Annotated in this window: 57 protein-coding genes and 3 tRNA genes; 21 read left to right on the forward strand and 39 right to left on the reverse strand. The window is 59.2% G+C overall.

Annotated features, from left to right (window positions below; all coding sequences use genetic code 11):
* From KP703_RS09190 to KP703_RS09225, 8 genes are all read right to left on the reverse strand, one after another.
* The coding region (locus KP703_RS09190) for a DUF4194 domain-containing protein (RefSeq protein WP_215754607.1) at positions 1–526 on the reverse strand (526 nt) is incomplete at its 3' end.
* Complete coding sequence (locus tag KP703_RS09195) at positions 523–1,998, reverse strand: DUF3375 domain-containing protein (protein WP_215754608.1); 1,476 nt, start codon at positions 1,996–1,998, stop codon at positions 523–525. The genes KP703_RS09190 and KP703_RS09195, both read right to left, overlap by 4 nt.
* Before the next feature lie 192 nt (positions 1,999–2,190).
* A tRNA-Leu gene (locus KP703_RS09200) sits at positions 2,191–2,276 on the reverse strand.
* 107 nt (positions 2,277–2,383) lie between these two features.
* A complete protein-coding gene (locus KP703_RS09205) occupies positions 2,384–3,064 on the reverse strand; it encodes a SprT family zinc-dependent metalloprotease (protein WP_215754645.1) in 681 nt (226 codons plus the stop codon).
* Between the two features lie 82 nt (positions 3,065–3,146).
* Entirely contained in the window at positions 3,147–3,671 is a 525-nt protein-coding gene (locus tag KP703_RS09210) for a YcgN family cysteine cluster protein (protein ID WP_062142029.1), read from the reverse strand.
* A gap of 28 nt (positions 3,672–3,699) precedes the next feature.
* Positions 3,700–4,104: a hypothetical protein gene (locus tag KP703_RS09215; RefSeq protein ID WP_215754609.1), complete on the reverse strand. Its 405-nt coding sequence runs from the start codon at positions 4,102–4,104 to the stop codon at positions 3,700–3,702.
* Positions 4,105–4,154: 50 nt separating this feature from the next.
* Complete coding sequence (locus tag KP703_RS15850) at positions 4,155–5,267, reverse strand: extracellular solute-binding protein (protein WP_215754610.1); 1,113 nt, start codon at positions 5,265–5,267, stop codon at positions 4,155–4,157.
* A 28-nt stretch (positions 5,268–5,295) separates the two neighbouring features.
* Positions 5,296–6,417, reverse strand: a complete 1,122-nt coding sequence (locus KP703_RS09225; protein ID WP_215754611.1) for an ABC transporter ATP-binding protein — start codon at positions 6,415–6,417, stop codon at positions 5,296–5,298.
* A 67-nt stretch (positions 6,418–6,484) separates the two neighbouring features.
* On the opposite strand from KP703_RS09225, the gene KP703_RS09230 reads away from it, so the two are divergent.
* The 7 genes from KP703_RS09230 to KP703_RS09260 all read left to right on the forward strand — a co-directional run bounded on the left by KP703_RS09230 (position 6,485) and on the right by KP703_RS09260 (position 10,873).
* Positions 6,485–6,787, forward strand: a complete 303-nt coding sequence (locus KP703_RS09230) for a hypothetical protein (RefSeq protein WP_043551376.1) — start codon at positions 6,485–6,487, stop codon at positions 6,785–6,787.
* Positions 6,788–6,825: 38 nt separating this feature from the next.
* A complete protein-coding gene (locus KP703_RS09235) occupies positions 6,826–7,251 on the forward strand; it encodes a hypothetical protein (protein ID WP_043551375.1) in 426 nt (141 codons plus the stop codon).
* Between the two features lie 135 nt (positions 7,252–7,386).
* Positions 7,387–7,881, forward strand: coding sequence for a MarR family winged helix-turn-helix transcriptional regulator (locus tag KP703_RS09240; protein ID WP_061507925.1), 495 nt, complete (start codon positions 7,387–7,389; stop codon positions 7,879–7,881).
* 22 nt (positions 7,882–7,903) lie between these two features.
* On the forward strand, positions 7,904–8,098 hold the full coding sequence (locus KP703_RS09245) for a DUF1656 domain-containing protein (RefSeq protein WP_025826372.1): 195 nt from the start codon (positions 7,904–7,906) through the stop codon (positions 8,096–8,098).
* Positions 8,099–8,126: 28 nt separating this feature from the next.
* A complete protein-coding gene (locus tag KP703_RS09250) occupies positions 8,127–9,038 on the forward strand; it encodes an HlyD family secretion protein (protein ID WP_025826370.1) in 912 nt (303 codons plus the stop codon).
* Positions 9,039–9,057: 19 nt separating this feature from the next.
* Positions 9,058–10,572: an efflux transporter outer membrane subunit gene (locus KP703_RS09255; RefSeq protein ID WP_062249131.1), complete on the forward strand. Its 1,515-nt coding sequence runs from the start codon at positions 9,058–9,060 to the stop codon at positions 10,570–10,572.
* A gap of 16 nt (positions 10,573–10,588) precedes the next feature.
* Positions 10,589–10,873, forward strand: coding sequence for a hypothetical protein (locus KP703_RS09260; protein WP_062142024.1), 285 nt, complete (start codon positions 10,589–10,591; stop codon positions 10,871–10,873).
* Between the two features lie 48 nt (positions 10,874–10,921).
* On the opposite strand, the gene KP703_RS09265 is transcribed toward KP703_RS09260, so the two are convergent.
* From KP703_RS09265 to KP703_RS09285, 5 genes are all read right to left on the reverse strand, one after another.
* Positions 10,922–11,731, reverse strand: a complete 810-nt coding sequence (locus tag KP703_RS09265) for an alpha/beta fold hydrolase (RefSeq protein ID WP_215754612.1) — start codon at positions 11,729–11,731, stop codon at positions 10,922–10,924.
* Between the two features lie 187 nt (positions 11,732–11,918).
* Positions 11,919–12,428, reverse strand: coding sequence for a RidA family protein (locus tag KP703_RS09270; protein ID WP_082779549.1), 510 nt, complete (start codon positions 12,426–12,428; stop codon positions 11,919–11,921).
* A gap of 1 nt (position 12,429) precedes the next feature.
* Entirely contained in the window at positions 12,430–12,864 is a 435-nt protein-coding gene (locus KP703_RS09275; RefSeq protein ID WP_062142022.1) for a cytochrome c, read from the reverse strand.
* The gene (locus KP703_RS09280) at positions 12,864–14,465 is read right to left on the reverse strand and encodes a flavin monoamine oxidase family protein (protein ID WP_215754613.1); all 1,602 of its coding nucleotides are present in this window, start codon (positions 14,463–14,465) and stop codon (positions 12,864–12,866) included. Before KP703_RS09280 ends, KP703_RS09275 begins: the two co-directional genes overlap by 1 nt.
* A gap of 174 nt (positions 14,466–14,639) precedes the next feature.
* The gene (locus KP703_RS09285; RefSeq protein ID WP_215754614.1) at positions 14,640–17,018 is read right to left on the reverse strand and encodes a phosphoketolase; all 2,379 of its coding nucleotides are present in this window, start codon (positions 17,016–17,018) and stop codon (positions 14,640–14,642) included.
* 306 nt (positions 17,019–17,324) lie between these two features.
* Between KP703_RS09285 and KP703_RS09290 the strand changes: the two genes are divergently transcribed.
* The 3 genes from KP703_RS09290 (at position 17,325) to KP703_RS09300 (ending at position 22,055) form a co-directional block, all read left to right on the forward strand.
* Entirely contained in the window at positions 17,325–19,964 is a 2,640-nt protein-coding gene (locus tag KP703_RS09290; RefSeq protein WP_373687468.1) for a TonB-dependent receptor plug domain-containing protein, read from the forward strand.
* A 67-nt stretch (positions 19,965–20,031) separates the two neighbouring features.
* Positions 20,032–21,636, forward strand: a complete 1,605-nt coding sequence (locus tag KP703_RS09295; protein ID WP_252353975.1) for a flavin monoamine oxidase family protein — start codon at positions 20,032–20,034, stop codon at positions 21,634–21,636.
* The gene (locus tag KP703_RS09300) at positions 21,633–22,055 is read left to right on the forward strand and encodes a cytochrome c (RefSeq protein ID WP_215754616.1); all 423 of its coding nucleotides are present in this window, start codon (positions 21,633–21,635) and stop codon (positions 22,053–22,055) included. Before KP703_RS09295 ends, KP703_RS09300 begins: the two co-directional genes overlap by 4 nt.
* A gap of 43 nt (positions 22,056–22,098) precedes the next feature.
* On the opposite strand, the gene KP703_RS09305 is transcribed toward KP703_RS09300, so the two are convergent.
* The 7 genes from KP703_RS09305 to hpnA all read right to left on the reverse strand — a co-directional run bounded on the left by KP703_RS09305 (position 22,099) and on the right by hpnA (position 30,323).
* On the reverse strand, positions 22,099–22,803 hold the full coding sequence (locus KP703_RS09305; RefSeq protein WP_215754617.1) for a hypothetical protein: 705 nt from the start codon (positions 22,801–22,803) through the stop codon (positions 22,099–22,101).
* A gap of 3 nt (positions 22,804–22,806) precedes the next feature.
* Positions 22,807–24,777: a squalene--hopene cyclase gene (gene shc / locus KP703_RS09310; RefSeq protein ID WP_215754618.1), complete on the reverse strand. Its 1,971-nt coding sequence runs from the start codon at positions 24,775–24,777 to the stop codon at positions 22,807–22,809.
* A gap of 33 nt (positions 24,778–24,810) precedes the next feature.
* Positions 24,811–26,106, reverse strand: a complete 1,296-nt coding sequence (gene hpnE / locus KP703_RS09315) for a hydroxysqualene dehydroxylase HpnE (RefSeq protein WP_215754619.1) — start codon at positions 26,104–26,106, stop codon at positions 24,811–24,813.
* A gap of 20 nt (positions 26,107–26,126) precedes the next feature.
* Complete coding sequence (gene hpnD, locus KP703_RS09320; protein WP_215754620.1) at positions 26,127–27,020, reverse strand: presqualene diphosphate synthase HpnD; 894 nt, start codon at positions 27,018–27,020, stop codon at positions 26,127–26,129.
* 73 nt (positions 27,021–27,093) lie between these two features.
* The gene (gene hpnC, locus KP703_RS09325) at positions 27,094–27,954 is read right to left on the reverse strand and encodes a squalene synthase HpnC (RefSeq protein ID WP_215754621.1); all 861 of its coding nucleotides are present in this window, start codon (positions 27,952–27,954) and stop codon (positions 27,094–27,096) included.
* A 123-nt stretch (positions 27,955–28,077) separates the two neighbouring features.
* Positions 28,078–29,316 carry a glycosyltransferase gene (locus KP703_RS09330; RefSeq protein ID WP_062273624.1) on the reverse strand — a complete coding sequence of 413 codons (1,239 nt, stop codon included), beginning with the start codon at positions 29,314–29,316 and terminating at the stop codon, positions 28,078–28,080.
* 11 nt (positions 29,317–29,327) lie between these two features.
* Complete coding sequence (gene hpnA / locus KP703_RS09335) at positions 29,328–30,323, reverse strand: hopanoid-associated sugar epimerase (protein ID WP_061501495.1); 996 nt, start codon at positions 30,321–30,323, stop codon at positions 29,328–29,330.
* A gap of 213 nt (positions 30,324–30,536) precedes the next feature.
* On the opposite strand from hpnA, the gene KP703_RS09340 reads away from it, so the two are divergent.
* The gene (locus tag KP703_RS09340; RefSeq protein WP_062248945.1) at positions 30,537–31,592 is read left to right on the forward strand and encodes a lysylphosphatidylglycerol synthase domain-containing protein; all 1,056 of its coding nucleotides are present in this window, start codon (positions 30,537–30,539) and stop codon (positions 31,590–31,592) included.
* A 44-nt stretch (positions 31,593–31,636) separates the two neighbouring features.
* On the forward strand, positions 31,637–32,542 hold the full coding sequence (locus KP703_RS09345; protein ID WP_062273622.1) for a prephenate/arogenate dehydrogenase family protein: 906 nt from the start codon (positions 31,637–31,639) through the stop codon (positions 32,540–32,542).
* A gap of 10 nt (positions 32,543–32,552) precedes the next feature.
* On the opposite strand, the gene KP703_RS09350 is transcribed toward KP703_RS09345, so the two are convergent.
* From KP703_RS09350 to KP703_RS09360, 3 genes are all read right to left on the reverse strand, one after another.
* Positions 32,553–33,443, reverse strand: coding sequence for a tetratricopeptide repeat protein (locus KP703_RS09350; protein WP_215754622.1), 891 nt, complete (start codon positions 33,441–33,443; stop codon positions 32,553–32,555).
* Positions 33,444–33,446: 3 nt separating this feature from the next.
* Positions 33,447–33,572: a type B 50S ribosomal protein L36 gene (ykgO, locus tag KP703_RS09355; RefSeq protein ID WP_003625637.1), complete on the reverse strand. Its 126-nt coding sequence runs from the start codon at positions 33,570–33,572 to the stop codon at positions 33,447–33,449.
* Positions 33,573–33,719: 147 nt separating this feature from the next.
* Positions 33,720–34,673: a hydrogen peroxide-inducible genes activator gene (locus KP703_RS09360; RefSeq protein ID WP_215754623.1), complete on the reverse strand. Its 954-nt coding sequence runs from the start codon at positions 34,671–34,673 to the stop codon at positions 33,720–33,722.
* 208 nt (positions 34,674–34,881) lie between these two features.
* Here KP703_RS09360 and KP703_RS09365 point away from each other — a divergent pair, with 208 nt between their 5' ends.
* Together KP703_RS09365 and KP703_RS09370 are read left to right on the forward strand one after the other, a co-directional pair.
* On the forward strand, positions 34,882–35,424 hold the full coding sequence (locus tag KP703_RS09365; RefSeq protein WP_062142008.1) for a peroxiredoxin: 543 nt from the start codon (positions 34,882–34,884) through the stop codon (positions 35,422–35,424).
* A gap of 114 nt (positions 35,425–35,538) precedes the next feature.
* Positions 35,539–36,066, forward strand: a complete 528-nt coding sequence (locus KP703_RS09370; protein WP_062142007.1) for a carboxymuconolactone decarboxylase family protein — start codon at positions 35,539–35,541, stop codon at positions 36,064–36,066.
* Positions 36,067–36,226: 160 nt separating this feature from the next.
* On the opposite strand, the gene KP703_RS09375 is transcribed toward KP703_RS09370, so the two are convergent.
* The 4 genes from KP703_RS09375 to ppa form a co-directional block, all read right to left on the reverse strand.
* A tRNA-Asp gene (locus tag KP703_RS09375) sits at positions 36,227–36,303 on the reverse strand.
* A gap of 257 nt (positions 36,304–36,560) precedes the next feature.
* On the reverse strand, positions 36,561–37,169 hold the full coding sequence (locus KP703_RS09380; protein WP_215754624.1) for a YceI family protein: 609 nt from the start codon (positions 37,167–37,169) through the stop codon (positions 36,561–36,563).
* A gap of 84 nt (positions 37,170–37,253) precedes the next feature.
* On the reverse strand, positions 37,254–38,084 hold the full coding sequence (locus tag KP703_RS09385; RefSeq protein WP_215754625.1) for a class III extradiol ring-cleavage dioxygenase: 831 nt from the start codon (positions 38,082–38,084) through the stop codon (positions 37,254–37,256).
* Between the two features lie 223 nt (positions 38,085–38,307).
* Positions 38,308–38,832: an inorganic diphosphatase gene (gene ppa / locus KP703_RS09390; RefSeq protein WP_043551348.1), complete on the reverse strand. Its 525-nt coding sequence runs from the start codon at positions 38,830–38,832 to the stop codon at positions 38,308–38,310.
* A gap of 155 nt (positions 38,833–38,987) precedes the next feature.
* Between ppa and KP703_RS09395 the strand changes: the two genes are divergently transcribed.
* From KP703_RS09395 to KP703_RS09405, 3 genes are all read left to right on the forward strand, one after another.
* A tRNA-Ile gene (locus KP703_RS09395) sits at positions 38,988–39,061 on the forward strand.
* A gap of 67 nt (positions 39,062–39,128) precedes the next feature.
* Positions 39,129–40,808 (forward strand): energy-dependent translational throttle protein EttA, encoded by a 1,680-nt coding sequence (gene ettA, locus KP703_RS09400; protein WP_062142004.1) that lies wholly within the window; start codon positions 39,129–39,131, stop codon positions 40,806–40,808.
* A 124-nt stretch (positions 40,809–40,932) separates the two neighbouring features.
* Entirely contained in the window at positions 40,933–41,430 is a 498-nt protein-coding gene (locus KP703_RS09405; protein WP_062142032.1) for a GNAT family N-acetyltransferase, read from the forward strand.
* A gap of 95 nt (positions 41,431–41,525) precedes the next feature.
* Here KP703_RS09405 and KP703_RS09410 read toward each other — a convergent pair whose 3' ends face one another.
* From KP703_RS09410 to KP703_RS09420, 3 genes are all read right to left on the reverse strand, one after another.
* On the reverse strand, positions 41,526–42,152 hold the full coding sequence (locus KP703_RS09410) for a phospholipid-binding protein MlaC (protein ID WP_062142003.1): 627 nt from the start codon (positions 42,150–42,152) through the stop codon (positions 41,526–41,528).
* A 23-nt stretch (positions 42,153–42,175) separates the two neighbouring features.
* Complete coding sequence (locus tag KP703_RS09415; protein WP_062142002.1) at positions 42,176–43,024, reverse strand: VacJ family lipoprotein; 849 nt, start codon at positions 43,022–43,024, stop codon at positions 42,176–42,178.
* A 217-nt stretch (positions 43,025–43,241) separates the two neighbouring features.
* Positions 43,242–44,069, reverse strand: a complete 828-nt coding sequence (locus KP703_RS09420) for a TerB family tellurite resistance protein (protein WP_062273560.1) — start codon at positions 44,067–44,069, stop codon at positions 43,242–43,244.
* Positions 44,070–44,163: 94 nt separating this feature from the next.
* On the opposite strand from KP703_RS09420, the gene KP703_RS15795 reads away from it, so the two are divergent.
* The gene (locus KP703_RS15795) at positions 44,164–44,298 is read left to right on the forward strand and encodes a hypothetical protein (protein ID WP_256441401.1); all 135 of its coding nucleotides are present in this window, start codon (positions 44,164–44,166) and stop codon (positions 44,296–44,298) included.
* Here KP703_RS15795 and KP703_RS09425 read toward each other — a convergent pair.
* From KP703_RS09425 to queA, 4 genes are read right to left on the reverse strand one after another with little or no spacing between them, the layout of a single operon-like run.
* The gene (locus KP703_RS09425; RefSeq protein WP_062248934.1) at positions 44,274–44,522 is read right to left on the reverse strand and encodes a ribbon-helix-helix domain-containing protein; all 249 of its coding nucleotides are present in this window, start codon (positions 44,520–44,522) and stop codon (positions 44,274–44,276) included. The two genes, KP703_RS15795 and KP703_RS09425, sit on opposite strands and share 25 nt — an antisense overlap.
* The gene (gene queG, locus KP703_RS09430) at positions 44,519–45,682 is read right to left on the reverse strand and encodes a tRNA epoxyqueuosine(34) reductase QueG (RefSeq protein ID WP_215754626.1); all 1,164 of its coding nucleotides are present in this window, start codon (positions 45,680–45,682) and stop codon (positions 44,519–44,521) included. Before queG ends, KP703_RS09425 begins: the two co-directional genes overlap by 4 nt.
* 11 nt (positions 45,683–45,693) lie before the next feature.
* Positions 45,694–46,854, reverse strand: coding sequence for a tRNA guanosine(34) transglycosylase Tgt (tgt, locus tag KP703_RS09435; RefSeq protein ID WP_215754627.1), 1,161 nt, complete (start codon positions 46,852–46,854; stop codon positions 45,694–45,696).
* Positions 46,851–47,930 (reverse strand): tRNA preQ1(34) S-adenosylmethionine ribosyltransferase-isomerase QueA, encoded by a 1,080-nt coding sequence (gene queA / locus KP703_RS09440; RefSeq protein WP_215754628.1) that lies wholly within the window; start codon positions 47,928–47,930, stop codon positions 46,851–46,853. The genes tgt and queA overlap by 4 nt, the downstream gene beginning before the upstream one ends.
* A gap of 241 nt (positions 47,931–48,171) precedes the next feature.
* Here queA and KP703_RS09445 point away from each other — a divergent pair, with 241 nt between their 5' ends.
* Complete coding sequence (locus tag KP703_RS09445; protein WP_043551339.1) at positions 48,172–48,390, forward strand: hypothetical protein; 219 nt, start codon at positions 48,172–48,174, stop codon at positions 48,388–48,390.
* Between the two features lie 13 nt (positions 48,391–48,403).
* Positions 48,404–48,898, forward strand: coding sequence for a kinase inhibitor (locus KP703_RS09450; RefSeq protein WP_215754629.1), 495 nt, complete (start codon positions 48,404–48,406; stop codon positions 48,896–48,898).
* Between the two features lie 139 nt (positions 48,899–49,037).
* Here the strand turns inward: KP703_RS09450 and KP703_RS09455 are convergent, their stop codons facing one another.
* The 5 genes from KP703_RS09455 to KP703_RS09475 all read right to left on the reverse strand — a co-directional run bounded on the left by KP703_RS09455 (position 49,038) and on the right by KP703_RS09475 (position 54,125).
* Positions 49,038–49,790 (reverse strand): methylenetetrahydrofolate reductase, encoded by a 753-nt coding sequence (locus tag KP703_RS09455; protein WP_215754630.1) that lies wholly within the window; start codon positions 49,788–49,790, stop codon positions 49,038–49,040.
* Positions 49,787–50,695 (reverse strand): bifunctional methylenetetrahydrofolate dehydrogenase/methenyltetrahydrofolate cyclohydrolase, encoded by a 909-nt coding sequence (locus KP703_RS09460; RefSeq protein WP_215754647.1) that lies wholly within the window; start codon positions 50,693–50,695, stop codon positions 49,787–49,789. The genes KP703_RS09455 and KP703_RS09460 overlap by 4 nt, the downstream gene beginning before the upstream one ends.
* Positions 50,696–50,878: 183 nt before the next feature.
* Complete coding sequence (locus KP703_RS09465; RefSeq protein WP_215754631.1) at positions 50,879–52,036, reverse strand: GNAT family N-acetyltransferase; 1,158 nt, start codon at positions 52,034–52,036, stop codon at positions 50,879–50,881.
* A 16-nt stretch (positions 52,037–52,052) separates the two neighbouring features.
* On the reverse strand, positions 52,053–52,517 hold the full coding sequence (locus KP703_RS09470) for a RidA family protein (protein ID WP_215754632.1): 465 nt from the start codon (positions 52,515–52,517) through the stop codon (positions 52,053–52,055).
* Between the two features lie 42 nt (positions 52,518–52,559).
* Positions 52,560–54,125 carry a vitamin B12-dependent ribonucleotide reductase gene (locus tag KP703_RS09475; RefSeq protein ID WP_215754633.1) on the reverse strand — a complete coding sequence of 522 codons (1,566 nt, stop codon included), beginning with the start codon at positions 54,123–54,125 and terminating at the stop codon, positions 52,560–52,562.
* Between the two features lie 211 nt (positions 54,126–54,336).
* Between KP703_RS09475 and KP703_RS09480 the strand changes: the two genes are divergently transcribed.
* On the forward strand, positions 54,337–54,705 hold the full coding sequence (locus KP703_RS09480) for an NADH-ubiquinone oxidoreductase subunit NDUFA12 family protein (protein ID WP_215754634.1): 369 nt from the start codon (positions 54,337–54,339) through the stop codon (positions 54,703–54,705).
* The last annotated feature ends 55 nt before the right edge of the window (positions 54,706–54,760 follow it).

Consider the following 54,760-nt stretch of genomic DNA (forward strand, 5'->3'; position numbering starts at 1 on the left):
CATCTGCACTGGTGGGGGGGAGGGGGCGCAGAAAGCCGAGTTCGGCCACGCGGCGGATATAGGTTTCAATCTGCGCGAGTTGCCGGACTTCATTGCTACTTTCTGGCAGAAAGGTCTGAAGCATGGAGGCGATATCATCGCGACTGAGGATAAGGCGGGTCTCGCCCCCCATAGCATCAAACCGAACCAGTTGCTGGCGGAGCAGGGCTAAAAGCAGACTGACGTGGAAAGAGAGCGGACGCCGCGCAATCAGGCGGAGCATGCGGGATGCGCCTTCTTCCTCTTCCGGCTGCGGTGCGCTGCGCAGATACGCATAGCCCTCGGCGGGGTCGATAATCAGAACCAGCCCCAAAACGACGACATAATCCCGCACCTGATTTTGAAGGCGGAGCAGATGTCCCCACAAGCCTTCATCTTCCTCCCGGTAGATCACGCTTTTTAAGAGCGTAATGGCGAGCGTGGAGAGAGAAGCTGGCCCGTGAGCCGAAGCCTCTGTGTCCTCTGGGATATTGACCGTCTGGCTCATGCCGACCTCACAAAAATTACGCGTTGCAGGGTGGCGTGGCGCGTTATGATGGACCCATCCGTTGTCATGATGTCCCAGTTTACATGATCGTTTGTCTTTTCATCAATGAGGCTCTCGAAGCGCTCACTGCTGAGCTGAAGATAGGCCACGAGTTCAGACAGGCCCTGTTCCAGCGGGTAGCGATGCAGTAGTGCGGCAAGGCTGATTTGCGGGGCTTCCGCCAGAGCCTGCTGAATGTTTTCGGTCAGGCGCACGCGGTCCACCACAACCTGTTCATAAAGGGCTATGGGGTCCACATCGTCCCCCGTGTCTTCCGGCAGCGGGTCAACCGTCAGGATCGTGGGGAGTGGGGGCGAATAAAGAGGCCGTTCCATAATAAGGTCAGGGGAGGCGGCCATGGCGTCCAGATCCGTCAGCGCCTCATCGGGCGGGCAGTCGGACAAGTACGGGCGTGCCGCGATGGCGTGGGCCTCGATATTGTGCAGAATTTCCATAATGCGCCGGGTTTCCTGCCGGCTCTGGTCATCCAGAAACTGACGCAGGCGGTGGGAGAGCTGTGCGACGGTGCGCTGTGTGTGGTCGCCCGCTTCCAGCCAGTCATAATGAATACGGCGCAGGCGAGGGTCCGGGTTCTGCGCCGCAATGACGGGCAGGGAGAGAATATGTTCCAGCTGTTGCGAAAGTTCTTCCTGCCTGCGGCTGGACATGAGGAAGTTCCAGAAGGCCTGAAAACTGCGGCCCTGATCGGATTCATTAATCAGATCATGCTGGGCCAGAATTTCATCCAGCAATGCGCCTTTGGTGCCATCCCATAGAGCAACGCGTTCCCGCACGGCGCGGTCCAGACGGCGAAAATTATGTTCTACTTCACGGAAGTCGGCCAGAAGATCGCGCGCCATGCGGGTGAACTGCGAGAAGCGTTCCTTGATGCCGGTATCATCCATCAGGCTGAGATCACCACTCTGGATGCGGGCAATTTCGGCGTCAATTTCCCCCCGGCGCTGGTGCAGGTCTGCAAGGCGCTGGTCAGGGTCGCTTTGGGTGCCTTCATTCATCTGGCGCAACAGGTCAAACAGGGTCCGCAGGCGGGATTCTGTGCCGACAAAGCTACGTTCTGCCAGCTGCTCCAGCCATGAAAGCGCTTTCTCGGTGGCCGGGGTCATGTCGAACACGGCGTTGTCTGTCCCCAGCTGATAGAATTTTCTTAGCCAGCCTTTGTCCGGAGAGGCCCAGTCTTCCAGATACTCCCGGGCCGTTCTGGGGAATGCGTTTTCATCCAGCTGCTGGCGCAACGTATAGAGCGTGTCTTCCAGCGCTTCCGCCATGCTCTCGGCTTCCAGACTGCGCACGTTGGGGCGTACGAAGGCCTGATGCAAAAAGCTGAGAATAAGGGGGGCATAGTCCGAGCATAACAGGCGCCAGGCCGGATTATGCTGGCGCATGCTGTTGAGAGTTGTGAAATCAAGCTTCATCTGCGCCAGCCTCTACTGCTCTGCCCGGATGCCAAAGAAGCCTTGTTACAGGATGAGAGCAGATGAGGCGAGGGAAGTAGTAGTGCGGGCCTCTAAGGAGGCGCATGACGAGTTCCCATTATGGGAAGACAAACGGAAAAATCCCACAGACCCCTAAAATTCTCATTTTACTATTATATTTCAAATGGTTGGTGGTGCGAACTGCGGGACTCGAACCCGCACGCCCTTACGGGCTGGAGATTTTAAGTCTCCTGCGTCTACCATTCCGCCAAGTTCGCATAAGGTGGACTGTTTTTGTCAGCCATACAGGGCGTTTTACTGTGTTATGGCGGGTTTTAGCATGTTGGGCCGTGGCGGCAAGCGTTTCTGTAGCGGGTGTGTGTGTTTAGTGTGCGCCTAACAGGGCTGAGCCGTGGTGTTTCAACCATGCTTCGGCGTGGTGTCGGTGGGGGGTGAGCTGGTCTACCAGAGTCCAGAATGCTGGAGCATGGTTCATGTGGCGTAAGTGGGCCAGTTCATGCGCAATCAGATAATGTCTGACGGCAGTAGGAGCCATTACCAGACGCCAGGACAGCATGATGCGGCCAGAGGATGAGCAGCTACCCCATCGGCTGGAGGTATCGCGGATATCAAGCTGTGTGGGTCGCAAGCCGGACATCTGAGCCTGCGCACGGAGTTCCTGACCTAATATCTGCCGGGCATGCTTTTTCAAAAAATCTGTAATCCGCCTGCTGATAAACTCTTCAGCACCGCTCACACAAATCTGGTCCGCCTCTATCCAGACGCCACCACGCGCGGTGGGATGATGCACAATGGTATGCGGCTTTCCCTCAATGGGGATGGTGCGGCCCGGCAGGAAGGCGGGGGCCTGTTGCAGAGCCGTCAGGCGTTTTGTGATCCAGTGTTTCTGGATTTTGAGAAACTGCACAGCCTGTGCAGTAGAAAGCCCGGAGGGGAGTGTGACCGATACAGCCTGTCTGCGCGGGTCAATCCGGAGGGAGAGTCGTCGCGCCCGGCTGGAGGGTTTCCAGATGACGGGCACGTGGCAGTCCGGAGCGAGTTGAATGAGATCCGGCGTCTGCGTAGAAGGCGTGGGGTTGGCGCGGGGGGCTATGGCAGCACCCCGCTCAGAACGTGGAACAGGTTTTTCAGGGCGTATCGGCACGGATGTGGCGGACCGAAGGCCGCTTGTGCGCGCTGGGTTTTTTAGGTTTTTTAGCAGGCTGGCCGGGCCATGCGACGAGATAGTCTTCCAGTGCGCCAGCCTGTCGTTCACTAATGCACCGGCCTGCGGCAGAGGCCCCGGCTTCAATCACGCTTTCCGGGTTGCCGGTAATAAGCGGATGCCATGTGGGCAGGGAGCGCCCTTCGGAGAGGCGGCGGTAGGCGCAGTCAGGCGGCAGCCAGTCCAGTTCGGACACCATTGCCGGTGTCAGGGTGATGCAGTCCTGCACTTTTCTGTGCCGATGCGGGTAGTCCGTGCAGCGACAGTCGGAGACATCCAGCAGGCGGCAGGCGACGGACGTATAGTGAATTTCGTCCGTATCTTCGTCACGCAGCTTATGCAGGCAGCAACGGCCACAGCCATCACACAGGGATTCCCACTCAGCGGTGGTCATCTCTTGGAGCGGGGTGGTTTCCCAGAACGGAGCGGTGGATGAAGGGGAAGTCATGCCGCGCAGGATAAACCGGCAGGAGGCCTCAGGAAAGAGGGGCTTTGCTGATTCCCAGAGCCCCGAGCAGGCTGAGTGCCAGAGCCAGACCGATGCTGCCAGCCAGCGGACGGCCCAGAAGGGGGAGCCAGAGCAAACGGATACGGGTGAGGGACGTTGCTCCCAGTTCCTGCGCCGTGCGCCCCCAAGTTGATGGTGCGTCTTTGAGGCGGCGAAGCGGTGCGAGAGAAATGGCCGGTCCGATCAGCACACCCTGAAGAAAGGGAAGAAGCAGAGCAGCGCGGTCAAGCGGCAGCAGGAACGGCAGCGTGAGAGCGGCTGCGGTGGCGGGCAGCAGAACCAGCAGGAGCAACGTATAAAGTCGACCGCCCTGCCGCGTTAAAAGGGCCACACTGAGCACCAGCGCTGCCAGACAGATGCCCGTCAGAGCCATGAACAATGTGTGTGTGATGAGAAAAGGCAGAAGGCCGGACGCGGGAAGGTTCACCGGTCTTCGGCCCAACGTTCAAAGCGTGCAGACAGGGTTGAGAGATGCGAACTCCAGAACGTGTCATTCACTGCGATAGGGGGCAGTATGTGGCGGCTGTCCGGAGAGCCTGCATTGATTTCCGCCAGAGATGGCAGAGACGGCCAAGCATTGGCAAAGGCCTGCTTCTGGGTGGGGTGTTCCAGCCATGCCGTTAGGGCCAGCGCCGTATTTTCTTCTGCAGAGGTTTTTGGCACGCCCCATGCGTAATTAACCTGCAGGCGCTGCGGCCAGTAGAGGCCAAAACGGTCACGGTCAGCCTGTGGGGCGCTGAGAATTTCTCCGGTGGGCACGCTGCCCATCAGCGCACCACCACTTTTAAGAATACGCGCGGCTTCCTCTGGCGTGGACCACCAGACAATGTAGGGGCGCAACTGGTCGAGCTTACGGAAGGCACGTTCCACGCCGTCCTGCGTGTTCAGGACACGGTAGAGAGCGTCAGGAGAGACGCCATCGGCCAGCAGGGCAATTTCCAGCGTGGTGCGGGGGTCGCGGCGCAGGCTCCGGCGGCCCGGGTGACGCGCGACATCCCAGAAGTCCGACCAGTCGGGTGGCGTATCAAAGCGGGAACGGTCCCACGCCATGGCAAAATCAATAGACGCGGAAGACTGGCCACACCCGTTGGGGGAGGGGTCAGCCGGGTCACGCACCAGCAGGCCGAGAGAGCAACTGATTTGCAGGGAGCTGGTTTCCATCATCACGGCGGCCCAGCGGTGGGGAGACTCGGTTTCCTGCTTGCGAAGAGAGTCGATCTCCCCATCCCATGAGGAGGGCGCAAGCGGATGCTTGATAAGCTGTGCATAGGGCGTGAACAGCACTTTCTGCTGGGTGGCCGTAATGGCCCCCCCAAATGTCAGAATGCGTACCGGCTGCACCACGGTCCGATGAATCCGGCGTATCGAGCGCGCATCAGCCTGCGAAAAAGCAGGCAGCACCATGCTTCCCAGAACGAGCGCCGTCAGCCCGTGCCGAAAGAAGGCTGACAGGGCAGAGGGCCTCTGCGCACGCGGGCGAAGGGGCGTTTTGAAGGATGCGTCGCGAAACGAAAGAAGGGACAGGGGTAGCCTCACGCGGTTGCTGCTTAAGTCAAAGGTAATTCTAGCCTGATTTGTGGTCCATCGGAAAGGCGGTGGCGTTTGCTGTTTGCCAGGCAAGCAGCGCGACGCGCCCCGGTTCCAGGTCTCGCATGGTGTGAACAGGGGGGCGATGGGCAATAATTTCCCCGCCATCCTGCATGCGAAAGCGCATGTGAATGGCTGTACCCACATGCCGGGCGGAGACCAGAGTGCAGAGCACCATGTCGTTTTCTTCAGGCGGTCCGCTGAGCTGGCGCGGGAACATGACGGAGAGGCGGTCCGGCGCGATGCAGATATTGGCGAGGTCCTGTTCCTCCAGCCCCGGTGCGGCCATGGCCTCCACCGTCTCGCCCGTGGGGAGGCGGAGTTCCGCCATGTCGTCTTCTGCATACAGCACCTTGCCGGTCAGGACATTGGCTTCACCAAATGTAATGGCGACCTGCTCATGCGCGGGCCGATTAAGCAAGTCGGGCGGTGTGGCAAGCTGGAGCAGGATGCCGTTTTCCAGAATGCCGATGGTGTCTCCCGCCATCAGGGCTTCTGTGCGGTCCCGCGTGAAGAGAAGGGTGCTGAGGCCAATCGCGCGTTGCAGCTTTTCGAGCAAAGCCATAACGCGCATGGTGGCTGTATGGTCCAGAGCGCTGAACGGGCGGTTCAGGACGAGCACTTCAGGCCGCATGACGAGGGCGCGCGCCAGCTGGCCACGCAGATTTTGCTCTGGTGTGAGGCTCGCGGGTTTAAGCGCGCGCCGGCCATCCAGCCCTACCAGAGAGAGTGTTTCCGTTGTGCGGCGTTCGCTTTCCGTAGCGGAGACCTGCCCGGAAGCCCGGAGGGGGAACAGAATGTTGTCCGCCAGTGTCAGGTGCGGGAAAAGCGGCGCATGGGCCCCGATGGTGGCCAGGCCACGCAAGCCGGTCGGGCGATGGGTGACATCTTCCCCGCCAACCAGGATCTGCCCGCCATAACTGGGGGCATGTCCGGCCAGCACGTCTGTCAGGCGCGACAGGTCCTCATGCTCGGTGCCGATTCCCAGCAGGGCCACGCACTGGCCTTTCTCCACCCGCAGGCTGAGGCCGGGGAGCGGAGGGAGGAAAGCGAGATTGTGAAGGGCTAGCGGCGGGGGCGAGCTATGCGCCGTATGCATGCAACCTTATCCTTAGCGATCAGTTAAAAGAGTGTTGTCAATAAATCTAACGCGAATAGGGTGTTCCATGTCTTCTGATAAACTCAAGGATGTAAAGGCTGCTGGTGAGTCTGCTGCTGAGACAGCCCGTGATGAAATTGAAGCCGTAAAGGCGCATCTGGAACGGCTGATCACCAAGCATGTGGTGCCCGCGCTGACGAATGCTGGCGGTAAAGCCAGTGATTTGACTGAAGAAGCAGTTGCCAATGCGCGTGAACTGGCCAATCATGCGCGCAGCGATATTTCCAAGCAGACGCGTGCGCAGTCGTCATGGGTGTCCATCGCCATTTCCGGCGTTGTGGGCTTTATCCTCGGTCGGATGTCACGCTGAAGCCTCACGTGATCTGAACGAAGGTAGTCCCTGAGTCCATGCGTATTTTTGAACTTGGCAGGTCCGCCCTGCATGCACAGTCCCATCTCATGCAGCAGATGGCGGTCCGGTTAGGAAAACAGGCAGCATTTCTTGTTGCCGCCGCGGTGTTCGGGTTTTTCGCCCTGATATCCGGGCATGGACTCCTGTGGGCCCTGTTCCTGTTTACCTTCCACTGGGGCCCGGTGACGGCCGCATTCGGCGTGTTTGCGCTGGATGTGATTTTTGCTCTGATCTGTGTCCTGTTTGGCCGTCGCTCTTACCTGACGACCGCAGAAGTGGAAGCCCGCATCGCCCGTAATCGCTGTGCGACACAAATGAGGGAATCCGTCACACTGGCCGCAGTTACGGCCACGGTGGCAGGGTCTCTGGGCCGCAGCGGCACCCGCAAGGTGTGGGACGTAGTGCGCCGCAAGAAGAACTGATTTCTTTCCATCCGCCTTTGCCCATAGGTTCCATTCCAATTTTGCATTGGCGGGGGCGGATTTTTTCTGGGAATGATTGCCCTACGATTTTGTGAGCGTGCGAACAGTTTGTATGCTTGCTAGTATGGGCACATAATGGAACCTCCGCGTTATCCTGATAATAGCATCGAAACCCGCCGGTCCTTCGGGCACCGGCTGGCTCGCCTTGCGGCCATCTGGCGGCGCGAGATTGATGCGGATTTGCGCCGGTTCAGCCTGACGGATGCAACCTGGCGGCCCATCTATTATCTCAATTTTTCTGAACAGCCTGTCAGACAGACAGACCTGGCCCGTTCTCTCTCACTAGAGGCACCGTCTCTCGTGCGGTTGCTGGATGTGCTGGAAAAGCGCGGCTTTATTGTCCGGGAAATTGATGAGGAAGATCGTCGTTCCAAGCTTGTCAGCATTACGGAAGAAGGCCGGAAAGTTGCCGCACTTGTCAGCCATGCGGCAGACGATGTGGCAACGCGCCTGACCGAACATGTAACCCCGCAGGAACTGGAGCAGTGCTGCGGGATTCTTGACCGGGTTGAACAGGCCGCATCCGGGCAGAAAGATCTGGCCGGGTCAGAGCGGGCACACGCACGATGAGAGTTGCTACGAGAATGGCGTCATGCTGACGGAATTCAATCTCTTTGGTGTCTTCATGGCACCGATCGTCGTCTACGCACTGGCGGCGCTGCCCCTTACCATGTGTGTTCGTTTCGTGCTGTGGTGGAGCGGCCTGCTGGGCTGGTTCTGGCACATCGCTCTGTTCGAAGTTTCGCTCTACGTTTGTATCCTCTGCCTGCTCATTTTGTACGTCTGACCCCTGAAAAGGCTTTTGAGTCTCCGCAATGCCCCTTCTGCGCACCCTGATACGAGTTATTCTGACCCTGGCGGTTGTCTCTCTGGCCATTGTGCTGGGGGTGACCCTCTGGAACGTCTACATGATCGCTCCATGGACCCGTGATGGTCGTGTGCGTGTGTATGTTGTGGACGTGGCTCCTGAAGTCTCGGGCACTGTGGTGCAGATCCCGGTGGTGGATAACCAGTTTGTGCATAAGGGGGACCCGCTGTTTGTGCTGGACCCCGTACGCTTCCGTCTGGCGATCCGTGAGGCACAGGCCCGACTGGATGGCGCACTGGAAGATTTGAAGCTCAAGCGCAATGATGCCCGCCGCCGTATGGGGCTGGGTGGCATTGTCTCGGCGGAAGAGCAGGAAGTCTTTAACTCCAATGTGGCAACGCAGATTGCCGCGGTGGATGCAGCCCGCGCCGCGCTGGACGTGGCCAAACTGAACCTTCAGCGTTCTGTTCTGTATTCCCCGGTTAATGGTTACGTGACCAACCTCAATCTGCGGGTGGGTGATTACGCATCCTCCGGGCAGGCCCGTCTGGCTGTGATTGATGCCGACTCCTACTGGGTTTACGGCTACTTTGAAGAAACCAAGATGTGGGGCGTGCATGTGGGTGATGAAGCCCGCGTCAAGCTGATGGGCTATAAGCCGATCCTGACTGGCCATGTGGTGAGTATTGCCCGCGGTATTAACGATACCAACGGTACCCCCGACAAGCTGGGCCTGCAGGATGTGAACCCCATCTTTACCTGGGTGCGTCTGGCCCAGCGTATCCCGGTGCGTATCCATCTTGACCATGTGCCGGACAGCGTGACACTGGCTGCCGGCATGACAGCGACTGTCAGCGTTGGGCCGGAGCCACGTGGCCGACGAGGCAAGATGACCACCTGGCTGCAAGATCATCTCTGAGAGCGGCATGGAACATAAGATGAAGGTTCATCGTCGCCTCGGCCTTTTCATGGCGTCTTCCCTGATGCTTTCGGCCTGTACTGTCGGGCCGAACTATCAGGCAGAGCGCATGAAGGTGCCGGCCCAGTTCAAGGAAGCAGCGGAAGAGCACCCTGCAACCCAGGAAGAAATTGACCGCACCAACAAGGAAATGACCGAGTGGTGGGCGGCGTTCAAGGACCCGGTGCTGACCGGTCTGGTCGAGCAGGCGATCAAAGGAAACTATGATCTCCAGATTGCCGGGCAGCGCATTCTGGCCGAACGCGCCATCCGTGACCGGTCTGCCTCGCAGTGGTATCCGCAGATGGATGCCAATATTGGTGGCGGGGATGTGCGGTATTCCCTGAACATTGATAACTGGCCGATCCGCCCCGGCAACCCGCAGAACCGGCCGGAAGCCTCCATGCTGACCTATGGCGCAATGGCGACGTGGGAAGTGGACGTATTCGGGCGTATCCGCCGTGATGTGGAAGCGCATGAGCGTGCCGTGGAAGCCTCCATTGAAGGCCGTCGTGCGCTCCTGATGACGATGCTGTCCGAACTGGCATCTGACTATATGCTGCTGCGGGTCACGCAGTTGCAGATCAAAATTGCTACGGACAATATCCGCGTTGCCAAAAATGCGGTGGATCTGACCAACAAGCTGTATCTGGAAGGCGTGGGGAACACCCTGCAGATTGCGCAGGCTCAGGCCGAGCTGGATACGCAGATTGCAGCGCGTGAACCGCTGAAAACTCGTGTCTCTCAGGTAACGCACGCTATTGCCGTGCTGCTGGGGCAGATGCCGGGTTCTCTGGAAGATGAACTGAAGGTGCCGCGGCCCCTGCCGACCGTGCCGGAATTTCCCGCGACCCTGCCGTCTGTCGTGATTGCCAACCGCCCGGATATCCGTATGGCGGAACGGCAGTACGCACTGGCGACGGCGCAGATTGGCGTGGCTGTGGCTAACCTGTATCCGCACTTTGTCATTCCGCTGACCTTCAACCCGAACGCATCGGCCATGTATCAGCTGTTTCAGGTCAATGCCATGAGCTGGCAGTTCCTGATGATGGCGAGCCTGCCGCTGATGCACGGTGGCAAGATGACGTCTGAAGTCCGGGCGGCTCAGGCCTCGGCGGAAGCAGCGCGTCTGACCTATCGCCAGTCCGTGTTGAACGGCTTCAAGGAAGTTGAAGACGCCATGGCGGCCTGGCATGATGACATTGAATATGCCGAGCAGCTGCATAAAGCGGCAGAAGACAGTGCCACGGCCAGTGAGCGGGCACGGCGGTTGTATGGTGCTGGTCTGGTCGGCTTCCTGGAAGTGCTGACAACCGAGCGCACCACCCTGAATGCGCAGAACATGGAAGCGCTGGCTCGTCTGGAACGTCTGCGTGATGCTGTGAATCTGTACACGGCATTGGGCGCAGGCTGGAAAGGTGTGGCGCTGACCAATTCCACCCTGCCGGTTTCCCTCGAAACACAAAACGTGCTAGCGCGGGCCTTCAAGCAATGATCTGAAAGGTCACATCATGAGCAAGTCTTCGTCTCCTTATGTGCGTCGGTTGCTCTGGATTGTGGCCTGTTTTGTGGGTGGTTTTGCGCTGCTGTGCGTGAGTGGCTGGGCGCTTGTTGTCAACGGCAGCACGCAGGACTCCGCGCTGGTGACAGCCCTGCGCTGGCTGCCCGTTGCGACGGGTGCGATCACGGTAGCGGCGGGATTTTTCCTGCTGTCTCTGCCTGTGCCAGAAGACCCGGAAGATTTCTTTCTGCCGGATGATGCTGACGGCGAACTTGAGAGAACAGACGGAAAATAAGAAGAGGTTCAGCCCGTTATCAGAGCTGAACCCTTCTCGCCCTGACCGTCAGGCTTTGACGGACAGGAAATCGGCCAGAGCTTCGTTAAACAGAAGCGGTGCCTGCAGGAAGGCAAAATGGCTGGTCTCCGGCAGGATCATGTAAGAACTGTCCGGAATATGCGCCACCAGATATTCCAGATGGGGGTGATGAATCATCTCATCCCGGTCCCCGTCTACAATCCACGCAGGACAGCGGATGGCGTTCAGGCGGTCTTCCGTAAATTCGGCATCATGCTCCCATTTCCACAGGCCCCAGACGGTTTTTGAAAAGACATCAAATTCATCCGGGGTTGGGGAAAGCTTGCGGTAGTCTTCTGTTGCGCGTTTTACAAAAGCGTTGACCACCTTATCCCCGCTACAGGCCAGATTAAGGCCGGAGGCGGACATATGCGCCCCATAAGCAAAGATGCGTTTGATGCGGTCCGGGTGTTCAGAGGCCAGAATGATGCTCTGCACACCGCCGTCACTCCACCCGACGAGACTGGCATTCGGAATTTCCAGATGGTTCATCAGGTGAATGATATCGTCGGCCATTTGGGCGTAGCTGAGGGGTTTATCCCCTAACGTGCTACGGCCATGCCCTCGGCTATCCACGAGGATGACACGGTGCGTTTTGGCAAGATACGCAGCCTGTATCCCCCAGTAATCAGAGTTCGCCATACCGCCATGCAGCATGATGATGACATCGTCCCCTGCGCCGCCCTCCGTATAATAGAGAGAGCATCCGTTAATGGGGGCGTGCTGTCCTTTAAAGGAGGCCAGAGGGGCCGGGGTGGCGGGCAGGGTTTGCCAGCGTTTTGTTAAATGCTCAGTCATATCGTCAGGCCTCGTAAAAGAGCGTGTTGTGGGCATCTTGTTATAACAAGATGCCCTACGCTTTTAGATGGCTGTGTATGACGAGACTTGCAAATGTGTGGGGCGGGATGCTGTTTCCCCAGATCCTCCGCTTGTCTTTTTGTTTGAAAAGCGATGGACTGGGGAATTCGTTGCCAGGCAACAGGCCTTATTTCTTAGGCGTCCGAACAGCTGTCACTTCAATTTCAATCAGCCAGCCGGGGTTGGCGAGCTGGGCCACGGCAAAGGCGGAGCGCACCGGTAGGTTAGGCTGCTTTTCTGTGCCGAAATACTGGGTGTAGGCCTTCATCATGCCATCAAAATCCAGCTGTTTCGTGCGCGGGTCCGCCACCATATAGATGTGCATCTGCACAACATCCCCCATGGTCAGGTTCAGCTTTTTCAGCTCGCCTTCAATGCGCTGGAGGGAGGCGAGTGTCTGGGCACGGGTGTCGCCATAGGCCTCAAGGCTTTTGGGCGGTGCGGTTTTGTCCTGCACCGGAGCCCCCATGCCGCTGAGATAAATGGTGGTGGCCCCGGCGGGGACTTCCACAGCGGTGGAGATGGGGAATTTCCCCTCACCATGACGGATCACACCGCCCTCAGCATGCGCCAGAGCAGGGAAGGCAGCCAGAGCCGTCAGGGCTGCGGCGGGGATCAGGCTTTTAAAAAGGCGCACGTTATTCTTCCTCTACTGACAGATGGGGACGCATTTCAGAAACGTCTTCTGGTTTCAGTGCATCAGTATAATGGTTCCCGAAATGTGTGCGAACGTAATTGACGACATTGGCCACCTGCTGGTCATTCAGCAGCCCGGCAAACCAGGGCATGCCGCCAAAGCCGTTCAGCACCACATAAGCCGGATACTCGGCACTTTTCAGTTTGGGGTTGCCGGCCAGAGCCGGGAACTGGGCCCCGGCTCCCACAGCGCCTTTGCCGTCTGGCATATGGCAGCTCTGGCAGACGTGATGATAAATGGCCTCCCCATCCGGCAGGACCTGCATTTTACCGGCGACGGCACTCGCACTGTCCGCATGGGCTGCAACCGGGGCGAGGGCAGGGGAGGCAAGGCCTGCGGTAAGGCAGAGAGACGTTACAAGCAGAAATTTACGCATCAGGCGGCTCCCAGCGCGCGTTTGTGCAGACGGGTCACGGCATCCAGTGCGGAGAGAATGGCCCCTTCCTGCCAGCACCCGACGTAAGAGGCATGCTCACCTGCCAGAACGAGGCGATTGTCCACGGCGCACAGTGTTTTGTAATGGGTTTTCCGGGCTTCTTCCGTCCACATGGAGCAGCAGCCCAGAGTCCAGGGCACGCGGCTCCATGCAAAACTGACGCCGTTTGAAAACTCTTTGCGGTACTGAGGATGAATGGCCATGCCCTGATCCAGAGCCCGCTGAATACGCTCTTCCGGTGTCATGCCTGCAAAGTCATAAGCGGCGGGGCCGAACATGTAGCCGCCTAGCAAGACCGCAGGGCCTTTTGAGAAAATGCCGTTGCTGGGGTAGGAAATCTGGCTAATCTGCTGGTCGGTAAAGCTGATGCCACCGTAAATCTGATCATCTTCCTCCCAGAAGCGGCGCTTGAACTCCATCCCCATTTTGACGGAGGACGCATAGGGCACGGCGGCAATGGCGGCCTTCATCCCCGCATTAACCTGCAGATCAAGCTGAGACAGCACAGAAAGCGGAATGGTGCAGACACAATAATCGGCCTGCGCCTGCCGCACAGCATCGCCATGGGCGGTGTCAGTGTAGGTAACGGTCACGCCGCGGTCATCCTGATGGATGGAGGAGACCTTGCAGTTCAGCGTGATGAGGTCTTTGACCTGGCGGGTGAAGCCTTTGCCGATCTGGTCCATCCCGCCGACGGGCTGGAACATGGTGGTCTGCATGTCCAGCCGTTCGTGAAAGGCCATCCAGTTCCACAGGCCGGACTGCATGACATCTTTACGGGCAAACGGATCGGAGGGGACGGGCGCGCCATCAATCCCACCGCCCTGCGGTTTTTCAAACCCCCGGCGCAGGGAACTGGTGTTGCCTTTGGCGTAGGCCATGTCCTTATTCAGAGCACCCCAGGATTTCATGGCGTCCCGGATATGGGCGCGTTCCTCTTCCGGGACCAACTCATCCAGCTTGTGCTGGTCAATGGCTTTGGCCAGCAGTTCTGCCGTAAAGCCGTTGAAGTCAGACGCCAGTTCCCGATAGCGTACGGCCTTGCCGCCAAAGGCGCCGGTGGAGTGCAGCCAGCTATTGTGGTTCAGCTCGATAAAGGGTTCGAGCTGCACGCCAAACTCACGGCAATAATGCAGCAAACCCTGATGGTGGTACGGGATACGCCATGGGCCGGGGTTGATATAATTGCCCGGTGCAAAACCAACTTTCTGGGTGGCACCGCCCAGTTCCTTGACGGTGTCACCCCCGCGCAGGCTGATATTGCGGCCGCCGCTGCGGCTTTGGAATTCCAGAATCTGGACTTTGTAACCCGCTTTCCGCAGTTCATAGGCCGAGAGCATCCCGGCCAGACCCGCACCCAGCACCAGCACACGGGTGCCGGGCTTAGCGCCTGAAAGCTGGGGTGGGCCACGGAAATCTGTGCCCATGGCGTGGCCCAGAGTGGTCATGGCCTGATACAGCGCGGCGCTGCCAGCCAGAGTGCCGATGCGGGTCAGAAGCTGCCGGCGCGTCGGTGCGGTGGGCGGATGAGCGTGTGGCATCAGGTAATCCCGAGATGATGTCAAGAATAGTCAGGCCGCATGGAATGACCGGCATTTCCTCACAACAGATCATGACGGAATCAGATCGTTTGTGTATCGTAATGCTAAGCCATCTGTTACGGCATGACAACATCTCAGATGCGCCAAATCGTGCAAAATAGTGCGCAGGGATTTTTACTGAGGCCAGGTCCAGTTCCGGATTTCGGGCATGTCCTCGCCATGCTCACACACATAGCGTTCATGTTCCGCCAGTTTGTCGCGCACGGCCTGATGCGTATAGGCCGCCTGACTGGCCAGCCGGGGCACCCGCCGGATGACGTTGGCCACAAGGTGGAAACGGTCCAGATGGTTGCGCACGGTCATGTCAAACGGGGTGGTGGTGGTGCCTTCCTCCCGGAAACCATGCACATGGAAATTGGCGGCATTTTTCCGTTTATAGATGAGTTGATGCACCAGTGCCGGATAGCCGTGGAAAGCAAAGATCACGGGTTTGTCTGAGGTGAAGAGCGCATCAAACGTCTCATCCGGCAGGCCGTGCGGGTGCTGCTCCGGCGTTTGCAGCGTCATCAGATCGACCACGTTTACAAAACGGATTTTTACATCCGGAAGGTATTCATTCAGCAGGCTGACAGCGGCGAGAGCTTCCAGTGTCGGCACATCGCCCGCACTTGCGATGACAACGTCCGGCGCGCTCCCTTTGTCATTACTCGCCCATTCCCACATGCCAATGCCTTGCTGGCAGTGGGTGAGGGCATCATCCATGCTGAGCCACTGCAATTCCGGTTGTTTGCCAGCCACAATGACATTGATGCGGTCCCGGCTGCGCAGGCAGTGGTCGGCCACGCACAGCAGCGTATTGGCATCCGGCGGCAGATAGATGCGCACGGTCTCGGCTTTCTTGTTCACCATATGATTCAGAAAGCCGGGGTCCTGATGGCTGAACCCATTATGGTCCTGCCGCCAGACATGGGACGTGAGCAGATAGTTCAGTGAGGCAATGGGTCGCCGCCAGCTGGTTTCCCGCGAGGTTTTCAGCCACTTGGCGTGCTGGTTCACCATGGAATCGATAATGTGGATGAAGGCCTCATAGCAGGACAGAAAGCCGTGGCGGCCTGTCAGCAAATAGCCTTCCAGCCAGCCCTGACAGGTGTGTTCGCTGAGGATTTCCATCACATGGCCGTCTTTGGCCAGATGATCATCATACGGTTCCGTTTCCGCGTTCCAGGCGCGGTTGGTGACATCCAGAACGGCGTTCAGGCGGTTGGAATTGTTTTCATCCGGGGCCAGCACACGGAAGTTCCGTTTGTCCAGATTGGCCGCCATGACATCTTTCAGCCATTCACCCAGAACGCGGGTGGATTCTGCCACGGTCTTACCGGGTGCTGTTATAGCGACGGCATGGGCGCGGAAATCTGGCAGGCGGAGGGGGCGGAGCAGCGCGCCGCCATTGGCGTAAGGGCTGGCGCTCATCCGCTTGCTGGGCGGTGGGGTAAGGGCGGCAATTTCTTCTTTTAGGCTGCCATTTTCATCAAACAATTCTTCCGGCTTGTAGGACTTCATCCATTCTTCAAGAATAGCGAGGTGGCCGGGTTTTTCCATATGATCGACCGGCACCTGATGCGCCCGCCAGAACCCTTCCGTGCGCAGGCCATCTACCGTTTTGGGGCAGGTCCAGCCCTTGGGGCTGCGGAGAACGATCATTGGCCATGTAGGGCGCTGTGGGGCGGCCTTACTGCTACGAGCGGCAGTCTGAATGGCGGTAATGCGGGCAAAAGCCTCGTCCATGGCTTTTGCCATAGCCTGATGCATGGGGGCCGGGTCATGCCCCTCCACAAAAATTGGCTCGTAGCCACAGCCTTTCAGGAAATCACGCAGCTCATGCTTGGGGATGCGGGCCAGAACGGTGGGGTTGGCAATTTTGTAGCCATTCAGATGCAGGATGGGGAGCACGGCCCCGTCTGTTTTGGGGTCGAGAAACTTGTTGGAATGCCATGAGGTGGCGAGTGGCCCGGTTTCTGCCTCGCCATCCCCCACCACACAGGCGACCACAAGGTCCGGATGGTCAAACACCGCGCCATAGGCGTGGGAGAGGGAGTAGCCCAGTTCACCGCCTTCATGAATAGAGCCGGGTGTGGTGGCGGCCGCATGGCTGGGGATGCCACCGGGGAAGGAGAACTGACGGAAGAGGCGCGTCATGCCCTCTTCATCCTGCGTCACATCCGGGAAGTATTCCGTATAGGTGCCTTCCATCCATGTGGAAGCAATCAGCCCCGGCGCCCCGTGGCCGGGCCCGGCGACAAACAGGATATCCTGCCCCTGTGCCCGAATAATACGGTTGAGGTGCAGCCAGATGAAATTCAGCCCCGGTGTGGTGCCCCAATGGCCCAGAAGGCGCTTTTTGATGTGCTCCAGCTTGAGCGGTTCCCGCAGCAGAGCATTACGCAGCAGGTAGATCTGGCCAATGGAAAGATAATTGGCGGCGTGCCACCATTTATTGAACAGATCCAGCTCTTCGGCTGAAAGCGGGCCGGGGTTTGGGGCGGTGCTGGTCATGGTGGTCCTTCCGGGGAAAGGGGCAGAGACGAGGGAGCATAGACCAGAAACGTTCGGACTGGAGTACGGTTCGGGTATGGCTGAGGTCGAGTAGCGACATAAAATGGGACGGTGTCTCTTAAATCTAAAGAGCGTCGTCATCAGCTGGATGGCGGCAGAATGTTGCTATATAGCAACTACCCCTCAAAAACATTCCGGAATCGATTCATAGTGATGGCAGTTTCCTGAGTGCCTCCTCATACTGCGGAAATAACTTGGGTCGTGGTGTCCTAAAGTACTTTTGCAGAAAGTATCGGGTGAGGCATGATGATAAGAAACAAAATTTTCTTGATGACGACCACACTGTGTGTCGTAACGCCTTCTATTACCGCAGTGGCTGCACCATCTGAAAAATATCGTCCCGCAGCGCAAAAACATCCTGTTGATCAGGCACATTCCCAAAAAAGTAAAATAAGTTCTGCAAAGTCGTCTTCATCTCATGTTCCGCCAGCACGTCATAAAGATACGGGCCCCATGATGGCGGGAGAGGCAGAAACAATTAACGTAACAACAGGAACACATTCGACCAACCGCAAGGCGCGTCAAAGCACATCTCCTGTAACGGTTGTCTCGGCTGCCACTTTGGCCCGATCAGGACAAATGAATCTCGCAGATGCGCTGACACGCACTTATGCTTCCATTAACGTTGTTGCAATGGGAGCGGATTCTGCGGCCTTGACCTCATCCATTCAGATGCGTGGGTTGGGGCCGAATGAAGTTCTTGTTCTGGTTGATGGCAAACGGCGGCATAATACTGCAAACATTGTTGCAGATTCTGGCCCGCAGTTTGGTTCTACAGGGGCTGATATTAACAGCATCCCCGCCAATATGATTGATCATATTGAAGTGCTGGAGGATGGAGCCGCGGCCATGTATGGCTCGGACGCCATTGCCGGGGTTGTTAATATTATCACCAAGAAAAGAGACCATGGCGTGAGCATGAGCGCACAAACAGGCGCTAATGCGTATAATGGTGACGGGTGGCAATACCAGTTAAATGCCGATGGCGGTTTGAAATGGGGGAATAATGGTTTTCTCCATCTTAGCGGCCAGATGTATCATACTGATCATATGACCGTAGGGGCGAAGGACCACCGCCTTCTGGGGTATTGGCCAGAAGGTGCCTCTACAAATGGCTACTATACGGGATCTGTAAAAGTTCCTCTTGATTCAAACAAGATTCTTGGTCGTCCTGAAGAAACGCGTGAGAATTTTGGAATGGATTGGGGTAAGGATCTCGTGGATGATCGCCTGCAGTTTTACGGCAACCTGACCTACATGCACCGGCATGGGGAGGCTTACGAAAACTATCGGATTCCTAGTAGTGCACCCAGTATGTATCCTTGGGGTTATTCTCCATTAGAAACTAACGAAGAAAACGACTACGCCGTCACAATGGGCCTGAAAGGGAACAGGCTTTTTGGAGATTGGGATTGGGACGCAAGTTCAACTTATGGTGCTGACGGTACCAAGATTGGTAATAAAAATACCGTCAACACAGGGATGCTTGCCTCAACATGTTCTACTAATCCTTCCAGCGCATATTATTCGACAGATGGTTGCGGCTGGTCACCCACATCTACCCGGGCTGAAACTTACCGGATGGCCCAATGGACCAATAATCTGGATTTTCGTCATCGCTTTAATATTGCCCACACTGTACCGATGACACTGGCCATAGGTGGAGAGCATCGACTTGAAACCTATCAAATTATAGCGGGTAACCCGAACTCCTATGAGCTGGGTGGCACGCAGGGGTATGCGGGTCTGGGGCCGCAGAGCGCGGGGAACTGGCACCGTGATATTTTTGCGGCTTATATTGATGGTGATTTCCATCCTTTGAAAAACTGGGATTTGGATTTTGCTGGCCGCTTTGAGCATTATACGGATGTGGGCAATACTCAGACGGGGAAAATTTCAACCCGCTATGATGCGACAAAATGGCTGGCATTTCGGGCAACAATCAGTACCGGATTTCGCGCACCCACCCTTGCAGAGCAGCATTACAGCGCAATGAATGTTGGTCCAACCAGTGCGTCTGGTATGCTTGCCGCGTCATCGGCGGCGGCACGTGCTTTGGGGGCTTCAAAGCTAAAGCCGGAGCAGTCTGTCAGTGAGAGTGGTGGTATTGTTATTGAGCCAATAAAAGGGTTTCATATTGAAGCCGATGTCTATCAGATCAATCTGCGTGACCGTATTGTAGGCGGCGGGACGGTCAATGGTCAGGCTGCAGTCAATGCTATTGAAGCAATGGGGTATACGCTTGCCGGACCAGCTTTGTCTGACCCGTCTCAGGATAGCGCCTATTATCTCACCAATGGTGCGAGTACCCGGACTCAGGGGCTGGATATCAAAGCGGACTATGCTTTTCACATGGAGCGTTATGGGACGCTGAATTTGTCAATGGCGCTTGATCTGAACCGGACGCGCCTCCATCACAACGGTCTGGATTCCAATGGGAATGAAGTTCTGAACGCACAAAATATTGGCTATATCACAACAGCCTATCCTCGTAGCAAAATCATTCTCAATGCATTTTATACGGTGGATAAGTGGGATATTAATATTCGTCAGACACGTTATGGCGAAACAACAAATATGCTGGAATATCAGGACTGGACAAATGGCGCCCTGACATGTCCTGCAGATGGACAGGCTCTCCGCTATTCCAATACCTGCTTTGCTCAATTTAAGAATTCACCACGGTGGCTGACTGATCTGGAAGTTGGTTATCGTTTCAATAAAAATTTCCATCTGGCTGTTGGTGCAAACAATATTTTCAACGTACGTCCACGCAGAATTCCGCATGTGAATCAGGCTTATGGCAGCCAGGTTTATGACCAGTTCTCGCTCCAGGTGCCGATTACTGGAGGATACTATTACGGGCGATTGAATGTCACATTCTGAAAACAGATTATATAAAAAGTAAAAATACTGATTTTTTGGTTATTTTCTTCTGATGTAAGGGTTTTGCATGGCTATGAGTTCCGGAAGATTGCCTCCTACACGTCGGCAGTTTCTCACCAGGGTTGGTGTTCTGGCTGGAAGTGCTGGTCTTTATCAGGCTATGACCAGCCTGGGTCATGCCATGCAAAGTGATTTTAAAGGGCCGCCCAAGCTTTCCGGTGCTAAGGCCGGAACGACAGTTCTTGTATTGGGGGCTGGGATGGCTGGTATGCTTGCGGCCTATGAACTGCGGAAAGCTGGTTATTCTGTAAGGGTTCTTGAATTTCAGAACCGTGCAGGTGGACGCAATATGACATTGCGCGGTGGAGATACTCTAACGGAACTGGGTGGAGCAACACAGAAAGTTGGCTTTGCAAAAGGCAATTATATTAATCCGGGTCCGTGGCGTATCCCGTATCACCATCAGGGCCTTCTCCACTATTGCCGCAAATTTGGGATTGCATTAGAGCCATTTGTGCAGCTCAATCACAATGCATGGCTTCATTCTTCTTCAGCATTTGACGGTAAACCTGTCCGATACCGTGAGTTTGCGTCTGACCTGAATGGCTATACGGGGGAATTGCTTTCTAAGGCCATCGATCAACATAAACTTGATGATATTATCACGCATGAAGAGCAGGAGCATGTGCTTGCAACCATGCGCGGCTGGTCTGGATTGAGTGATAAAAACACATGGGAGGCAGGGGCACGGTCCTCATTGCGCCGTGGTTACGATAAAATGCCATCAGCAGGTGTAGAGGGCGCTCCGACCTATTCAAACCCTTTGCCGCGAGCCGAGGTGATGAAATCCGGCCTCTGGCGTTGGATGGCTTTCCCCGAGGCACTTGATATGCAGACAACCATGTTCCAGCCCGTGGGAGGAATGGACCAGATTGGAAAAGGCTTTGCCAGCAGAGTAGGGGACCTGATTACTCTTGGGTGTGCCGTGACCGCCATTCATCAGGACGAGCACATGGTGAAGGTGTCTTATAAAGATAGTCAGAATGGAAATGTCTTGCGGGAAGTAACTGCGGAGTATTGTGTCTGCACCATTCCGCTCCCTGTCCTGTCACAGCTCGATATTCAGGTCAGTGGTCCGTTAAAAGCGGCTATTGCGGCGGTACCCTATGCGTCATCTGTCAAACTTGCTTTTGAGTTCAAGCGCCGGTTTTGGGAAGAGGATGAACAGATTTACGGTGGGATCAGTTTTACAGATCAGCCTATCAGTCAGATATCCTATCCAAGCCATGGAGCCCTTTCAAAAGGCCCAGCAGTTTTGCTGGCCGGTTATATGTTTGGGCCGGCAGCCTATGATTTTGCGGGCATGACCCCAGACCAAAGGGTTGCAGAAGGGCTGAGGCAGGGCTCGGTCTTTCATCCCAAATCCTATCGCAGTGAATTTCTCAATGGGATAGGTGTTGCATGGAGCCGCATGCCCTGGACGTTGGGGTGTTGTAGTATGTGGTCTGAACAGGCACGCAAGACCCATTATAAAACACTGGTTTCGATGGATAACCGCATTGTGCTGGCAGGTGAGCACGCGTCTTATGTGGGGTGCTGGCAGGAAGGGGCAATCCTTTCGTCGCTTTCTGCCGTTACTCAATTACATAAGCGGGCAACAGGAGCAGCATGATGCGTTTTGTTCTTTTGTCGGCGGGAATGTTGCTCACTTTTCCTCTCATGTCGCACGCAGCACATGCCGATACGGCGAGTGGAGAAACAGGTAAGGTGCAGGTTATGCAAACAGGTGAGGCTGTCTATCACCATGTCTGCCAGTCGTGTCACATGCCGGATGGTAAGGGGGCACGAAATACGGCTGGCGCAGGTTTTCCGGCACTTGCCAATAATGCAAGGCTTCAGGATTCAGGTTATCCTGTCTATATGATTCTCAACGGGCGTGGGGGGATGCCCTGGTTTTCCGGTATTCTGACCGACAAACAGGTTGCCGATGTTGTGAATTATGTCCGGAGCCATTTTGGAAACCATTGGACAGACACAGTTTCTCCTCAGACTGTTGAAGAATTAAGGCCTACAGTCAAACTCGAAGAATAAAACACGGCCCTTCTGATAGCCTGGTCGACGTTCTTAAATATATTCAGCCCGCAAACCGCGCAAAAGCCGGACGGGTGCGCTGTTGTTCCAGAAAGGTCAGCATGGCGGTGCGGGCGCGGCCGGCGTCTTTACCAAGGCCGATCAGGCCGGAAATCTGGCCGGGGTGGCGCAGGAGGGAGCCGAGCAGCGCCTTGATGTTCAGGCCGCCATCCGGGGAGAGAACGGTGCCTGCAACTGGCGGTAGAGAGCGGCTGGCGGGGTCACACACCACGCGCAGCACGGCAAACGGTAATCCGGCTTCTTCCGCCGCGCGGGCCAGAAAGCCGCTTTCCATATCCAGAGCGGCACACTGGCTTGTTGCAAACAGATGCGCTTTTTCGGCAGCATCCAGTACAACGGTGTCGCTATGCAGTAAGGCGTTGCCCAGCACACCCGGCTGGCCTGCCCCCAGAATGTGGCGTAGCGTCGGGTCACACGTATAAGACGCGCCCCATGCCATCACGCGTTCTGGCAGGATGAGCGTGCCGGGAGGCAATGCCGGGTCCAGCCCGGCGGCCAGACCGAAGGAGAGGAGACAGTCTGCTCCACAAGCGGCCAGTCGGGCTGCTTCACGCTGCGCGCCGGTGCGGGTGGCTCCGCTGGCGGCAATGGCCGCATGCGGGAAGACGTGCCGGATCAGCTTCGCTTCAGCTTTCAGGCCAACAAGAATGCCGGGGCGGCTGGGGGAAGGCTGTGTGGTGTTCGTCATGTTTCAGAACCCAAAGGCGACGCGGCGCGTGTTGCTGCTTTCCAGATTGCGGTAGCGCGCCACAGCCATCAGCGGGAAAAACTGCTTGTAACCGTGGTAGCGGAGGTAAAACACTTTGGGGAAACCGACAGCGTTATACGGGTCCTCATGCCATTCCCCTTTTTCATCCTGCTGAGCCGCCAGCCAGCTGATACCGCGTGTGACAGCCGGGTCATCCCGTCGGCCAGCGGCCATCAGGCCCAGAACAGCCCATGCTGTTTGAGAGGGCAGGCTTTCCCCGTAGGTGCCATGGCTGCCTCCTTCATAGGACTCGCAGCCTTCGCCCCAGCCGCCGTCCGGGCGCTGGACGGAGCGCAGCCATTCCACAGCTTTCACCACAGCCGGGTCATCATGCGAGACACCAGCGGCATTGAACGCGCACAGCGCGGACCATGTGCCGTAGATATAGTTTGTGCCCCAGCGGCCAAACCATGACCCGTCTTCTTCCTGCTCTTTGCGCAGGTAGGTCAGGGCGCGTTCCAGCACCGGGCGATCTTCCCCATGGCCCAGTTGAGCAAGGAAGGAGATGCAGCGGGCCGTCACATCCGCCGTCGGCGGGTCTAGCAGAGCGCCGTGGTCTGAGAAGGGGATATGGTTCAGTAGTTCTTTGTTGTTATCAATATCAAAGGCACCCCAACCGCCATCGCGGCTTTGCATGCCGAGTATCCACTGGCGGGCGCGTTCGATGGACTCGGCGTTGGCCGGGTCACCTTCACGGTGCAGCAGCATGCCGACCACGGCGGTATCATCCACGTCCGGGTAATAGTCGTTCCCGTACTGGAAGGCCCAGCCACCGGGCGCAACGTTCGGGTTGTTGACGGCCCAGTCGCCTTTAACGTCCAGAATTTGCTTGTCCCGCAGCCATTTGCTGGCCTTGCGCAGCTCTGTCAGCGTTTCTTGCGGGGCAATCCCCTTCGGGCCGGAAGCAGCCTCGAGCATGGCGTGGCCGGACAGCCCGGTGTCCCAGATGGGAGAGACGCAGGGCTGGCAATAGACTTCATCTTCCTTATGGACCAGCAGACCCTGCACGGCTTCCCATGCGGTGACGGCGCGTGGGTCCGTATCCGGCACGCCAAGGGCGCGATACATCATGACCACATTGGCCATGGCCGGATAAATGGCACCCAGACCATCCTTGCCGTTCAGGCGGGGCTCAATGAAGTCAATCGCCGCCTTGAGGGCTTTCTCATGCGTTTTGGACGGAATGAGGCCCAGGGTAGGCCGCAGCACGCTATCCAGCCCTTTGAACACGCGGCCCCACACGGAGCGGTAAGGACCACGAATCCAGTCCGTCACGCGCTCTGGGGGCGTGACGAACAGCTCACGAATATGGATCTGGCGCGGGTTGATGGCGATGGGCCGCAGGGCTGCCAGCACCAGCATGGGAGCAATCACCGTGCGGGACCAGTAGGACATGTTCCAGATGGAGAAGAAGGCCTTGCGTGGCAGAAGCATCAGCTCCACCGGCATGACCGGCGTGGCTCGCCAGGGCACATCCCCAAACAGGGCCAGCTGAATGCGGGTGAACACATTGGTGCGCTCGGCCCCGCCGTGGTCCAGAATGGCTTCCCGCGCACGGCGCATATGGGGGGCGTTGATATCCTCCCCGGTCGCTTTCAGGGCAAAATAGGCTTTGACGGAGGAGGACAGGTTAAATCCGCCGTTATGATACAGCGCCCAGCCGCCATGCTCCTCGCTTTGCGTCCGGCGCAGATAGACCGCAATCTTCTGCTCAAGCGCATCATCAATCCGGTTCAGATAATGTTCCAGCAGGATGTATTCCGCCGGGATGCTGGCGTCGGCTTCCAGCTCATACACCCAGTGTCCGTCCGCCTGCTGGCGTTGCCCCAGAGCGGCATGAGCATTTTGAACCACACGATCCAGATCCTCACCGGAAAGCGGGGTCTTAGGATGTGCGCTGCCATCAGCGGCCATGGGGTGTTCCTTGTTACTGGCGTCTTGTTTTTATTAAGGACGACGCAGGCCGAGAGTGTACACGGCCTTCACGCCTGATCTCATTGCGCCTTCAAGTGTGGCGGGGAGTCCGGTTGCCGTCCAGTCCCCGGCCAGAGCGAGGTTGACCAACTGCGTTGCCGCACCGGGACGCAGGCGGTTCTGCTCCGGTGTTGCGGCAAAGGTCGCGCGCTTTTCCCACACTACGCGCTGATGCGGCGGGGTGGCGGGCAGCGGCTCTTTCAGAACCGGGTCACACGCGCGGCGCACGTCATGCCAGATGGCGCGGGCCAGATCATCCGGGTCCTGCTCTGCAAAGCGGTTCGCGGCGCTGACGGTGACGGAGAGGATATCGCCGCGCAGGAACACCCATTCCGCAATGCTGCCGACCAGTCCCATAAACCGCGCACGGGCAAAAGAGCCCAGCGCCTGCGGGGCGGCGTCCAGACGGAAATGCAGGTTCAGAATGCTTTCAAACGCGTTGGGGGTCTGAAAGCCGGGTACATGCGGCGTGAGCAGGGTTTCCGCCACAGGGGCAGGGACCGCCAGAATAACGGTGTCGTCTTCCGTCAGCGGGATAACGCCATCCGGGCCATGCAGGGCGGTCACGCGGCCCCGGCTGACATCCAACGCGCTGATGCGGCTCTGGGTGCGGACTTCTGCCTGCAGGATGGCCAGATGCGCCAGCGCCGGGTCTACCAGCGTTTCAGAAAGCCCTTCCTTGGGGAACCACGGCACGCAGGCCTTGCCGCCAAGGGAGAGCGATTCTTTCACCACCGCGCCAAGCAGCGCGGCGCTGCCCGTTTCACAGGATGTGTTGAGAGCAGAAATTGCGAAGGGTTCCAGCAGGCGGCGGCTGAGGGCACCGGGCAGCAGGCAGTCTGAGACGTGCTCATCTTCGCCTGCCTGCATCAGCTTTTGCAGGCTGCGCAGTTCCACCACCCGCATGTCTGGCACGCGCCGATGCGGCTGGAACACCCACCAGGGCATCCGCCCGCGGGAGAGGTCCAGCGTCCAGCGCGCATCTTCCGCCAGATCGACAAACGGGAAAATGGGGATGCCGGGGCCGGTCAGCGTATCCGTACCGCCCGTCATGGCCAGATAACGGAAGACCGTCTTGTTGGCGGACAGCAGCAGGTGGTTGCCGTTATCAATCCGGCAGCCTAGCTGCTTGTCTTCATAAGACCGGGCACGGCCCCCGCAGGCGCGGCCTGCTTCATGCACAATAACGCGGCGGCCTGAGCCAGCTACTTCTACCGCGGCGGCCAGACCAGCCACGCCGCCGCCAATAATGTGCACACAGGATGCCATGCTGTTGGTCTCTTTCTGGATCAGGGGCGGTAGGAGCGGGTCAGCCAGAACACCTTGTTCAGAGCTGAGGTTTCCGGGCGCTCATGCAGAGCATCGGCAGACCAGCCGCGCTTGCGCAGGGCGACCAGAACGGCCTCGTAGCTCGCCCCCATGATCCGTGCGGGGAGCATGGCTTTGGGGCGGCAGGACTGCATGGTGATGAAGGCTTTCCGGAAATGGTCCAGGGCCCGCACAGAAAGGATGTTGGCCACACCCTGCAGACCGGGAGCGGAGAGCGCCTTGATGGGGTCATGCGGGACATGAAAGCGGTCCAGCAGGTCACCCGGCAGGTAGAGGCGGCCACGGGCAGCATCTTCCGCAATGTCGCGGAGGATATTGGTCAGCTGCAGGGCTCGGCCCAGATGGTAGGCGACTTTGTCGGCTTCTTCTGTGCTGTCCCCAAAAATCCGGACGGACAGGCGGCCTACGGCAGAAGCCACGCGGTCACAATACAGGTCCAGGGTTTTCTCATCCGGGGCGACGATGGTGTTTTCCGCATCCATCATCATGCCGTCGATAATGGCGTGGAAATCATCCTGCCGCAGCGCGAAGAAATGGATACAGGCCAGCAGCACGCGGTCCAGCGGGTCCTGCGTGGTCCCGTGGTCATACAGGGCTGCAATGCGCTGGTGCCAGGCATCCAGAGCGGCCTTGCGCTGCTCCATGGGTTCATACCCGTCGGCAATATCATCCACCACGCGGCAGAAGGCGTAAATGGCATACATGGCGTAGCGGCGCATGGGGGGGAGGATGCGCATGCCAGCGGCAAAGGACGTGGCGGCCTGCTTTACCGTGCTTTCCACCCATGCCAGATCCGCGGGGTCACACCCGAGGGGGGTCGGCTCGTCATGCGTCTGGATGTTTTGAGCTGTCACGCGCTTTTCACCTGTTTGTTCATTAAATCGTCATATCCGGCTCTTTTTACAGACCTGCGGACATTCTGAAAGCTCAGGACCATGCCCGCAGGGCCGCACCTGCTGCATACATGATATCTGTGCGTTTCAGGGCAACGCGCCCGGCCAGCGGATCTTCCCGCCGCAGGCGCTGCGTCAGCCGGTGTGCGAGGCTGACAATGGCGGCGCATTCCATACGGAAGCGCCGGTCCCGCACCAGACCGGGCAGGGCGGAGGCCTCCCGGTTCAGGGCATCCACACCGTCCAGCAGAGTATTGAACACCCGGCGGAGGTTGGGTGTGGCGCGGCCAGCCAGCAGGTCATCCTGCGTAGCCCCAGCCTGAGCCATCAGGTCCGTTGGCATATAGCACCGGTGCAGGCGCTGCAGGTCGCCCTGGCAGTCCTGCAAGTGGTTGAGAATCTGCAGCGACGTGCAGAGTGCATCTGCGGCCGCAAAGGTGTGCGGCACTTCCCCATGCAGATGCAGCAGAAACCGCCCGACTGGGTTTGCGGAGTACCGGCAATAGTGCAGGAGATCGTCCCACGAGGTGCAGGGTGTGCCACGGGAATCGTCCCGGAAGGCAATCAGCAGGTCCGTCGCGGTTTCAAACGGCACGCCTGTTTTCAGGAAAGAGGCGCGCAGTTTGGCGGCACTCATGGCGTCCGCGCGGGGGATGGGGTCGCGCTTGCCCAGAAGCACGTCTTCCATCGCGTTCAGCCGGGCAATCTTCTCATCCGCGCTTAGCGTCTCGCAGTCTGCGATGTCGTCAATGACGCGCGCATAATCGTAATACGCATGCACATGCGGGCGCAGGGCCTTGCTGAGCAGAAGGGAGCCGACGGGGAAATTCTCGTCAGACGCACCTTTGCCGGAAGAGACATCGTCTCTCCCCCAGACGGAGGCGGTATCAGTCATGTCAGGCTCTGCGATGAGAAAGAAGGAAGCATAGCCGGAGCTTTACACGCTCTCTCCCGGTGTGCCTACTCCCCTCATGGGCAGAGAGGGTCTGGCACACAGGGTTGGCGGAAGGCCGGGTTTTCACGCACGCCCTCCGGGCATCTGCGCTGCTTTGGCCTCTTCCGGCGCAGGAGAAGGGGCAGCCGGTGCGGTGCGGCCATCATTGGGGATGGCGTCCGTATAGGCCCGGTTTTTCCAGACAACACCCCGCCCGCGATAGTGGTTGACGGCAGATCCGATGGTCGCCGCTGTGTAGAAAATGGCTACAAACGGCAGCGTTAACGCCCAGAGCGGCGAGATACGGAAGCGGCGCAGTGTGGGCACAAAGGAGCCGATGGAGACCAGCCAGGTCACCAGCCCGATCCACTGCGTCAGGCCGTGGCCGAACAGCGCGATCAGGCCCGGTGCGATCCAGACCACACCCATGGCCAGCACCGTCAGCACCAGAAAGAGCGGGGAATAGCGCAGCTGTACAAATGCTGTGCGGGCAATCATGCGCCAGACGTCAATGGCATACGGGTAGGGGCGTATGGAACGGGCCAGACAGGAGTGGCCCAGATAGAGGCGCCCCCCGGCCTGCTTGACGCAGGTGGCCAGCGTGCAGTCATCAATCAGCGCGCCCTTCAGGGCTTCAATCCAGCCGATTTCGGCCAGCATGTCCCGCCGGATCAGGATCGTACCGCCAGCGGCCCCGGCGGTGCGGCTTTTGGGATTGTTGACCTGTGCGAAGGGGTAGAGCAGCGCAAAGAAAAATACAAAAGCTGGCACCAGAGCGCGTTCCGCCAGACTTTCGCACTGCAATTCCACCATTTCGGATACCATGTGCAGGGTGTCTGTCTGCGCTTTGGCGACCAGTGTGGAAATATGTTGGGGGGCGTGCACAATGTCCGCGTCTGTCAGCAGGATGTAGCCGCTGTTGGCCTCCTGCTGGCGTCGGGCTTCGGCCACGCCCTGCGCGACGGCCCAGAGCTTGCCGCTCCAGCCCGGTTCCGGGTCTGCGCCGTCCAGCACGGTCAGGCGCCCTTTGGGGTCTGGCAGGGCTCGGGCCAGAGCGCCGGTGCCATCCTCACTCCGGTCATTCACCAGAATGAGGGAGAGGCGACCGGCATAATCCTGCGTCAGCAGGGAGGAGAGGGCGACCTCAATGGACTCGGCCTCATCCCGTGCGGGGATGACGACCGTGACATTCGGCATGATGTCTGCCGGTGCCTTGCCGGGGCTGGCAGGGCGGAGGATGGGACCGGCCTGCCAGAACCACCCGTGGAAAAAAATAAGACCGAACCAGATGAGTGCTGAGAGAACAGCCAGACCAAACAGCATCATCCCGCCCCTTACTTCAGCATGCCATTGTTACGGAACCATGTGATGGCGTCCTCAACGGCCTGCCGGGCGGGGCGGGGGCTGTAGCCCAGTTCCCGAATGGCTTTGTCCGAGGAGAAGAACATCTTCTTGCGGGACATGGCCAGCATCTCCCGCGTGACACGCGGTGAGAAGCCAAAGGAGCGGGAGAGCCACTCCGAGGCGACGGCGACCGGCCAGATGATTTCCTGAGGCAGGCTGATGCGTGGCGGGGGCACATGGGCAATTTCAGACACCATGGCGAACAGGTCGCGCAGCAGATAGTTTTCGCCGCCCAGAATGTATTTCTCGCCAATGGTGCCGCGTTCCAGAGCCAGCGCGTGGCCTTCCGCGACATCATCCACGTGCACAATGTTCACGCCCGTATCGACGTAGGCGGGCATGCGGCCAGCGGCGCAGTCCAGAATCATCTGCCCGGTGGGGGTGGGTTTGATGTCCCGCGGGCCAACCGGGGTGGAGGGGTTGACGATCACGGCGGGGAGGCCCTGCGTCTTCACCAGATCAAGCACTTCCTGCTCGGCGCGGTATTTGGAGCGTTTGTAGATGCCGATCACGCCGTGTTCGTGCACCGGAGTCGCTTCATCAGACTCCGTACCATCCCCAATCAGGCCGAGCGCTGCGACGGATGAGCAATAAACAATGCGTTCCACACCGGCTTTCTGGGCCGCCAGCATCAGCAGGCGGGTACCTTCCACGTTTGCGGTCATCATCGGGGCGGGGTCTGGCACCCACAGCCGATAGTCCGCAGCCACATGAAAGACGTAGCGGCAGCCTTCCACAGCGCGGGCAAAGGTATCCGGGCGGGAGAGGTCTCCTTCCACCAGTTCTGCAGGAATATCCGCAATGTTGCGCCGGTCACTGCCCTCGCGCACCATGAGTCTCAGCGTGTGTCCGCGTTCAAGCAGCGTGCGGGCAACGGCAGACCCGACAAAACCTGTCGCGCCGGTGACGAGCGTATGGGCGGTCATATAAAGTGCGCTCCCATAATGGGGATGAGAAATGGAAGGGTGTGAAACCCGAACGGCTGGTTTGTTTCTTTATCCTGCCCCCCAAGGTGGCGCCAGACCCCGGGCTGGTGTAAGTGGTCGGATCACTCATGAATTCAGCCCCTCTGGTCAGGTGTTCTACGCCAGGGAGCAGGGAGGCCCAGGGGGGCATCTCGGGTAGGTAGAGCTTAGGCCTTGAAGAAGCTTACGATTTTTCTGACTTTGCTGGGTCTGGTTGCCATTACGGCGGCAGTTGCGTGGAGTGGCGTTGGCTCCGTGGTGCACGCTGTCATGCGTATTGGTCTGGGCGGCTTCCTTCTCATGGTATGCTGTCAGCTTGCCGTAAACGGTGTGCTGGGCCTCGCCTGGCACGCGGCTCTGCCTGAAATCGGGTATTTGCGTCTTCTGGGAGCGCGCATGGTGCGCGATGCAGCGGCGACCTGCCTGCCGTTCTCGCAGCTTGGCGGCATTGTGATTGGTATTCGCGCCACCTGTTCGGGCCATGGCCTGCATGGGCGGGAAGCGCGCCAGATTGACTGGCCGGAAGCCGCCAGTGCCAATCTTGTGGATATCACAACAGAAGTGATGGGGCAGGTGGCGTTTGTGCTGTTGGGTGTGGCCTTTCTGGTTGCCCATCAGCGTTCCAGCCCGTTTGTTGTGCCCGTCATTATTGGTGCGGTCTTCCTGATGCTTGGCACTGCCGGGTTTATCTGGACGCAGCGGCACGGGGGCAGCATTTTCCGCAGGTTTGGCGGCATGTTCACCCGCAGTCTGGCGTCCCAGTGGCATGACAGCATGCTGAGCGGGGCGGACACGCTGCAGGAGCGGATGGAAGCCATCTGGAGCCGCCCGGGCCGGATCTGCCTCTCTGCCGCTTATCATCTGCTTGGCTGGCTGGGCAGCGCGGGCATGCTGTGGATGACCGCCAACATGCTGGGTGCGCCCCTGACGCTGCCGAACGCCGTCGCGATTGAAGGTGTGACCTGTGCCGTCATGTCGCTCGGCTTTCTGGTGCCCGGTAGTCTGGGCGTGCAGGAAGGGGCGTATATGGCGCTCGGCCATGCGTTCGGGATTGATTCCTCCGTGTCTCTGGGCCTGTCCCTGCTGCGTCGCGGGCGTGAACTGGCTATTGGCATTCCGGTCCTGCTGCTGTGGCAGGTGATGGAAATGCGTGGGCTGCGCCAGCCTGTGACCAAGAAAACGGCCGATGTCAGCTACGGCCCCGCTCCGACTGTGGTGAAGGATTCCTGAGAGTGTCTTCAACTGTTTCTGACGCCTCTGGTCCGGATGCCGAGATGGCATCGGCTCGTGAGGCTGCAACGCCCGTATTTGATACACTTGTCGTTGTTGGCCCCGGCCTGATCGGCTCTTCCGTGCTGCGCCGTGCGCAGCAGAAAGGCACGCTGGCCCGCCAGCTGATTGCGGTTGATGTCTCGCCGGAAGCGCGGGCGCGGGTAGAAGAGTTGGGAATTGCGGACCGGGTGATGGCTGACGCCGCTGAGGCCGCAGCGCTGGCGGATTGCGTCATGCTGTGTGTGCCGGTGGGAGCCATGGGGCCGGTGGCGGAGAAGGTGCTGCCCGTCATGCGGCCCGGCTCCATTCTGACCGAAGTTGGCTCGACCAAAGTCTCAGTTATTGAGGCTATCAGCCCGTTTTTACGGCCGGACGTGGCCTATGTGCCTGCGCACCCCATGGCAGGCACAGAATATTCCGGGCCGGATGCCGGGTTTGCGACTCTGTTTGAAGACCGCTGGTGTCTGCTGACCCCCCTGGACGGGACCCCGCCGGAAGCCCTGAACGCAATCCGCACATTGTGGGAGCGTTGCGGTGCACGCCTGCGGGAGATGACCCCTGCGCATCATGACCGCGTTTGCGCCATCGTGAGCCATCTGCCGCATCTGCTGGCCTTTACCATCTGTGGGACAGCGGATGATCTGGCGGATGAAACCCGGTCAGAAGTGCTGGATTTTGCGGCGTCCGGGTTCCGGGATTTCACCCGTATTGCGGCATCAGACCCCGTCATGTGGCGGGATGTGTTCCTGTCCAACCGTGAGGCTCTGCTGGAAATGCTGGCCCGTTTTATGGAAGACGCGCAGGCCATGGCGCGAGCCATTCGCTGGGGCGACGAGGACTATATTGTGGACCGTATCCAGCGCGGCCGTGCCATTCGCAAAAGCCTGATTGAAAACCGGCAGGCCTGAGAGGCCTCGTTTAAGTCGGTTGGCCAAATGCCTTGATGTGCAGGGCATCCAGATGCTTGTGGTTTTTGTCCGCCATGGGGTTCAGTTCCAGCACTTTCTGCCAGGCCTTGAAGGCAGCGGGGCCGTCTTTGCGTTGATCTTCCACCGTGGACAGTAAACCCCAGCTTTTGGCGTCCCGGCCATCCCGTTGCAGGGCTTCACCCAGATCGGTAATGGCGGCGTTAAAATCGCCTGCGGCAAGGCGCAGCTGGGCGCGGCTGCGCCACAGGATGGCGTTGTCTGGTTGAAGAGCCAGAGCGTCGCTGAGATCTTCCACAGCATCATCCGGCTTTTCGGCCTGACTATCCTTTTGTGCCCGCCGCAGCAGAAGCTGCGTGGTGGGGGAAAGACCTGCGGCGCGTAAAGCCTCCAGACGCGCTTCCAGCATCTGGGCATCTTCAGGCGTTTTGGCCTGTGCAAGCTGGTCCGCAAGGGCAGCAATTTGCTGCGGGCGCGTCAGCTTTTTATGCGGGGCGGCGGCAGGTGCTTTTCCTGCGGAGGGGCCTGAGGACGTTGCGCCGGGTGCAGGAGACTCCGCTGGGCTTGCGGGCTGTGTGGCGGAGGAGCCGGGAGCAGACGGAGTCTTGCCAGAAGCGGAGGGGGCTGCCGCATGGGGCACCGTGCCGCTATGCATCGGCGATGGGGCTGTGTGCGCTATATGGCCGGAGGTCGGGGACTGAGTTTGCCCGGCAGGGGGCTGTGCTGTTTGTGCTGCCGCGAGTCCGGCAACACTCAGGCTGGCCAGAAGGCACGGGGCAATCAGAGCGCCAGAACGCAAAAACCCGCTTCTCCGAAAACCGGAAAAGCGGGTTGCACGCATGTCATGCGCCAGAAGCCAGCCGGGAAAGGCCGGACCCTGCATAAATCAGCCCTGACGAGCTTTCATGCGGGGGTTCTTCTTGTTGATGACATAAACCCGGCCGCGACGCCGTACGACACGGCAATCTTTATCGCGCACCTTGGCCGATTTCAGGCTGTTTCTGATTTTCATGGCCCGCTTTTCTCCGCCGATGCTCAAGAATTGAAATAAGGTGTGTCGGCACATACCGGCCCCGCCAGTACGAGTCAATGTTTTCCACGGAAAAGGGCCATAAATTGTTTATTCGCGTGTATTTTTACCGCGCATTTGTGTGTCTCTTCAAACAAAGTCCTGATTGAGGGGCTGTGTCGGGTGAGGCGCCAGGCTGGAAAAGGCCGTGGCCAGGGTTTTGAAATCTTCCGAGCGCGGGGAGCGGGGGCGCCAGCCCAGCCCGATGGTGCGCCATACAGGGCCGCCGGAGAGGGGTCGGCTGATAACGGGATGCCCGCGTAGAATGCCGCCCTCCAGCGCCAGCAGCGGCACGACGCCAATGCCCAGCCCCAGCCCGACCATTTCCGCCATGGTGTGCAGGGACGTGGCGGAGAAGGTGGAGTCGCTCTCGCCCTCTGTGCCGTGCCATTCCCGGCCCTGCCGGCAGACCGCCAGCGTTTGTTCCCGCAGGCAGTGGCCATCTTCCATCATAATCATACGCTGGTCGGCCAGCCGTTCTACCGGCACATGGCTCAGCCGGGCCAGAGGGTGGTCTTCAGGCATGATGACGTGAAACGGGTCCCGCCAGAGGGGCAGGGTTTCCGCCGTGTCACACAGGCAGGGCATGGCCAGAACCAGCATGTCCAGCCGCCCAATGCCGAGCTTTTCCAGTAGATGCTCCGTTGTGTCTTCCGCAATGGAGAGGGTGAGTTGCGGAAAGCGTGTGCGGATGGTTTTGACGAGCGGCTCAATCAGAAAGGGGCCGATGGTGGGAATAACGCCTAGCCGCAAGGGGCCTGTCAGCGGTGTGCGGGCCGCGACGGCAAGCTGCGGCACGGCTTCCAGCGCTTCCAGCGCCTGCCGGCCTTTCAGCGCAATTTCATGCCCTAAGGGGGTGAACACCACCTTTTTGCCCACCGTGCGGTCCAGCAACTGAGAATCGAGCTGGCGTTCCAGCGCCATGATGCCTGCGGAAAGGGTGGATTGCGTGACCGAACAGGCTGCCGCCGCCCGCCCGAAATGGCGCAGTTCAGAAAGGGCGATCAGGTAACGTAACTGCTGGGCAGAAGGCAGGGGAAGCACGGTCGGACCTCGGTCTTTTCAAGGGCTGAAAACGCATATCTGGGACGCTCCGATTTTTGGAACGTCTTTGTGTGGTTAATCGATCATTTCGATGATTTTGATATAAAATATTCATTGGCATGAATGGACACACCGCGCCATAGATAATGCCCGACGACGGTATTGTGTGCCGTCGGAGCTTTTAAGTAACCCAAGAAGGAGCAAGCTTATGCTGACCGTTGGCGATAAGTTTCCGAGCTTTGATCTGACCGCCGTTCCCGGTGGTCCGGAAGGCCTGAAGGGCGATTTCGTCCAGATTTCCGACAAATCCGACGCTGGTAAGTGGAAGGTTGTCTTCTTCTGGCCGAAAGACTTCACGTTTGTCTGCCCGACCGAAATCGTGGCTTTCGGCAAGCTGTCCAAAGACTTTGCTGACCGTGATGCCGTAGTTTACGGCGTGTCCATCGACAGCGAATTCGTGCACCTCAACTGGCGTCTGCATAATGCCGATCTGAAAGATCTGCCGATTGCAATGCTGGCTGACATCAAGCGCGAGCTGACCGAAGGCACGGGCGTTATGCACAAAGAGGCTGGTGTTGCTCTGCGCGCCACCTTCGTTGTCGACCCGCACGGCGTGATTCGTCACGTCTCTGTCAACGACCTGTCCGTTGGCCGTAACCCGCAGGAAATCGTGCGTATTCTGGACGGGCTGCAGAGCGATGAGCTGTGCCCCTGTAACTGGAAAAAGGGCGACGACTTTATCAAAGTCTGAGCCTGACGCTTCCCGTCTGGCCCTGCGGGGCCAGGCGGTTTTCTACCAGACCGGGTTCAGCCCGTCTGCGGCGCTCAACTGCGCCATTCCTCCCCTTTTCATACGGATTATCTGATGTCGATCGACGCTCTGAAGGATCGTATTCCCGACTATGCGAAGGATCTGAGGCTGAATCTCGGGTCTCTCGCCAATGATGTGACCCTCACACCGCAGCAGCTCGCCGGAACGTTTGTGGCGTCTGCCATTGCGTCCCGCAATGATGTGGTGACGAAGGCTGTTGTGGCCGAATTTGCCGATAAGCTGACGCCTGAAGCCCTGAATGCCGCCAAATCTGCTGCGGCCATTATGGGCATGAACAACATCTACTACCGCTTTGTGCATATGGCGGGTGGGGATTATGGCAAGATGCCTGCGCAGCTGCGCATGAGCGTTATTGGCCGCCCCGGTGTAGAAAAAACGGATTTCGAGCTCTGGTCTCTGGCTGTTTCTGCAATCAATGGCTGTGGTCTGTGTGTGACCAGCCATGAGAAGATTGTGCGGGAAGAGCTGGGAGCAGAAGCTGTGCAGACTGCTGTGCGGATTGCCTCCACAGTGCATGCTGTCGCCGTCACGCTGGAAGCCGCTGCGGCTCTGGGCGACTGACGCTGGCAGATCAGGCTGGCCGCATGCCTTGAATGCGGCGCTTCAGGTCCGGCGTCTGCACATCAGCAGGGTCCGGGCTTTTTTTATGGGGGGGAAATCGCTAGTAGCCCCGAGGGCAACACGCGCCACTTTCTTGCAATTGATATTTTTTGAAGAAAAGTGGCGCGAGTGACGGGGCTCGAACCCGCGACCTCCGGCGTGACAGGCCGGCGCTCTAACCAACTGAGCTACACCCGCAATCCAGACGCTCACCAGTGGTGTGCGTCGGTATGTCGCGTCTTATAGCGATGTTTTCAGCTTTGACAACCGGGGTTCGCGAAAAAAATAACGCATTATGAAATTTTTTTCGTAGCGTCCGCTTGGGCCTCATGAGAAAGGGGCGGTCACCCCTTAACGCCTTGGAGGCTCTGCACTTTATAGAGCCACGCTGGACGGAGGTGCCCTTCCGGGCAGCCTCCTTATGATGCGGCAGCAGACGTGCCGGAGAGTGGCGCTTAGTTCTGCTTTTCGAAAGCCCCGGAAATAGAGAGGGTGACGTCATCCCCCACCATCGGCACGTAGGTTTTTACGCCAAAATCGCTCCGTTTGAGGGTGCCGGTGGCCTGAAATCCAAGTGTGTAGGCTTTATCCATCGGGTTGATACCAGCCCCTACGTAACGCACCTGCAACGTGAGCGGCTTTGTGACGCCATGCAGGGTGAAATTCCCGGTGACATTAGCCGTGCCTGCGCCGGTCGGGACGACTTTGGTGGAGACGAAGGTGGCCGTCGGGTAATGGGCTGCGTCAAACCAGTCTGCGCCGTGCAGTTCATCCGTCAGTTTCGCGCTGGTGGTCTGCACGCTTGCAACCGGAATGGAGACGCTCAGTTTTGAGGCCACCGGGTGGGCCGCGTCATAGGTGAGGGAGCCCGTCGCACCGGAAAAGAGGCCGGAATATTCGGTAAAGCCAAAATGGAGCAGAGAAAAAGTAACCTGCGTGTGGGTGGTTTCCACCTGATAGGTGCCAGTCTGCACATCCTGCGGTGCTGTGGCAGCCTGCGCGGTGGAGAGTGTGGCCACAAGGCCGAGTGCAGCAAGAGCGGGAGCGAAAGACAGAGAGGTCATGAGGGATGGTCCTGTTTTTGAAAGGGAAAAAACTCTGAAAGCAAACGCGGGTGAGGGGATGGCGGTGCCCTGAAGGCTGTCCGGCTAGCCGAACCGAAAGCCGGAGAGTGCCTTACCCATCACCGTATCCTGATAGATCTGCTCGCCCTGATCTGCCCCTGCGGCTCCGGCGGCGACCATAAGGGGCAGCAGATGCTCTTCTCTGGGGTGGCAGATGCGCGCACCGGGGGCTGTGTCCCAGTGTTGCAGAGCCGCATTTCGCTCGGCTTCGGGCGCACACGTGGCGGCCGTAAGCCAGACGTCAAAGTCATGGGAGATGGCATTGGAGGCCGGGTTTTCGCCCATGAAGTGCCGGAGATTGTGGTAGGTCAGGCCTGTGCCCACAATCAGCACATTCTGGTCCCGCAGCGGGGCCAGCGCCCGCCCGATGCGCAGATGCGCTGCGGGGTTCAGATCCTGCTGGAGTGAGAGTTCCACCACCGGAATTTCAGCCTCTTCAAACGCCAGTATGAAGGGGATGAAAACACCGTGGTCCAGACCTCGTTCCGGGTCTGCGGCGTTGGGTATGCCAGCTTTGCTCAGCAAGGCCTGCACCTGTCCGGCCAGTGCCGGAGAACCCGGAACCGGATAGCGTAGGTGATAGGTGTGTGGCGGGAAGCCATAATAATCATAAATCAGCGGCGGCTGTGCTGCGGCTGTCACGGTGGGGATGGCAGTTTCCCAATGACCGGAGACAACCAGAATGGCATCAGGCTTTTGCGGTAACGTCTGACTGACACCGCGCAGGAAGGCCGCCATACGGTCCCACGTGTCTGGCCAGTCCATGAAAAAGCATGGGCCACCGCCATGCGGCAGAAACAGCACAGGCTGCCGGGGCAGGGACGTATGTGATGTCTGAGGCGGGAGGGGAATCATGCTGTGAACCGTGTCTCTTCAAGGGGCGGGTTGCCTGAAGAGTCGCCTCATAATCGCGGTTTGATAAGCCCGTATTTTGGGAAGAGATTTCACACCCTGAGCATGAAATCCGGCTTACGCGTTACGCATAAAAAACCGGAGGCCGCATTTCTGCGGCCTCCGGCCTGAAACATCCTGCGTTCCTCTGCATCGGGCCGTAGGACCCGTTCAGGGAGAAGCAGGATTATTTGCTGCCAGCTGTCAGAGCGCTGCGAATGAAATCGCCAGCTTCTTCCTTCGTGCCCCACCCTGTGACCTTCACCCATTTGCCGGGTTCCAGATCCTTGTAGCGGGTGAAGAAGTGCTCAATGGCCTTCACGGTGATTTCCGGCAGGTCTTCCACCGTCTGCACCTTGCTGTACTGGGGGTGAATCTTGTCATGCGGGACGCAGATGATTTTTTCGTCCTGACCGGACTCATCTTCCATTTTCAGCACACCGATGGGACGGGCGCGGATCACGGAGCCGGGGACCACATTGCTCGGTGTCAGCACCAGAGCGTCGGTCGGGTCACCATCCGCAGCCAGCGTGCCGGGAATGAAGCCGTATGCCGTGGGGTACGCCATGGGCGTGAACAGGAAACGGTCCACAAACAGGGCACCGCTTTCTTTGTCGATCTCGTATTTAACGGAAGATCCCTGCGGAATTTCAATCACAACGTTGATGTCGAACGGCACGTCTTTGCCGGGGGAAAGTTTTGAGACGTCCATAAGGGTTGCTCCAGCACTAAAAATACGGATGGGCAGACCCTATCTGTCACACTGCAACTTGCCAAGTCGTAACAGGATAAGGACTGTTCGGGTGGTTTTTCGGGCTCTGTACCCTTGCCAAATGTGTCTGATTGCGTAATCAGGAAGCCGCCTGCGCGCCCGTAGCTCAATTGGTTAGAGCGGGCCGCTCATAACGGCTTGGTTGCGGGTTCAAGTCCTGCCGGGCGCAGGCGCTTTTCGCCTCAGTCGCGTCCATCCGACGGTTCCTATCCATTCCACTTCACGGAGGTCATCTCATGGCATCTTATCAATACGTCTATGTGATGAAGGACCTTACCAAGTCCTATCCGGGTGGGCGTGAAGTCTTCAAAGGCATTACGCTGTCCTTCCTGCCGGGTGTGAAAATCGGCGTGCTCGGTGTGAACGGCGCGGGTAAATCCACGCTGCTCAAGATCATGGCCGGGATCGACAAGGAATATGGTGGGGAAGCCTGGGCCGCTGAAGGTGTGCGCGTTGGTTACCTGGAGCAGGAGCCCCAGCTGGACCCCAAGCTGACGGTTGGCGAGAACGTGGCTCTGGGTTTTGGTGACCTCAAAAAAGCCGTGGATCGTTTCAACGAGATTTCCATGCGCTTTGCCGAGCCCATGACCGATGAGGAAATGAACACCCTGCTGGCCGAACAGGCCGAACTGCAGGAAAAAATTGACGCTGGCGATGGCTGGGAGCTGGACCGCAAGCTGGAAATCGCGCTGGACGCCCTGCGCTGCCCGCCTGCTGACAGCCCCGTGGACAAGCTCTCGGGTGGTGAACGCCGCCGTGTGGCCCTGTGCCGCCTGCTGATTGAAAAGCCTGAAATCCTGCTGCTGGATGAACCGACCAACCATCTGGACGCAGAAAGCGTGGCATGGCTGGAAAAGACGCTGCACGATTATCAGGGCACTGTGATGGTCATTACCCATGACCGTTACTTCCTGGACAACGTGACCAACTGGATTCTGGAAATCGAGCGCGGCCGCGGCATTCCGTTTGAAGGCAACTATTCCTCCTGGCTGGAACAGAAGCGCAAGCGTCTGGCGCAGGAAGAAAAGGAAGAAAGTGCCCGCCAGCGTGCGCTGGCTGCCGAGCAGGAGTGGATTGGCTCCAGCCCGAAGGCGCGTCAGGCCAAAAGCAAATCCCGTATTGCACGGTATGAAGAAATGCTGGCCCAGAGTGCTGAAAAGCAGAACGGCGTGGCGGACATTGTTATTGCCCCCGGCCCGCGTCTGGGTGGCACGGTGATTGAGGCCGATCACCTCAGCAAAGGCTTTGGTGATCGTCTGCTGATTGATGATCTGAGCTTCAAGCTGCCGCCGGGTGGCATTGTGGGCGTTATCGGTCCGAACGGTGCGGGTAAATCCACCCTGTTCAAGATGATTGTCGGGCAGGAAAAGCCGGATGCTGGTGAGCTGAAAATCGGTGATACCGTGAAGCTCGGCTATGTTGACCAGTCCCGTGATGATCTGGACCCCAACAAGACCGTGTGGGAAGAAATTTCCGGCGGCACGGATGTCATCTATCTGGGCAAGCGGGCTGTGCCGTCCCGCGCTTATGTGGGGGCGTTCAACTTCAAAGGGTCCGACCAGCAGAAAAAAGTCGGCATCCTCTCCGGTGGTGAGCGTAACCGCGTGCATCTGGCTAAAATGCTGCGGCAGGAAAGCAACGTGCTGCTGCTGGATGAGCCGACCAACGATCTGGACGTCGATACCCTGCGTGCGCTGGAAGAGGCTCTGGGCGAATTCCCGGGCTGCGCCGTGGTCATTACCCATGACCGCTGGTTCCTTGACCGTCTGGCAACCCATATTCTGGCGTTTGAAGGGGATTCTCACGTCGAATGGTTTGAAGGGAACTTCCAGGCTTATGAGGAAGACAAGCGCCGTCGCCTTGGCCCGGATGCCACGGAACCTGGCCGCATTCGTTACCGGCCAATCTCCCGCTGATCAGGCTGGGTGGATGTCTGATGCGGCATCCATCATCTGAAGCGCTTTCAAAACAGAAAAACAGGCCACGCTGCCGGAGAGTACTCCGGTGGCGTTTCTGCGTTCTGGCGAAGGTCTCGTCATGCTGACGGCGCGCTCAGTCAGAACAGGGCGGCTTATGCTGCAACCTGTCACATGGCGCGATATGGATGACATGGCGTCATTGAAGGCTGATGGCGGGGCGTTTGGCCAGATGCTGGGGGGTGTCTGCACCCGCCAGCAGGCCGAGCGGGAAATGGCCGATGATATCGCCTTCTGGGCGTGCCACCGCGTGGGAATTTTCACCATTCGGGAAAAGGATCGGTTTGTCGGCATGACCGGCATTCATGACCGGCCAGACGGACGCGGCTTCGGGCTGCGCTTTGCCCTGTATCCGTGGGCCAGCGGGCGTGGCATTGCGCGGGAAGCGGCCAATGCGGCCCTGAACTTTACGCATGATGCCGGGGTAAAACGGGTGATTGCTGTTGCCAAGGAAAGCAATCTGGCCTCCCGCACTATTCTCGGCGGGATTGGCATGCATGTGTATGAGACCTTCCCGCGGGATGGCCAGACCATGCTGGTTTATGAAAGCGTGCGCGGCTAAAGGCGCGGACTGTGCGGGAAGTTGATGACAGGCTGTGAGCCATAAAAAAGGGCACCCCGAGAGGTGCCCTTTTTAGTCGTTCCTGTTCCTGCTGCTTAGTTGGCAGCAGGTGCGGAATGATGCTCAATCTGGCGCTTCAGGGCGCTCAGCAGGGCGTCAATGTTGCCGCCGTTGCGGGCGATGTAGGAGGAGTAATCCTGCCGCTGCGTCAGACGCAGGCTTGCACCTTCCCCAACCACATCCACCACCTTCGGGCTGCCGCCGGCATGGCCGACAATCCACTGCATGGAAGCCGGGGGCTGCTGCGGGCGGATCAGCGTGGCTTCCACAGAGTCATCGTCACCAGATTTGGTGATGGCGCCAATGGTGAAGCTCACACCGCGATAATCGCCCAGCTTGTCGGTAATGGCGTTGACCAGAACCTCATGGAACAGCCCGAGATACTGCTTCTGCTGTTCCGGCGTAGCCAGCTTCCAGTAACGGCCCAGGCAGTAGCGGCCAATGGCATCAATATCCACATCCTGCTGGATTAGCGGCAGAACACGGGCCTTTTTTTCCGACAGGGAAACCTGGCTGTTCACGATCGCAACCAGCTTGGAGCCGAAGGATTCGATAAACTGACGGGTGCCTTCAGCGGCACGGGCAGGCAGAACAGAAAGACTGCCAGCACAAAGGAGCGCAAGGGCGCCTGTCACAAGGCGACGGCTGGAAAGAAATTTCATGTCGGCGCTATCCTTGTTGCTTTTTAGTGGTACCAGGCTGGCACGGTGGCGCGGTTATCATTCTTGATCGCCTCAGCCTGTGCTTTCCGCTGCTGCTGATAGGCGCTGCGGATTGTTGCGTAGGGGTCCAGTGCATCACGCTGCAGGGCATCCAGCTCATCCAGATGCGTGGAGCGACCATGCACAACGCCCATCATGTTATAGGCCCAGTTGAAGCTGATCAGCCCATAGCCACGCGGGACGTAGTTCCAGGGGGAGAGACCCTGATCAATCCCGTAGCCGATTCCATCACGGATGGAGGAGGGGCCCATAGGCAGGAACAGATACGGGCCGGAGGGAATGCCCCAGTTGGCCAGTGTCATGCCGGCATCATTATCATGATGCGGATACCCGGCCATTTTGGCGACATCGATCAGACCGCCAATACCCACAGACATGTTGATGCACCAGCGTACGAAGGAATCACCCGCACGGCGGGGCTTACCTGCGCCCACGTCGTTAAAGAACACGGAGGGTTCATTCATGGTGGTGATCATGTTGCCCAGAGAATTCCGGACAGGGCGCGGCACGGCCCACACATAGGCTTTGGCGACCGGGCGCAGCGCCCAGTGGTCGAACGTCATGGTCAGGTTATAGACCTTGCGGTTCAACGGCTCGTAGGGGTCGTTTGCCTGTTTGTATTCCTCAAGGGCGTCCGGGTCTTTGGGGACGGGGGCCTTGATGGCGCTGCACCCCGTCAGGGCGACAAGAGTTGCGACCAGTAAAGAGCTGCGTGAGGAAAAACGGCGCTGGGCCGAAGAGCCTTCCCGAGTCTGACCCGCATGTGTCTGACCGCGAGGGCGGAGCCGTGCACCGTTCCGTCCTGAATTCATTGCCGCGTTTACCTTCACCCTGTGACGCACCAGTAAAACCTGACCTAAAGGCAGGAGTCTTCTGCTGCCCTCTCTACCACGAGAAACGTTCTGCGCAATGCAGGTCATCCCTGCATGAGAGGCAGGGGAGCAGAAAAGAAGCGCTGCTTAGGCCTTTTGGTTTAACGGATGTGTCAATTTTTCCAATATTGTTGCGCGAATGCCGCACCGCTGGCCCTTACAGGCCACGATCCCGTTTGATCATATCCCATGCGGCGTTGATGCGGGAAATTTTGGCCGAAGCTTCGGCAATTTCAGCAGGCGAGGCCTTGCGAGAGGCCATCACATCCGGGTGATATTGCCGCACCAGCACCTTCCAGCGGGCGCGAAGTTCCTCGTTGGAGAGGGAGGCATCCACGCCCATCACCACGTAGGCGTCTTCTTCCGCCATGGCGGGGCGGGACCGGCCCTGCTCTGCCCGTTCCCACGCGCCCCGGCTGAGGCCGAAAAGTGCATGCACGCGCTGCAGGAACTGGGTTTCTTCTTTGGTGAGCGGTTCATCAGCAGCCAGATCCGCGCGGGCAATGCCGAAGAGCACGCCCATCAGGTCTTCCAGCGGCTGCTTATCCTGCGCGTAGGCCGTGCCGAGTTCCCGGGCGAAGGATTCGTAGTCGTCCGTTCTCTGGCGGGCGAGGTCAAACAGGCGGCCAACTTCGCGCATGTTTTCATCCGGCACCCGGAAGCGCATTTTGAAGGCGTCGATTTCCCGACGGTTCACCGGCGCATCGCACTTGGCCAGCTTGGCGCAGAGAATAATGCTCGTCAGGCCGTAAAGCTGCTCTTTCTTGCCCAGAGCCGCTGCCAGCTTGGCGGCCATGAACGTCGCCGCGCCATTTGGATCGGGATTTGCACGGGCGGCCCAGCGGTCACTCCACCCCCCGGTAGGAGGCTGAAGCAGCGTGCCTTTATCTGCGGCATGCCCCAGTGCTGTGCCCAAAGCTGCGCCAACAGGTCCGCCCATGGCAAAACCTGCGACACCACCAAAAATCTTACCCCATATCGCCATGTTGCCTGCTTAGCATTGTCTGGGCTGCGGCCCAAATTGGACCCGCCTGTGCTCCGTCTGGTCAGCATAGCAGGCGGGGACAGGATGCGAGAAGATGAAGGCTGGGCAATTCAGCCGTGAGGCCTTTGAAGAGGCGGAAACAGACGCGGGGAACACCAAGGCAGGCTGGCGTAAATCCTGGTGCCAGATCAATCTGCAAAACTCTCAGGTTGCGGCGTCCGAGCCCTGAGCGGCGCTCTGTTTTTGCAACCACAGCAACGCCTGCACCCGCAGGAAAGAGGCCAGAGACTGAACGGGGCGGCGTTCCGTATCCAGTTGCGTGACCAGCACGGGGAGAGGCTGGTTGTGGTCGCGGGCCATGTCTTCCAGCACCTGCCAGAACTCGGGCTCCAGTGCCACGCTGGTATCATGACCGGAGAGAATCAGGCTGCGTTTGCGCAGATGAGCGCTCATGCGGGAATGCCTTCCAGACGGGCGACGGCCCAGCGGGCGGCCTCGACCACCACGCTGTCCGGGTCCTGTGTCAAACGATGGGCGTGCGGGCGTAATTCTGCGAGTCCGGAATTACCCATGGCGATCAGCACATTTCGCACAAAGCGATTGCGCCCGATGCGTTTAATGGGAGAGCCGGAAAATTTCTGACGGAAGGCGGCATCATCCAGCTGGCTCAGGCTGGCCAGATCCGGGGCCATCAGGTCAGGGCGGGGTTGCAGTTTGATCTGGCGTGATGCCTGCGCAAAGCGATTCCATGGGCAGACAGCCAGACAATCATCACACCCATAAATATGCGTACCAATGGCAGGGCGCAGGTCCAGAGGAATGGGGCCGGCATATTCAATGGTCAGATAGGAAATACAGCGCCGGGCATCCATGCTGTAGGGAGCCGGGAAGGCCTGTGTGGGGCAGGCCGTCAGGCAACGCGTGCAACTGCCGCACCCTCCGCCCGAAGGGGGCGAGGTGGGCAGAGCAAGCGTGGTGTAGATTTCTCCTAAAAACAGCCAGCTGCCATGACTGCGGGACACCAGATTGGTGTGCTTGCCCTGCCAGCCGAGTCCGGCCTGCTCTGCCAGCGGCTTTTCCGCAACCGGGGCAGTATCCACAAAGACTTTAACGCCGGGAGGCTGGGGACGCAGTTCTTCGGCGCGGTGCTGGTCGGGTGGGTTATGCTGGCTGGTCTGGCTATTCTGGCGTTGTGCAGCGGTAAGCGCCCGCGCCGCTTCCAGAGTGCCCTCCCGGACAACAAACTGCGCCAGATGCTTCAGCATGCCTTTGATCAGGTCATGATAATCGCGGTGGCGCGCGTAAACGGAAATATTGCCCCGGTCAGGCTGGCTGAGGGTGGCGAGCGGGTCGCCCTCCGGCGCGTAGGACACGCCGAGCGCAATCACAGTACGGGCTTCTGGCCAGAGTGTGGTGGGTTGGGTGCGCTGGTCGGCTCTGTCGGCCAGCCAGCCCATCTCGCCATGATAGCCGTTGGCTAGAAAGTCCGTCAGCCGTTCGCGCACCTCGGGGCCAAGATGGGCGGGGCAGAAGCCGATGGCGTCAAACCCCAATGCCAGAGCTTTTTCCCTGATCCGGGCCGCCAGTTTTTCTGCTCCGCTCAGGGAGGACATAGGGACTGCTTTCAGGGGACCGGAGGAATGGCGGGCTGGGGCATTTCATCTTCCGTCCAGTCTTCCGCGGCCCAGTTGGCGCGTAGCGTAGTGGCGAGTTCGTCCAGACGGCCTTCCACAATGGCTTCGCGAATCTGGCGCATCAGGCGCTGGTAGTAGGCAATATTGTGCCATGTCAGCAGCATCGGGCCGAGAATTTCGTTGGCCCGGAAGAGATGGTGCAAATAGGCGCGGCTGTGGCGGGAACAGGCCAGACAGTCGCAGTCAGGCGAAATGGGGCGGGCATCTGTTGCGTGGCGGGCGTTGCGCAGGTTGAGCGTGCCGCGTTCCGTATAGGCACGGGCGGTGCGTCCGGCCCGGGTAGGCATCACGCAGTCAAACATGTCCACGCCGCGCTGCACGCTGCCCAGCAGGTCATCCGGCGTGCCGACGCCCATCAGATAACGCGGGGCATTTTGCGGCATGACGGGCACCGTGGTGTCCAGCGTGGCGAACATCAGTTCCTGCCCTTCGCCCACAGCCAGACCGCCAATGGCGTAGCCTTCAAACCCGATATCCGTCAGAGCCTTGACGCTTTCCGCCCGCAGGTCCTGCTCTGTGCCACCCTGCACAATGCCAAACTGGCCATAGCCGGTGCGCTGCACAAAGGCCTCGCGGGAGCGGGCGGCCCACCGCATGGACATCCGCATGGAGGCGGCAATGGTTTCTGGCGGTGCGGGCAGAGCCGGGCATTCGTCAAAACACATAGTGATGGTGGCATCCAGCGCGTGCTGAATGTCGGTCGAGATTTCCGGTGTCAGCCGATGGTAAGAGCCATCAATGTGGGAACGGAAGGTGACGCCATCCTGATCCAGCTTGCGCAGTGCGCCGAGGGACATCACCTGAAACCCGCCGGAATCGGTCAGGATCGGGCCGGACCAGTCCATAAAGCGATGGAGGCCACCCAGCGCACGGATACGTTCCGCACCCGGCCGCAGCATGAGGTGATAGGTGTTGCCCAGCACAATGCCAGCGCCCGTGGAGCGCACGGCATCCATCGTCATGGCCTTGACGGTGCCGACGGTGCCCACCGGCATAAAGGTGGGGGTGGCGACGGGGCCGTGGGCGGTGTGTAGCGTCCCCGCGCGGGCAGCGCCGTCCGTGCTTTCACAGGTCCAGTGGAAACGGCTCATGCGGACTCTCCGGTGCGGTGGGCCTCAATAGGGTTGGCACAGCGCAGCAGGCAGGCGTCCCCGTAGGAATAAAAACGGTAACCCGTCTGGATGGCATGGGCGTAGGCCGCACGCATCCGCTCTTCTCCCGCAAAGGCGCAGACCAGCATGAACAGGGTCGAGCGCGGCAGGTGGAAGTTGGTCATCAGCATATCGACAGCGCGGAAGCGGTAGCCGGGCCGGATGAAAATGGAGGTGACATCATCAAACGGATGCACAATGCCGTTTTCATCCGCAGCACTTTCCAGCAGGCGTAGACTGGTGGTGCCGACGGCAATAATGCGGCCTCCGGCCTTGCGCACGGCATTGATGCGGTCTGCCGTCTCTGGCGTGATGATGCCGCGTTCGGCATGCATGTGGTGTTTGGAAATATCATTTTCACGCACGGGCAGGAAGGTGCCTGCGCCGACATGCAGCGTCAGCGTGCAGCGTTCCGCGCCGGTGGCGTCTACAGCGTCCAGCAGCGACGGCGTAAAATGCAGCCCTGCGGTGGGAGCCGCGACAGCCCCTTTATGCTCGGCAAAAATGGTCGCGTAATCCTTCGCGTCCTGCGTGGTGGGGCCGTGCGGGCGATGGATATACGGGGGCAACGCCAGTGCGCCGACGTCCTGCAGGAACGTATCAAACGCAGAGCCTTCGGCGGAAAAACGCAGCACTGCGCCGCCGCCTTCTTCCCGCGCCAGAACGGTGGCGGTGTGGGCGCTGCCGGTAAAGGTCAGGGTATCCCCCACCTTCAGGCGGCGGGCATTGCGCACCAGCACATGCCATGAGGTATCGGGCAGAATCCGGTCCAGCGTAATCCCGATATGCGCTTCACCGCGCAGGCCATGCAGCTGGGCGCGGATGACGGCGGTATCGTTCGCTACCAGCAGATCGCCCGCTTGCAGCAGGCTGGGCAGATCGCTCACATGGCGGTCCATAAAGGGGCCGTGTGGGGGGACATCCAGCAGACGCGCGGCTTCACGCGGTCGGGCCGGTTCCTGCGCAATCAGGGTTTCGGGCAGGTGGAAATCAAAATCTTCGGTGCGGTCGCTCATGTTGAAACGGGTTTACGCAATAGGGTGCAGCGACGCCAGAGGGGAGTAGCGTCTGGATGGGGCGGAAGGCCGGATAACGCACGTTTTTTCAGGGTGAGGGTGCGTTGGAGTGGTGTCTGGCCGGACGCTTACTGTCCTCCGAAACGGCCAGACATGGGTGCCGCGTTCTCTCGCGGGGTTGAAGAAGGCGCTCTGCGGGGCCAGATTTCGCTTTGCAAACAAACCCATATGGAGACCCACTATGTCTTATGCCCTGCTGGATGCTGCCCGTGTTGCCAAAGCGGCCAAGGTTTCTCTGGATGTTCTGAAGACAAACCCGGAAACCACGGAAGCCCACCAGCGTAAAGTGATCATGATTGAACGGATTGAAGCGCTGGCCGCTGCGGCTGCGGATTCTGACGCAGGCAAGGCTGTCACGCTGACATCTGAAGAATTCTGGCTGATCAGCCGCAACTGGTAAGAAAGGCGCACCCATGGCTTTTGTTCTGACAAGCCCCGCTTTTACGGACGGGGCCACTCTGCCGCAGGCTCAGGTTTATAACGGCATGGGGCAGACGGGGCAGAATTTGTCCCCGGCTCTGGAGTGGAAAAATGCTCCTGAGGGCACCAAAAGCTTTGTGGTGACGACGTATGACCCTGATGCCCCCACCGGGTCCGGCTGGTGGCATTGGGTTGTCGCCAATATTCCCGCCAGTGTGACGGTGCTGCCCGAAGGGGCCGGGTCTGGGAAAGGCGGCTTGCCGGAAGGAGCCGTGCAGGTGCGCACCGATTTTGGCGCTCCCGGCTATGGCGGGGCTGCCCCCCCTCCGGGTCCGGCGCATCGCTATATTTTTAGCGTTTATGCGCTGGATGTGCCCAAACTGGATATTGCTCCTGACGCCAGCCCGGCCATGGTGGGTTTTATGGTGCACCACCACAAACTGGCCTCTGCCAGTCTGACGGCTCTTTACAGCGGCAAGAAACCCTGACGCCTGCGCGTGATGGCTTAGCGTTCTGTTACGGCATAAAAAACCGGCTGTGCCTGCTTTTGCAGAGGCACAGCCGGTTTTTTGTTTGATGGAAACTTATGACCAGCAGCCACATAAAATGCCGGAATCTTAAAGGCGGTCAGGCCGTTAAGGCGTCCATGAGCGGCGGCAGATACTGGTCCAGTTTGACCCGTAGCGGCATGAGGTAAGCACATCCCTGATCCTGCGAGAGCTGGCGCAGCACGGACTGGGCAAACTGGATGTTGGCGTCCAGCGTTGGCTCAAAATCCTTGGGGAAGACCACATGGTTGGTGGTTTCCCAGTATGAGCGGGAGCGCGGACCGATAACTGGGGAAAGTCCCCAGAAAACCTGCTCATCCTGCAACCATTCGCGGCAGAGGTCGAACAGCTTCAGGTCAAACACAGGCTGGGTGAAAAACCCTTCGGCTCCTGCGTCTTTCTTGCGGGCAATATCTTCCAGTTCCCGCCAGGGGGCGCGGCGATACGGGTCGAAGGCCGCGTAGATGCGCAGATGCGGCGCTTCCTTCCGGTAGCGACGGATAATGCTTTCCGTGCTGTTGGGATAGGTGCGGTGGGCAAGGTCAGCCGGAGGGTCACCATGCACCACCAGCACTTCCTTCAGCCCCGGCAGGGTGCTGCCGGGGAGGGGAGCGCCGGGGGCGATATCAATGGCCCGCACGTGCGGAACAACTGTGCCAAACTGCGGCATGGTCAGAGCCGCAGCGTCCCAGCTCCGCAGCGGGAAACGCATCAGATCCGGGATATTCAGCGTGTCTGCTGCCGGGAATAGTGTTTTGACACTGGTGACGTCCTGCGCGAGCGCGTCCTCGCTGCGCGGGATCAGTTCAACGGAAAGGCGGGACAGACTCATTCGGATTTCCCCGTTACCAGCAGGCGGGCGGCCATCAGGGTGTTTTTCAGCAGGCAGGCAATGGTCATGGGACCAACACCGCCCGGAACAGGTGTGATGCGACCAGCGACTTTCACGGCTTCATCAAACACTACATCGCCAACCAGACGGGTTTTGCCGGTCTCGGTGGTGACGCGCGTAATACCAACGTCAATCACGGTGGCACCGGGTTTGATCCAGTTACCATGCACCAGTTCCCGGCAGCCGGTAGCGACCACCAGAATATCACCCTGACGGGCCAGAGCCGCCGTATCCCGCGTGTGGATATGTGCGATAGAGACGGTACAGCCTTCTGCCAGCAGCAGCAGAGCAAGCGGTTTGCCCACCAGATTGGAGCAGCCAATCACTACCGCGTGCTTGCCGCGCATATCGCCCAGCTGGTCCCGCAGCAGCAGCAGGCAGCCCAGAGGTGTGCAGGGGATCAGGCTCGGCAGGCCAATGGCCAGACGTCCGGCATTGATTTCCCCCAGACCGTCCACATCCTTTTCCGGCTGAATGGCATTGGTCACCCGGCGCGCGTCCAGCCCGTTCGGCAGGGGGAGCTGCACCAGAATACCGTGAATTTCCGGATCATGGTTAAGCCGCTCAATCAGTGCGAGCAGTTCTTCTTCCGATGTGGTTTCCGGCAGCATGTGCATGAAGGAGCGCATACCGGCGTGGTGTGTCTGAATGGCTTTGTTGCGCACATAGACTTCACTCGCCGGGTCATTGCCCACCAGAATAACGGCCAGACCGGGGGTGACGCCATGCTCATCATGAAACGTGCGCACATCTTCGCGGATCTGCTGCCGGAGGGTGGCGGCAAAGCCTTTGCCGTCGATGAGGGACGCCTGATGGTCAGACGGAAGGGAGGGGGATGTGCTCATCGTCACTGCTGCGGTCAATCCGGAAAAAGGCGGTTGGAAGACCTGTCTGCCATACGCAAAAAAACGGGCGCCGACAATGGCAGGGCCTGCATGGAGGGCGTGCGGAAGAGGCGGAAAGCTGCCGAATATGAACAGGGTGAATGACGGAGAGGCCGGGAGAGAACCAGCGTGTGAGGCTGTGCGTCAGGGCTGACCCGGCTCATCCTTCTTGTAAGGCGAGAAAGCGCTCAGGGCTTCTGCTTCTGCCCGTATGGCTGGGCGTTCTTCCGCCAGAAAAGCGGACACGGCAGAACGGAGTGACGTATTTTCCAGCCAGTGGGCGGAATGGGTCAGGCTGGGCACATAGCCCCGCTGAATTTTATGTTCACCCTGTGCCCCGGCCTCTACGCGCTTCAGACCGTGGGCAATGGCAAAATCAATCGCCCGGTAATAGCACAGCTCAAAATGCAGGAACGGCCAGTCCCCTGTGCAGCCCCAGTTGCGGCCATAGAGTGTATCGCCCCCGAGCAGATTAAGAGCGGCTGCGACGGGCGTGTCGCCGTGCCGGGCCATCATCAGCACAACCTTGTCGCCCAGCCGTTCGGAGAGCAGGGGGAAGAAGGCTGGTGTGAGGTAGGCGCTGCCCCATTTGCGGTCTACCGTGTTGCGGTAGAACGTATAGAAGGCCTGCCAGTCTGCCGGGGTAATCTCATCGCCACGGAGGGTATGGAAGGTCAGTCCGGCGGCGTTGGCGTCGCGCCGTTCGCGCTTCAGTACCTTGCGTTTGCGGGAGGCGAGGGTGGCCAGAAAATCGTCAAAGCTGCTGTAGCCGTGATTATGCCAGTGATACTGCACCCCAAGGCGGGGCAACCAGCCGTGCTGGCTGAGCAGGTCGCTTTCCTGTTCCTGACAAAAGGTAACATGCGCAGAGGAAAGGCCTGTTTCTCCGCAAATCTGGCGCAGGGCATCCGCTAAAACGGCGGCTGTTTCTGGCGGAGCAGAAGGAGCGCACAGCAGGCGCGGGCCGGGGGCTGGTGTGAAGGGGACAGCCACCTGCAATTTTGGGTAATACTGGCCGCCTGCGGCTTCAAACGCACGGGCCCAGCCCTGGTCGAACACATATTCGCCCCAGGAATGGCCTTTCAGATAGGCCGGGCAGACGGCGGCCAGAGTGCCGTCCGGGGCGTGCAGGGTGACATGCCGGGGCAGCCAGCCGGTGCGCTGGCAGACAGAACCACTGTCCTCCAGCGCAGAGAGAAAGGCGTAGCTGACAAACGGATTGTCAGCCCCCGCGCAGGAATCCCACGCGGTGGCATCTATGGCATGAAGGCCGTCATGCAGAGAGACAGACCAGTCAGACATGACGGTGCCTCTTCATTCACCCGATTTCAAACAGGCCTTCAACTTCAACCGGGGCATCCAGCGGCAGGGAGGGCACGCCCACGGTGGAGCGGGCATGGCGACCGGCATCCCCGAACACTTCAACCGCCAGATCGGACGCGCCGTTCATGACGGAAGCGTGTGCCGTGAAGTCCGGCGTGCAGGCAATAAAGCCACCCAGACGCACGACGCGCTTCACGCGGCTGAGGTCACCGACAGCGGCTTTTACCTGTGCGATCACGTTGATCATGCTGTAGCGCGCTGCTTCCACGGCGGTATCCACAGCAACAGCGCCACCGAGCTTGCCAGTTGCAAACAGCTTGCCATTAGCCAGCGGAAGCTGACCGGAGACAACAAGCAGATTGCCGGTCTGCACGCAGGCCACATAGTTGGCTACAGGGGCTGCCGGTGTGGGCAGGGTGATGCCGAGGTCTTTCAGGCGGGCTTCAGGCGTGGTGCTCATGAGATGCGAGTCCTTAATTCAAAGGGTTCTGGCAGGCCCGGGCTAGCTGACCAGCCGCAGGCTGCCACGTTTGCGGGGAGCAGGGTCGCTCTCCTGCGCGGGGAAATCAAGCGGCAGAAGCGGGTCCGGGTCCATCTGGCTGTCCTGATGCGGGCCATCGGGCAGCTTTTTATCCAGATACGCATCAGACAAGGCGCGGAATGTGTAGTCCAGCATGGAGGTGGCGTAAGAGGCCACAGGGTCTCCCTCCACCGTGCCGGACGGGCCGAAGCAGGAATAGGCAAAGCTGCTAACATACGCTTCCAGCGGCGCGCCATATTGCAGACCGATACTGACAGCTTCCCCAAAGCTTTCCATCAGGCCTTTGACCATGGAGCTTTCCCGGGTGGGGTTCAGCGCCAGTTCACCCAATGTGCCGTCTTCATACTCACCTGTGCGCAGGAACAGCCGGTGGCCGCCAATGCTGGTTTTCTGGGTAAAGCCGCCGTGCCGCGGGGGCAGGGCGCGGCGCATGCCACGCTCCAGCTTGCGGACCAGCGTTTGCGCAGTCGGGTCAGGCCGGGCGGGCATCCGGTCAATAAAGCCGGTCAGAGCGCGATACATGGCCATATGGGCGTTCGGGCCGGGGAGCGGCAGCACCGGTTCACCAGCCAGTGCGCCGGCGAGGGCTGTTTCTGTCGTAAAGCCGCGGGCGTCCAGTCGGTTGCGCGTACTGGGGGACAGTCGGCCATCGGGTCGGAGCAGGGAGAAGACCGGGGCCATCCCGCAGGCTTCCACACCCAGAAGTCCATCTACCGCGCTGCATGTAGAAAAGCCGGTTTCCACCGTAGCCAGAGGCGTCTCGGTTGCCACGGCGGCTTCCCGCCACACGGCCCGCAGTGTCTCGCTCAGGCCAGGCAGTACAGTGCGTACGGGCGGCAGCGGCAGGGACTCGGGCCCTGTTCCGGAATGGGCGGTCAGGGTCGCCAGTGTGGCAATGGCGCAGGCGGCGGCGCGGCCATCTTCACTGTCATAATCCAGACCGACTCCAGCCAGACAGGCATCGAGGTTGGTGAGCATAATGTCACCGGCGATGACGGGCGGGGCGGGCTGTTCATCACTGTCTTTTGCAGCCGGTTTGACCGGGGCTTCCGCTTCCGGGGCCGGCGCAAACAGGTCGGGCAGTGGCAGTTCACCATTCCGCTGGTCTGCCGTGGTGCGGGCCGCACTGCGCAGAACAGAGGAGAGCAGGCGGATAGCAGCCACAAAGGTCTCAGCCGCAAAGCCCTCGCCGGGAGAGATAAAGGCGGCCAGATTCACCAGAAAGCCGGGGGGGCGATCAAACTCGCAGGACCAGACGGGTTCCGTGGGGGCAGCCTGCCGCAACAGCAGCAGCCACACCAGAGAGCGGGCCGTTGCATCATCCTGCGTCAGCGTATCCACCCAGCGGGAAGCAACGGTTGCAAGGTCCACGGCATGTGTGCCGGGCACAAGCTGGGCCAGAGCGGAAGCTGCGTCTGCATCCCACTCAGCGGGCAGTGTCACGGAGCGAAGGGGCGCATCCGGGTCAGCTGCGGCCTGTAGCGTGCTCATAAGCACGCCGTTCCAATGGCGTCTGGCTCTTGTCATGGGAGGGAGTTTACGCGTGTCCCAAACCCCGGTGGAACCCGTGCCAAGCGCCATTTGCGGTATACAATGCCCGGTATAACGAGGATATGGGGGATAACTTTTCACACGCCCGGTTTTGCTGGCACTCCGGCAGATCTGATCGAGTGGAGTTGATCGATTATCCCCCAAAAAACATGGACCAGCGGGGCTGTGGAGTCTTATCCTCAGACCCATGGCAAACTTCGGAACATGGCTGCATACCCGTCGCAAAGGTCGCCTGATTGGCAAGGATGATGACGGTCGATGCTATTACGAATCCACAGGAGCCACCCGGCGTGGCGGCGGCGTGGACCGGCCCGAACGCTGGGTGATTTATCTGAAGGGGGAAGACCCTTCCGCCGTGCCGCCGGAATGGTGGGGCTGGCTGCATCATACGCTGGATGCGCCGATCCCGCAGGAGGAGCGCAAGCCCTGGCAGTTGCCGCATCAGCCCAACATGACCGGCACCGCGCAGGCCTACCGGCCAGCGGGCAGCCCCTATAAAACCGGCCAGCATCCTCCCGCGACAGGAGATTACGAGTCCTGGTCTCCTGAGGCGTGATCTGAAACGCATTCCCTGCTAAGGTGCGTGTCCAGACAGGGAGTAGACAGGACGC

It is taken from the genome of Acetobacter sp. P5B1 (assembly GCF_018811985.1).
GTDB lineage: Bacteria > Pseudomonadota > Alphaproteobacteria > Acetobacterales > Acetobacteraceae > Acetobacter > Acetobacter cerevisiae.

Excerpts from the sequence above, each read along its gene's own strand:
- KP703_RS09280 (WP_215754613.1), bottom strand. The coding sequence starts at position 14,465 with ATGCCACACGCTCATCCGCCCACCGCACCGACGCGCCGGCAGCTTCTG.
- KP703_RS09385 (WP_215754625.1), bottom strand. The coding sequence starts at position 38,084 with ATGATTCCCCTCCCGCCTCAGACATCACATACGTCCCTGCCCCGGCAG.
- KP703_RS09240 (WP_061507925.1), top strand. The coding sequence starts at position 7,387 with ATGGAACCTCCGCGTTATCCTGATAATAGCATCGAAACCCGCCGGTCC.
- ykgO (WP_003625637.1), bottom strand. The coding sequence starts at position 33,572 with ATGAAAATCAGAAACAGCCTGAAATCGGCCAAGGTGCGCGATAAAGAT.
- tgt (WP_215754627.1), bottom strand. The coding sequence starts at position 46,854 with ATGAGCCGTTTCCACTGGACCTGTGAAAGCACGGACGGCGCTGCCCGC.
- KP703_RS09290 (WP_373687468.1), top strand. The coding sequence starts at position 17,325 with ATGATAAGAAACAAAATTTTCTTGATGACGACCACACTGTGTGTCGTA.
- KP703_RS09420 (WP_062273560.1), bottom strand. The coding sequence starts at position 44,069 with ATGGCGATATGGGGTAAGATTTTTGGTGGTGTCGCAGGTTTTGCCATG.
- KP703_RS09195 (WP_215754608.1), bottom strand. The coding sequence starts at position 1,998 with ATGAAGCTTGATTTCACAACTCTCAACAGCATGCGCCAGCATAATCCG.
- KP703_RS09365 (WP_062142008.1), top strand. The coding sequence starts at position 34,882 with ATGCTGACCGTTGGCGATAAGTTTCCGAGCTTTGATCTGACCGCCGTT.
- KP703_RS09475 (WP_215754633.1), bottom strand. The coding sequence starts at position 54,125 with ATGACAAGAGCCAGACGCCATTGGAACGGCGTGCTTATGAGCACGCTA.
- KP703_RS09410 (WP_062142003.1), bottom strand. The coding sequence starts at position 42,152 with ATGAAATTTCTTTCCAGCCGTCGCCTTGTGACAGGCGCCCTTGCGCTC.
- hpnA (WP_061501495.1), bottom strand. The coding sequence starts at position 30,323 with ATGACCGCCCATACGCTCGTCACCGGCGCGACAGGTTTTGTCGGGTCT.
- KP703_RS09285 (WP_215754614.1), bottom strand. The coding sequence starts at position 17,018 with ATGACCAGCACCGCCCCAAACCCCGGCCCGCTTTCAGCCGAAGAGCTG.
- KP703_RS09345 (WP_062273622.1), top strand. The coding sequence starts at position 31,637 with ATGGCATCGGCTCGTGAGGCTGCAACGCCCGTATTTGATACACTTGTC.
- KP703_RS09210 (WP_062142029.1), bottom strand. The coding sequence starts at position 3,671 with ATGACTTCCCCTTCATCCACCGCTCCGTTCTGGGAAACCACCCCGCTC.
- KP703_RS09470 (WP_215754632.1), bottom strand. The coding sequence starts at position 52,517 with ATGAGCACCACGCCTGAAGCCCGCCTGAAAGACCTCGGCATCACCCTG.
- KP703_RS09230 (WP_043551376.1), top strand. The coding sequence starts at position 6,485 with ATGTCTTCTGATAAACTCAAGGATGTAAAGGCTGCTGGTGAGTCTGCT.
- shc (WP_215754618.1), bottom strand. The coding sequence starts at position 24,777 with ATGGCCGCTGATGGCAGCGCACATCCTAAGACCCCGCTTTCCGGTGAG.
- queG (WP_215754626.1), bottom strand. The coding sequence starts at position 45,682 with ATGTCCTCCCTGAGCGGAGCAGAAAAACTGGCGGCCCGGATCAGGGAA.
- KP703_RS09455 (WP_215754630.1), bottom strand. The coding sequence starts at position 49,790 with ATGAGTCTGTCCCGCCTTTCCGTTGAACTGATCCCGCGCAGCGAGGAC.
- KP703_RS09350 (WP_215754622.1), bottom strand. The coding sequence starts at position 33,443 with ATGCAGGGTCCGGCCTTTCCCGGCTGGCTTCTGGCGCATGACATGCGT.
- KP703_RS09450 (WP_215754629.1), top strand. The coding sequence starts at position 48,404 with ATGGCTTTTGTTCTGACAAGCCCCGCTTTTACGGACGGGGCCACTCTG.
- ettA (WP_062142004.1), top strand. The coding sequence starts at position 39,129 with ATGGCATCTTATCAATACGTCTATGTGATGAAGGACCTTACCAAGTCC.
- hpnC (WP_215754621.1), bottom strand. The coding sequence starts at position 27,954 with ATGACTGATACCGCCTCCGTCTGGGGGAGAGACGATGTCTCTTCCGGC.
- KP703_RS09425 (WP_062248934.1), bottom strand. The coding sequence starts at position 44,522 with ATGAGCGCTCATCTGCGCAAACGCAGCCTGATTCTCTCCGGTCATGAT.
- KP703_RS09465 (WP_215754631.1), bottom strand. The coding sequence starts at position 52,036 with ATGTCTGACTGGTCTGTCTCTCTGCATGACGGCCTTCATGCCATAGAT.
- KP703_RS09415 (WP_062142002.1), bottom strand. The coding sequence starts at position 43,024 with ATGAATTCAGGACGGAACGGTGCACGGCTCCGCCCTCGCGGTCAGACA.
- KP703_RS09255 (WP_062249131.1), top strand. The coding sequence starts at position 9,058 with ATGAAGGTTCATCGTCGCCTCGGCCTTTTCATGGCGTCTTCCCTGATG.
- KP703_RS09480 (WP_215754634.1), top strand. The coding sequence starts at position 54,337 with ATGGCAAACTTCGGAACATGGCTGCATACCCGTCGCAAAGGTCGCCTG.
- KP703_RS09215 (WP_215754609.1), bottom strand. The coding sequence starts at position 4,104 with ATGGCTCTGACGGGCATCTGTCTGGCAGCGCTGGTGCTCAGTGTGGCC.
- KP703_RS09445 (WP_043551339.1), top strand. The coding sequence starts at position 48,172 with ATGTCTTATGCCCTGCTGGATGCTGCCCGTGTTGCCAAAGCGGCCAAG.
- KP703_RS09380 (WP_215754624.1), bottom strand. The coding sequence starts at position 37,169 with ATGACCTCTCTGTCTTTCGCTCCCGCTCTTGCTGCACTCGGCCTTGTG.
- KP703_RS09245 (WP_025826372.1), top strand. The coding sequence starts at position 7,904 with ATGCTGACGGAATTCAATCTCTTTGGTGTCTTCATGGCACCGATCGTC.
- KP703_RS09305 (WP_215754617.1), bottom strand. The coding sequence starts at position 22,803 with ATGACGAACACCACACAGCCTTCCCCCAGCCGCCCCGGCATTCTTGTT.
- KP703_RS09275 (WP_062142022.1), bottom strand. The coding sequence starts at position 12,864 with ATGCGTAAATTTCTGCTTGTAACGTCTCTCTGCCTTACCGCAGGCCTT.
- KP703_RS09225 (WP_215754611.1), bottom strand. The coding sequence starts at position 6,417 with ATGCATACGGCGCATAGCTCGCCCCCGCCGCTAGCCCTTCACAATCTC.
- KP703_RS09295 (WP_252353975.1), top strand. The coding sequence starts at position 20,032 with ATGGCTATGAGTTCCGGAAGATTGCCTCCTACACGTCGGCAGTTTCTC.
- hpnE (WP_215754619.1), bottom strand. The coding sequence starts at position 26,106 with ATGGCATCCTGTGTGCACATTATTGGCGGCGGCGTGGCTGGTCTGGCC.
- KP703_RS09235 (WP_043551375.1), top strand. The coding sequence starts at position 6,826 with ATGCGTATTTTTGAACTTGGCAGGTCCGCCCTGCATGCACAGTCCCAT.
- KP703_RS09330 (WP_062273624.1), bottom strand. The coding sequence starts at position 29,316 with ATGCTGTTTGGTCTGGCTGTTCTCTCAGCACTCATCTGGTTCGGTCTT.
- KP703_RS09260 (WP_062142024.1), top strand. The coding sequence starts at position 10,589 with ATGAGCAAGTCTTCGTCTCCTTATGTGCGTCGGTTGCTCTGGATTGTG.
- KP703_RS09250 (WP_025826370.1), top strand. The coding sequence starts at position 8,127 with ATGCCCCTTCTGCGCACCCTGATACGAGTTATTCTGACCCTGGCGGTT.
- ppa (WP_043551348.1), bottom strand. The coding sequence starts at position 38,832 with ATGGACGTCTCAAAACTTTCCCCCGGCAAAGACGTGCCGTTCGACATC.
- KP703_RS09265 (WP_215754612.1), bottom strand. The coding sequence starts at position 11,731 with ATGACTGAGCATTTAACAAAACGCTGGCAAACCCTGCCCGCCACCCCG.
- KP703_RS09460 (WP_215754647.1), bottom strand. The coding sequence starts at position 50,695 with ATGAGCACATCCCCCTCCCTTCCGTCTGACCATCAGGCGTCCCTCATC.
- KP703_RS15795 (WP_256441401.1), top strand. The coding sequence starts at position 44,164 with ATGAAGGCTGGGCAATTCAGCCGTGAGGCCTTTGAAGAGGCGGAAACA.
- KP703_RS09300 (WP_215754616.1), top strand. The coding sequence starts at position 21,633 with ATGATGCGTTTTGTTCTTTTGTCGGCGGGAATGTTGCTCACTTTTCCT.
- queA (WP_215754628.1), bottom strand. The coding sequence starts at position 47,930 with ATGAGCGACCGCACCGAAGATTTTGATTTCCACCTGCCCGAAACCCTG.
- KP703_RS09370 (WP_062142007.1), top strand. The coding sequence starts at position 35,539 with ATGTCGATCGACGCTCTGAAGGATCGTATTCCCGACTATGCGAAGGAT.